Below are 57,671 nucleotides of genomic sequence, written 5' to 3'. Positions count from 1 at the left end.
GTGTAACCGCAACTGTATGTTCAAAATGGGCACACAGTGAGCCATCAACCGTAACTACTGTCCATTTGTCTTCCAACGTTTTCACTTGCTGTCCACCAACATTCACCATCGGTTCAATTGCGAGAACCATTCCTGGTTTTAGCCGTGGACCCCGATCTGCGATCCCATAATTCGGGATTTTCGGATCTTCGTGCAATTTGGTTCCAATCCCGTGACCGACATACTCTCGTACGACCGACATCCCGGCATCTTCAATAAAACGCTGTATCGCATGTGATATTGTAAACAGACGCACCTCCGGTTTTACCAGGTCTAGTCCTGCAAATAAAGCCCCTTCTGTGACTTCCAAAAGACGCTTCGCTTCGTCAGAAATTTGTCCTACCGGATAGGTCCACGCCGAATCACCGTGATACCCCTGATACTGAGCTCCAATATCAAAAGTAACGATGTCGCCTTCTTGCAGTTTGCGTTTGCTTGGGAATCCATGAACAAGCTGCTCATTCACCGAAGCACAAATACTGGCAGGAAAACCATTGTATCCTTTGAACGATGGCAAGGCATTCTGGCTGCGAATATAACGGTCCGCAAGTTGATCGAGCTCTTCCGTTGTAATCCCTGGCTCGATAGACTGTTTGATCAAAGCGTGTGTTTCCGCTACGATTCGCCCTGCTTCTCGCATAAAGCCAAGTTCTGTTTCGGATTTGCAAATGATCATTCCGCTTAACCTCTCAGCAATGACACAATATCCTGTGATACTACGTCAATGCCTTGTTCGCCATCAATATCTCTCAGAAGATTGCGATCTCCGTAGTAAGAGAGCAAAGGTGCCGTCTTGTTACCGTACTCGTCAAGGCGGGTTGCTACACTTTCTTCGTTATCATCAGGTCTCTGATAGAGTTCCCCACCATCGATATCACATACGCCTTCTTGCTTCGGCGGATTGAATACGATGTGGTAAGTAGCACCGCAGGTTCTGCAAATGCGTCGTCCAGTAATACGAACGAGCAACTTATCCCGGTCTACTTTTAGATTGATTACGTGGTCCAGCTTACGGTCCATTGCCGCCAGCATTTTATCCAGCGCCTCAGCTTGAGCCAAAGTTCTAGGATAACCGTCAAGCAAAAAACCTTTTTCACAGTCAGGTTGAGCGAGCCGCTCTTCCACGATTCCATTGGTTACATCATCCGGTACCAGCAAACCCTGGTCAATGAATTCTTTGGCTTTTACTCCGATTGGAGTTTCCTGTTTGATCGCCAGACGAAATGCATCGCCTGTAGAAATATGAGGAATGCCCAGCTCTTTCACAATCACAGCAGCTTGTGTTCCTTTACCTGCTCCCGGAGGTCCCATGAATATAATGTTCACGCTTCGTCACTCCCCCTAAAACTACTCTTGCAAGAACAGCACGAAAGGTGCCGGATATGAATGGGACACCCCATTCAGCCGGAACCTGCCGTCTATTTATTGATAAAACCCTTATAATGGCGTTTGATAAGCTGGCTTTCGATCGTTTTCATGGTATCCAGTGCAACACCGATAACGATGAGAAGGGAAGTACCACCGATCTGAACGGATTTAGGCAGACCCGAGATTGCTCCCAGGAATACTGGTAATACCGAGATGAGCGCCAGGAACAGTGAACCGGTCATGGTCAAACGAGTCATAACACGAGTCAAGTAGGTAGCCGTAGGCTTGCCTGGACGAACGCCTGGAATATAACCACCGTTCTTCTTCATATTATCTGCCATTTGTGTAGGATTCATTTGCACAAATGTATAGAAGAAAGTAAAGCCTATAATCATTATAACATACAGCACCATACCGAGCGGCTGATCATACCAAAGATTCTTGGTAATCCATTGTGCCCAGAGATGTGTAGACCAAAAGCTTGCTATAATGATCGGGAATTGAAGCAGGGATACAGCGAAGATTACAGGGATAACACCAGCTGAATTGATCTTCAGTGGAATATGTGTATTCTGACCGCCATACATTTTGTTACCTACAACGCGTTTTGCATATTGCACCGGAATTTTCCGAATCCCTTGTTGGATAAAGATAACACCGACAACAATCAAAACTACGACAATAACAACGACAACCAGTTTCACAACGTTCATGAACGTTTGACCTGGCGCCAAGAAATCCGATTGAACCATATCACGAATATGCTGTGGAATTGCTGCCACGATCCCCGCGAAGATGATAATCGAGATCCCGTTACCAATTCCTTTTTCAGTGATCTGCTCGCCAAGCCACATCAGGAAAGATGTACCGGCCGTCAATACAAGTGCAATCAGAACATAACTCCAGATAGTAGCACCTGGAATCATTTCTGTGTTGTATAGACGGTTAAAGCCGATCGATGTACCAAAGGCCTGAATCAGACCCAGAATAACTGTACCGTAGCGAGTAATCTGTGCTAGCTTCTTTTTACCGTGTTCCCCTTGTTTTGCCCATTCCGCAAATTTCGGAATGACATCCATCGACAGTAACTGTACGATGATGGACGCTGTGATATACGGCATAATCCCGAGGGCAAAGATCGAGAATCGAGACAATGCTCCTCCGGAGAAGGTATTTAAAAGACCGAATAATTCTTGCCCCTGGTTATTTGTGGCAGTGAAAACTTCCGTGTTTACTCCAGGTACTGGTACAAACGAACCGATACGGTAGACAATCAGTACCAGCAGGGTAAATAGTATCCGATTTCTAAGATCCTCCACCCGCCATATATTCGTCAGGGTCTTGAACATTAGATCACCTCGGTTTTACCGCCGGCAGCCTCGATCTTCTCTACCGCAGATTGAGAGAACTTATTCGCTTTTACAGTCAGTTTTACAGACAGTTCGCCATTGCCCAGGATCTTGATTCCGCTTTTCGCACTTTTTACAATGCCTTGCTCCATCAAGAATTCCGGAGTAACTTCAGTATCAGCAGCCAGACTGTTCAGTTCAGCTACATTAACCAGTGCGTACTCTTTACGGGTTGGGTTAACAAATCCACGTTTCGGTAAACGACGATACAATGGGTTTTGACCGCCTTCAAATCCTGGACGAACACCACCGCCAGAGCGTGAATTTTGTCCTTTGTGACCACGACCCGATGTTTTACCAGTACCACTACTAGTTCCGCGACCGACACGTTTACGTTCTTTACGGGAACCAGGTGCTGGAGAAAGTTCATGCAATTTCATCGTTCGTTGCACCTCCTTATTGATAATAGGCTAATCTTTCGATCAATTAGCCTTGAATTTCTTTTACAGATACCAAGTGTTGTACTTGGTTAACCATGCCGCGAATAGCAGCATTGTCTTCTTGAATGACCGAATGGTTCAGTTTACGCAGTCCCAAAGTTTTTACAGTGACGCGTTGGTTTTCTGGACGACCGATCACGCTACGGACGAGGGTAATTTCCAATTTAGCCATGTGATTCCCTCCTTAACCGAGCAGCTCTTCGATTGTTTTTCCACGCAGTTTAGCTACATCTTCAGCACGTTTCAGGCGAGACAAGCCTTCCAGCGTAGCATTAACCATATTCATGGAGTTCGAAGAACCCAGGGATTTTGTCAAGATGTCACCTACACCAGCGAGTTCCAGAACGGCACGAACTGGACCACCAGCGATTACTCCAGTACCTTCAGATGCTGGCTTCAGCATTACGCGGCCTGCTCCGAATTTACCGTTTACGAGGTGAGGAATTGTAGTTCCTACGAGTGGAACGTGTACCAGGTTTTTCTTAGCATCTTCGATACCTTTACGAATCGCATCAGGTACTTCACCGGCTTTACCGAGACCAGCACCAACCCAGCCTTTACCGTCGCCTACTACTACTAGCGCGCTAAAGCTAAAACGACGTCCGCCCTTAACTACTTTAGCTACACGATTAATATGAACTACTCTTTCAGTAAGTTCTAAAGTATTTGGATCAATACGCAAGTCGTTTACCTCCTTTTTTACAATGTTTTAGAATTTAAGACCCGCTTCACGAGCTGCATCTGCCAGGGCTTGAATCCGTCCGTGATACAAATAGCCTCCGCGGTCAAATACAACAGACTCGTGTCCTTGTTCAACTGCACGTTTTGCGATCAGCTGTCCTACTTGAGTAGCAGCTTCAACACTACCGCCGTTTTTGATGTCTTTCAGATCTTTATCCTTAGTGGATGCAGATACCAAAGTTACACCAGCCACGTCGTCGATTAGTTGAGCATAGATGTGTTTTGCAGAACGGAAAATGTTCAGACGAGGACGCTGAGCAGTACCAGTGATGTTCTTACGAACACGCAGATGTCTTTTCAGACGAGCTTTATTTTTATCAGCTTTAGTAATCATGACTGTATATTTCACTCCCTTCATTTTACCTGAGCCAGCTTCAAGCTAGCTTGCTTGGGGTAATGAGCCATTATCCCCTAGCTTATTTTTTCTTACCAGCTTTACCTTCTTTACGAAGAATACGTTCGCCTTCATACTTGATACCTTTACCTTTATAAGGTTCTGGTTCGCGTACGGAGCGGATTTTAGCTGCGTAAGCACCTACGCGCTCTTTATCGATACCGTTAACTACGATACGAGTGTTAGTAGGTACATCGAACTCGATGCCTGCTTCCGGAGTAATTTCTACCGGGTGAGAGTAACCTACGTTCAGAACGATTTTATCGCCAGATTTGCTTGCGCGGTATCCGACACCAACCAGTTCCAGAGCTTTGGAGAAACCAGTAGTTACTCCGCTCACCATGTTACTCACAACACTGCGAGTTGTTCCGTGCAGGGAACGGTGAAGTTTATTGTCAGAAGGACGCTCAATCGTGATCACGTTACCTTCAACGTTTACTTTCATGTCTTTGTGAAGCTCACGGGACAGGGTTCCTTTCGGACCTTTTACCGTAAGAGTAGTGTTATCCATAGTGATTTCTACACCACTAGGTACTTCAATTGGTTTACGACCAATACGGGACATTGCGTTGCACCTCCTTATTTTATGACGTTAATTACCAAACGTAGCAAATAACTTCGCCGCCGCTTTTGGATTGACGAGCCTCTTTATCGGTTACCACTCCGTTAGAAGTAGAGATAATCGCGATTCCGAGTCCACCCAATACGCGAGGGATTTCATTGCTCTTCGTGTAAACGCGAAGTCCTGGTTTACTGATACGTTTCAGGCCAGTAATTACACGCTCGTTATTTTGACCGTATTTCAGGAAAATACGGATAATTCCTTGTTTGTTATCCTCAACCATTTCAGCATCACGAATGAAACCTTCACGTTTCAGGATATCAGCAATTTGCTTCTTCATTTTAGAAGCTGGAACTTCTACTGTTTCGTGACGCACAGTGTTGGCGTTACGAATACGAGTAAGCATATCAGCAATTGGATCTGACATAGACATGTGTGTGAACCTCCTTCCTGTTAATCAATGGTTTACCAGCTTGCTTTTTTCACGCCAGGAATCTGGCCTTTGTATGCCAATTCACGGAAGCAAATACGGCAAATTTTAAACTTTTGCAAAACGGAATGTGGACGACCACAACGTTCGCAACGAGTGTAAGCACGCACTTTGAACTTCGGTGTACGTTGTTGTTTAACTTTCATTGAAGTTTTAGCCACTTCGCCTGACACCTCCTAAAGATTTTCGGAGAAAAAGGGGCTTATATTCGAACCCCGTACATTTCACATTATTTTACGAAAGGCATACCCAGTTGGGTCAGCAGTTCACGGGACTCTTCGTCCGTTTTAGCTGTAGTTACGATAACGATATCCATACCACGTACTTTATCAACTTTATCGTACTCGATCTCTGGGAAGATCAGTTGCTCTTTCAGACCCAGTGTGTAGTTACCACGACCGTCGAACGCTTTGGAAGATACACCGCGGAAGTCACGTACGCGAGGCAGTGTAATGTTCACCAGTTTGTCCAGGAAGTAGTACATACGATCGCCGCGCAGTGTTACTTTAACACCGATTGGCATGTTTTCACGCAATTTAAATCCAGCGATGGATTTTTTAGCACGAGTGATAACTGGTTTTTGACCAGAGATCAGTTGCAGATCGCTTACAGCAGAATCCAATACTTTGGAGTTCGATACCGCTTCGCCCACACCCATGTTGATAACGATTTTTTCAACTTTAGGGACTTGCATAACAGTCGTGTAGTTGAATTTCGTAGTCAGGGAAGGTACGATTTCGTTCAGGTACATCTCTTTCATTCTTGAAGCCATTGTGGAAGGTCCTCCTTTCCTTAACAATTAGTATTAATCGATTGTATCTCCGGAGCGCTTAGCCACACGAACTTTTTTGCCGTTATCCAGTGTTTTGTAACCAATACGGGTTACTTTTTTTCCGTCCTTAGGATCAACGTGCATTACGTTCGAAACGTGGATAGGTGCTTCTTGCTCGATGCGTCCACCTTGCGGGTTCAGCTGAGTCGGTTTTTGATGCTTGGTGATCATATTCACGCCTTCAACCAGTACGCGATTTTCACGAGGATACGCAGCGATTACGCGACCTTTTTTACCTTTGTCTTTACCGCTGATTACGATAACCGTATCATCTTTTTTCACGTGCAGTTTGTTGTTGTGAGACTCCAACACTTTTTTCACTTTCGCCATTTCTGTACACCTCCTATAACTCACTCAGGCACAGGGCCTTATATCGGTATCGTTTAGATGACTTCCGGAGCCAGGGAAACGATTTTCATGTAATCGCGATCACGCAGTTCACGAGCAACTGGTCCAAAGATACGAGTACCACGAGGGCCTTTATCGTCTTTGATTACCACTGCTGCATTTTCATCAAATGCGATGTAAGAACCGTCTTTACGACGTACAGAGCTCTTCGTACGAACAACTACTGCTTTAACTACATCACCTTTTTTGACAACGCCGCCTGGTGTTGCTTGTTTTACAGAACACACAATAGTATCGCCAATAGCAGCTGTACGACGTCCAGTACCACCCAATACGCGAATACACATCAGTTCTTTTGCGCCGGAGTTATCGGCTACAGCCAAACGTGTAAATGGTTGAATCATTTCTAGTTCCTCCTTCCAGGCAACTTATATCAAATCATCAAATGATGATTGCTTCTTCTACAACTTCCACCAGTCTCCAGTTTTTATCCTTGGACAGTGGACGAGTTTCCATGATTTTAACAACGTCACCGATTTTCGCAGTGTTGTTTTCATCATGAGCTTTGAATTTCTTAGTGTACTTAATGCGTTTGTGATACAGATCATGCTTTTTGTAAGTTTCTACAGCTACAACAATAGTTTTATCCATTTTGTCGCTGACAACTTTGCCTACCTGTACTTTACGGGCATTACGTTCGCTCATAGTGGGCCTCCTCCCTCAGCTGACGGCAATCACAAGCTCGTCAAATATTGGATTATGAAGTAATTCCGAGTTCTCTTTCACGAACTACTGTTTTAGCACGTGCAATTTGCTTACGGACTGCGCTAATACGAGTAGGGTTATCCAATTGACCGGTAGCAAGTTGAAAGCGCAGGTTAAAGAGTTCCTCTTTAAAACCAGCAATCTTTTGCTCGATTTCAGCAGTGGTAAGGTTGCGCAATTCATTAGCCTTCATTTGCTTCACCACCCAATTCTTCACGTTTCACAAACTTAGTTTTTACCGGCAATTTATGAGAAGCCAGACGCATTGCTTCACGTGCAATCTCTTCAGATACGCCAGCAAGTTCAAACATAATTTTTCCTGGTTTAACGATGGCAACCCATTTTTCTACGTTACCTTTACCGCTACCCATACGAACCTCGAGAGGCTTTTGAGTAATAGGTTTATCCGGGAAAATTTTGATCCATACTTTACCACCACGTTTGATATAACGAGTCATAGCAATACGGGCAGCTTCGATTTGACGGTTCGTGATCCATGCAGGCTCAGTAGCTTGCAGGCCGAATTCGCCGAAGTTCAGTTCAGTACCGCCTTTAGCGCGACCAGCCATTCCTGGACGGTGCTGTTTACGGTGTTTTACACGTTTAGGTACCAACATGATTAGTTGCCTCCTTCCTGAGCAGCTTGTTTCTTAGCCGTAGGAAGAACCTCGCCACGATAGATCCATACTTTTACGCCGATACGGCCGTAAGTTGTATGAGCTTCAGCTGTACCATAATCGATATCAGCACGAAGTGTATGCAGTGGAACAGTTCCTTCGCTGTAACCTTCGGAACGGGCGATTTCAGCACCGCCAAGACGTCCGCTAACGGCTGTTTTGATTCCTTTAGCGCCAGAGCGCATAGTTCTTTGGATCGATTGTTTCAGAGCACGACGGAAAGAAACGCGACGTTCCAGTTGTTGTGCAATGCTTTCAGCAACGAGGATAGCATCCAGTTCCTGATTTTTGATTTCGGAAATGTTGATGTGAACTTTTTTACCGCCTGCGATTTTAGTCACTTCATTACGAAGTACTTCAACCTCAGAACCACCGCGTCCGATAACCATACCAGGTTTCGCAGTGTTGATTGTAACGTTCACGCGATTAGCCGCTCTCTCGATTTCGATTCGGGAGACAGCGGACTCCTTCAGTTTCGTCTTCAGGTATTCACGGATACGAACGTCTTCCAGAAGAAGATCGCCGAAGTCTTTACCAGCATACCATTTAGATTCCCAGTCACGGATAATACCTACACGCAATCCGATGGGATTTACCTTTTGGCCCACACGTTTTCCCTCCTTTTATTTTTCAGTTACCACCAAAGAAATGTGGCTGGTGCGTTTGTTGATCTTACTTGCGCGTCCCATTGCACGAGGGCGGAACCGCTTCAAAGTAGGACCTTGGTTTACGAAAGCTTCAGAAATGAACAGGTTGTTCACGTCCAGAGATTCGTTTTTCTCAGTGCTGATGAACTCAGCATTGGCGATTGCGGAGTTAAGAAGTTTCTCAACTACCGGAGATGCAGATTTTGGTGTATGACGCAGAATTGCGATCGCTTCACCAACCTGCTTTCCGCGGATCAGGTCAACAACCAGTTGAACTTTGCGCGGAGCGATGCGTACAAACTTTGCATGTGCTTTCGCTTGCATTGCGTGACCTCCTCTCTTACTTTTACAACACTATATTAACGTCTTGTTTTTCTGTCATCGTCAGTGTGACCTTTGTACGTACGAGTTGGTGCGAACTCACCAAGCTTGTGTCCGACCATATCTTCCGTTACGTATACAGGCACATGTTTGCGTCCATCATAGACAGCGAAAGTGTGTCCGATGAATTGTGGGAAAATTGTGGAGCGACGGGACCAAGTTTTGATCACTGTTTTTTTGTTGTCAGCATCCAGAACTTCCACTTTTTTCAGCAAGTATCCATCCACGAAAGGACCTTTTTTAAGACTACGGCTCATAGGTTGAATCCTCCCTTCATCTTTTCGTCACTTCATACTTTACAAGCATTCACGCACAAATCTTACTTCGTGCGGCGGCGAATGATGTATTGATCGGAAGCTTTACCTTTTTTACGAGTTTTGTAACCCAGAGTTGGTTTACCCCAAGGTGACATTGGAGATTTACGACCGATAGGAGCTTTACCTTCACCACCACCGTGTGGGTGATCGTTAGGGTTCATAACTACGCCTCGAACTTGTGGACGTTTGCCCAACCAGCGGTTACGACCAGCTTTACCGATTTTGATCAATTCGTGATCTTCGTTACCTACAGAACCGATTGTAGCGCGGCATACTTTGAGTACGCGACGTACTTCACCGGAAGACAGGCGGATAGATACGTATTTTTCTTCTTTACCAAGCAATTGGGCTTCCGTACCAGCTGCGCGAACGAGCTGACCACCTTTACCTGGTTTCAATTCGATATTGTGGATAACTGTACCTACAGGAATGTTTTCCAGTGGAAGGGAGTTACCAATTTTGATATCGGATTCTGGACCGGAGAATACTTGATCTCCAACTTTCAGTCCTTTTGGAGCGATGATGTAGCGTTTTTCGCCATCAGCGTAATGCAGCAGCGCGATGTTGGAAGTACGGTTTGGATCGTACTCGATTGTAGCAACGCGACCTGGTATTCCATCTTTGTTACGCTTGAAGTCGATGATACGGTATTTACGCTTGTGTCCGCCGCCGTGGTGACGAACAGTAATTTTACCTTGGTTGTTACGGCCTGCTTTTTTGAAAAGCGGAGCCAGCAACGTTTTCTCCGGTTGATTCGTTGTAATCTCTTCGAATGTCGAAACACTCATATTACGACGAGCCGGGGATGTCGGTTTGTACTTTTTAATAGGCACGGGTTGTCCTCCTTACTCTACAGATTCAAAAAACTCAAGCGGTTTGCTTTCTGGAGCCAATGTTACGATTGCTTTCTTCCATTCGGAAGTATAACCACTGTAACGGCCATAACGTTTTGGTTTAGCTGGCATGCGAAGAGTGTTAACTTTAGACACTTTCACTTTGAAGATTTCTTCAATTGCCTTTTTGATTTCCGTTTTATTCGAACGAATGTCAACTTCGAAAGCATATTTCAGTTCGCTCATGTAGTCAGCAGTACGCTCAGTAATTACCGGACGCTTGATTATATCGCGTGGATCCTTCATTACGCGAACACCTCCTCTACCTTCTGAACTGCTTCCTTCGTCAGAATCAGTTTATCGTGCACAAGCACGTCTAGAACATTTACACCGTCAGCTGCAACAAATTTAACACCTGGGATGTTACGAGCAGAAAGAGCTACGTTATTGTCGTACTCGGAAGCTACGATCAATGCTTTACGGTCTACTTTCAGGTTGTTCAGGATTGCTGCAAACTCTTTAGTTTTTGGACTATTCAGAGTCAGTGCATCCAGAACGATGATTTCATTAGCTACTACTTTGGAAGACAAAGCAGATTTGATCGCCAAACGACGAACTTTTTTAGGAAGTTTGAAAGCATAGCTACGTGGAGTTGGTCCAAATACTACGCCGCCGCCTTTCCATTGTGGAGAACGGATAGAACCTTGACGAGCACGTCCAGTTCCTTTCTGTTTCCATGGTTTGCGTCCACCACCGCGAACTTCAGAGCGTCCTTTTACTTTGTGAGTACCTTGACGAAGAGAAGCGCGTTGCATAACAACTGCATCGTGGAGCACGCTAGTATTAGGTTCGATACCGAATACGGAATCGCTCAATTCGATTTCACCAACCTGGCTGCCATCGATACTATAAAGTGCTACTTTGGGCATTTCATGTTCCTCCTTTCTTTTTTAATTATTTTTTCACCGTTTCTTTAACTTTAACGAAGCTATTTTTAGGGCCTGGAATAGAGCCTTTAACGAGAATTACGTTACGCTCTGCATCCACGCGGATAACTTCGAGGCGTTGGATCGTTACTGTATCATGACCCATGTGACCTGGCAGACGTTTACCTTTCGGTACACGGTTCGCTTGGATAGAACCCATGGAACCTGGTCTGCGATGATAACGGGAACCGTGAGACATTGGTCCGCGGCTTTGTCCCCAACGTTTGATAACGCCGGCAAAACCTTTACCTTTGGAAATACCCGTTACGTCAACGAACTCACCTTCAGCAAACAAGTCTGCTTTGAGTTCCTGGCCAACCTCGACATTTGCGAGGTCAACACCGCGAATTTCGCGAACGTAGCGCTTAGGCACAGTGTTTGCTTTAGTAGCATGTCCTGCTTCCGGTTTGTTAGATCTGCTTGCTTTTTTATCAGCAAAACCGATTTGTACCGCTTCGTATCCGTCATTTTCCAGGTCTTTCTTCTGCAGAACCACACATGGTCCAGCTTCGATTACCGTTACAGGAATAACGTTACCTTCCGCGGTAAAGACTTGAGTCATACCAAGTTTTCTTCCTAAGATACCTTTCATGTTGACACCTCTTTTCGCTTTTGCGTATTACCACATCTATGTGGATTAAAGTTTGATTTCGATATCTACGCCAGACGGTAAGTCCAGACGCATCAGAGCATCCACAGTTTGTGGAGTTGGGTTAACAATGTCGATCAAACGCTTATGTGTGCGTTGTTCGAATTGTTCACGAGAATCTTTGTATTTATGCACCGCACGGAGAATAGTGATGATTTGTTTCTCAGTCGGAAGCGGGATCGGTCCGGATACTCCTGCGCCGGAACGTTTAGCCGTTTCAACGATTTTCTCTGCGGATTGATCAAGAATTCTGTGATCGTAAGCTTTCAAGCGAATACGAATCTTTTGCTTTGCCATTTTAGTCCCTCCTTTTATCGCCCAATTTATTATCGGACATACTCCGTGAAAATTTTCCAACTCACCGCTCATGGCAAAGGAGCCGGGTGTGTCAGTAACCTCTCACATCATCGCAACGTCTCAGCACAACATTAGTTATTATATATGATAAGCTGGTTGATGCGCAAGTCTTTTTTGAAACTTTCCATAAAAAAATAAGACCTGCACCTTTTTGCAAAGGAAGCAGGCCTCATCTTAACTTTCGATTAGGATACAATGTTGCTTCGTTACAATACATTGTTGCTTATTTAAATCTTCCGGATCCCGAAGATCACGCGGAAAGATTAATTATTTGGAGATGGTAGCTACCGCACCAGCGCCAACTGTACGTCCACCTTCGCGAATCGCGAAGCGTGTACCTTCTTCAATCGCAATTGGATTGATCAGGGATACAGTAACAGTGATGTTGTCGCCAGGCATAACCATTTCAGTACCTTCTGGCAGGGAGATAACGCCAGTTACGTCAGTTGTACGGAAGTAGAACTGTGGACGGTAACCAGTGAAGAAAGGCTTGTGACGGCCACCTTCTTCTTTTGTCAGAACGTATACTTGAGCAGAAAACTCAGTATGCGGGTTAACAGAACCTGGTTTGGACAGTACTTGTCCACGCTCGATTTGTGCACGGTCTACACCACGCAGCAGGGCGCCGATGTTGTCACCAGCTTGAGCGGAATCCATCAGTTTACGGAACATTTCTACGCCCGTAACAACAGATTTCTTAGTTTCTTCTTGGATACCAACGATTTCGATCTCGTCGCCGACTTTAACAGTACCACGCTCGATACGGCCAGTTGCAACTGTACCACGACCAGTGATAGAGAATACGTCCTCGACAGGCATCAGGAACGGACGGTCAGTGTCGCGTTCTGGAGTTGGAATGTAAGTATCGATTGTTTCGAACATTTCAACGATTTTCTTAGCCCAGTCGCCATCAGGGTTAGCCAGTGCTTCACGAGCAGAACCACGAGTGATTGGAGTATCGTCGCCTGGGAAATCGTATTCGCTCAGCAGATCGCGAACTTCCATTTCAACCAGTTCCAGAAGCTCTTCGTCTTCTACCATGTCGCATTTGTTCAGGAATACTACGATGTAAGGTACGCCTACTTGGCGGGACAGCAGGATGTGCTCACGAGTCTGTGGCATAGGGCCGTCAGCTGCGGATACAACCAGGATCGCTCCGTCCATTTGTGCAGCACCAGTGATCATGTTTTTAACATAGTCAGCGTGACCAGGGCAGTCAACGTGTGCATAGTGACGGTTAGGAGTTTCGTATTCTACGTGTGCAGTAGAGATAGTGATACCGCGCTCGCGCTCTTCAGGAGCTTTATCGATTTGATCGAATGCTACAGCAGCACCACCGTAAGTTTTGGACAGTACAGTTGTGATTGCAGCAGTCAGAGTTGTTTTACCATGATCGACGTGACCGATAGTACCGATGTTAACGTGCGGTTTATTACGTTCAAATTTAGCCTTTGCCATTTTAAACAGTTCCTCCTTGAAGGTAGTGTTGTTTATTTTTGTTATGGAATATGGATCAGAAAGCGGTCAAACCGCCTCCTGCCTACTCCATAAGTGAAAACATAATTCGGACTTAGCCGTTAGCTTTTGCACTAACTGCTTCAGCAATGCTCTTAGGTACTTCTTCATAATGAGAAAGTTCCATGGAGAACACGCCTCGTCCTTGTGTACCGGAACGAAGTGTTGTGGAATATCCAAACATTTCGGACAGAGGTACTTTTGCACGGATAATTTGAGTACCGCTGCGGGAATCCATACCTTCGATACGGCCGCGACGGGAGTTCAGCATACCCATTACGTCACCCATGTACTCTTCTGGTACTGTAACTTCAACTTTCATGATTGGCTCCAGCAGGACAGGTTTACACTTGTCTTTTGCGGATTTCAATGCCATCGAACCGGCAATTTTAAATGCCATCTCGTTGGAATCGACATCATGATAAGATCCGTCTACAACTGTAGCTTTTACGTCTACAACCGGGAAGCCTGCAAGAACACCGTTCTTCATTTGCTCCTCGATACCTTGAAGTGCAGGACCAACGTATTCTCTTGGTACGGAACCACCGACGATTTTGCTTTCGAATTGGTTACCAGTACCTGCTTCGAGAGGTTCGAATTCAACCCATACGTGACCGTATTGACCACGACCACCGGATTGACGTACGAATTTACCTTCGACGCGAGCTGGCTGACGGAATGTTTCACGATAAGCAACCTGTGGTTGACCTACGTTAGTTTCAACCTTAAATTCACGACGCATACGGTCGATAATGATATCAAGGTGAAGCTCACCCATACCTGCCAGGATAGTTTGTCCTGTTTCTTCATTAGTAGAAGCGCGCAGAGTTGGATCTTCTTCCGTCAATTTACCCAGAGCAGTTGCCATTTTATCTTGGTCTGCTTTGGTTTTTGGCTCAACTGCGATCTCGATAACCGGATCAGGGAAGTTCATGGACTCCAAGATAACCGGATTCTTCTCATCACACAGTGTATCACCAGTTCCTGTATCTTTCAAACCAACAGCTGCAGCGATATCACCAGCGTAAACTACGCTGATTTCTTCACGGCTGTTAGCGTGCATCTGCAGGATACGACCGATACGTTCGCGTTTGCCTTTAGTGGCATTCAGAACGTAAGAACCGGATTGCAGTACACCAGAGTATACACGGAAGAATGTCAGTTTACCCACATAAGGGTCAGTCATGATTTTGAATGCCAGTGCAGAGAATGGTTCTTCATCCGAAGAATGACGAATTTCTTCTGTACCGTCTTCGAGTTGACCGTTGATCGCCGGTACATCCAGTGGCGATGGCAGGTAATCGATAACTGCATCCAACATCGGCTGAACACCTTTGTTGCGGTAAGAGGAACCACAGATTACAGGGAAGATCTTAACATCACAAACACCTTTACGGAGAGCAGATTTGATTTCGTCAACCGTCAGCTCTTCTCCTTCAAGGTATTTCATCATCAGATCTTCGTCCAGTTCTGATACTTTCTCTACCAGTTCCATACGAAGCTCATCAACAGTATCTTTCAAATCGGCTGGGATCTCGATATCTACCGGATCTTTACCCAGATCATCTTTGTACTGGATGGCTTTCATTTCAATAATATCGATAATACCTACGAAGTCATTTTCTGCACCGATCGGCAATTGAATCGCTACTGCGTTCGCTTGCAGACGATCGCGCATGTCTTTAACTACGTTCAGGTAATCAGCACCGATAATATCCATTTTATTGACATAAGCGATACGAGGTACACCATAACGGTCTGCTTGTCTCCAAACAGTCTCGGATTGTGGCTCAACGCCCTCTTTCGCACTAAATACGCCTACGGCCCCGTCCAATACACGCAGGGAACGTTCAACTTCAACAGTGAAGTCAACGTGACCTGGAGTATCAATGATATTAACGCGGTGGCCCTTCCACTGAGCAGTCGTAGCCGCGGATGTAATCGTAATACCGCGCTCTTGTTCTTGCTCCATCCAGTCCATTGTCGCAGCGCCTTCGTGAACTTCACCGATTTTGTGCGTACGGCCTGTATAGAACAAGATACGTTCTGTAGTGGTTGTTTTACCGGCATCAATGTGTGCCATGATACCAATATTACGTGTATTTTTCAAGGAGAACTCTCTTGCCATGAATAGGTGCTCCCTTCAAAAATAGGAATTTTTGAAAATTGGCTTGAATCCTACCAGCGGTAGTGAGCAAACGCTTTGTTCGCTTCAGCCATTTTGTGTGTATCTTCACGTTTTTTCACGGATGCGCCAGTGTTATTGGATGCATCGATGATTTCTGCTGCTAAACGCTCTTCCATAGTCTTCTCGCCGCGGTTGCGGGAGTAGTTTACGAGCCAACGCAGACCAAGGGAAGTACGTCTCTCCGGCTTAACTTCGATAGGTACTTGATAGTTAGCGCCACCGACACGGCGAGCTTTAACTTCGAGAACCGGCATGATGTTTTTGATTGCCGCCTCGAATACTTCCATAGGATCATTTCCTGTACGTTCTTGGATCAGGTTGAACGCGTTATAAAGAATGCTTTGAGCAACTCCACGTTTTCCGTCGATCATGATGCGGTTGATCAGGCGAGTAACAAGCTTGCTGTTATAAACCGGATCAGGCAACACGTCTCTTTTGGTAACTGGACCTTTTCTTGGCATGTTTATCCCCCTTTCTTAAATGTGCAGTGCAGATTTCTGCACTATCGAATTACTTTTTCTCTTTAGGACGTTTTGTACCATATTTGGAACGACCTTGCATACGGTTGTTAACGCCTGCTGTATCCAGCGCGCCACGAACGATATGATAACGAACCCCTGGTAAGTCTTTAACCCGGCCACCGCGTACGAGTACTACGCTGTGCTCTTGAAGGTTATGACCGATACCCGGAATGTAAGCAGTAACCTCGATACGGTTAGTTAAACGTACACGAGCATACTTACGAAGCGCGGAGTTAGGTTTTTTCGGAGTCATCGTACCTACACGAGTACATACACCACGTTTTTGTGGAGCACTCAGGTTTGTCTCTTGACGCTTCAGAGCATTAAACCCTTTTTGCAGTGCAGGAGATTTCGATTTCTCGATTTTCGCTTGACGTCCTTTACGGACCAATTGATTGATAGTTGGCATTGTATTGCCACCCCCTTCCCATATTTTCAGTTCTTTTGTAAACCGATTGTTAAGCCCACAGACCCAGGCGGTTCATAAAAGAACAAATGAAAAGTTTTTGCCTGCCGTTCTGACTAGCAAAAACGTTCCTTATTGCATTATTTAAGGACAACAGCCATTGCACTTCCCACTTCGATTCCACATGCTTTGCCCAGTTCCTTCATCGTATCTACATAAGTGATTCTGACAGAGTGCTTGGAACACAATTGCACGATCTTTGAAATGAGATGCTGCTCTGCATCCTGCGCAACATAGACTTCATCAGCTTGCCCCGTTTCGACCATTCGCATTGTCTGCTTGGTGCCGATCTTGATACGGGCATCCTGTAATCCTTTATCATTAGTCATCTTAACGATTCCCTCCAAAAGATCAGGGATCAGCGCTCTATTCACGCACCTTTGCTATATTAGCATTACCATACGGTTAGTGTCAATAGATAAGTTGAATGTTCTATAAAGAATTGTGGGGATAATTATATGGATAAAGCAGTAGTTTCACCGGGAAAGATAGCTTCCCGGCGTAAACCCTACTGTATATCATATCAATTCACTGCTCTCACAGTCAATCGTTTACTGATATTTGCAACTATTCTACGGTTACAGTTTCCAGATTCTCTTCGTTTCCTTCTACTGTTTCCGGTTCTTCGAACTGAACACTGCGGTAACGGTTCATACCCGTACCTGCAGGGATCAGCTTACCGATAATAACGTTCTCTTTCAGACCCAGCAATTTGTCGACTTTACCTTTGATTGCAGCATCGGTCAGGACACGAGTAGTCTCCTGGAAGGATGCAGCAGACAGGAAGGAATCTGTCTCCAGGGATGCTTTGGTAATACCGAGCAATACCGGTTTGGCAACAGCTGGCTCGCGATCTCCCATAATGGCCACTTTGTTGGCATCTTCATATTCGTAGATATCCACAAATGAGCCTGGCAGCAGCGTAGTTTCGCCGTTATCCACAATACGGATTTTGCGCAGCATCTGTCTGATCATAACTTCAACGTGCTTATCGTTGATTTCCACACCCTGGTTACGGTATACGCGCTGTACTTCCTGCAGGATGTAGTTCTGAACGCCGCGGATACCTTTGATACGCAGCATTTCTTTTGGATCGATGGAACCGTCTGTCAGCTCGTCCCCTGCTTCGATTTCCATGCCTTCTCTTACACGCAGGCGGGAACCGTAGGTAACGGAGTAGACTTTGGTTTCTGCTTCACCTTCGACTTCGATTTCACGACGGTCTTTGGCTTCGCGGATCTCTTTAACCACGCCATCGATTTCACTGATTGTCGCCTGACCTTTAGGGTTACGGGCTTCAAACAGCTCCTGGATACGCGGCAAACCTTGAGTGATATCATCTCCGGCTACACCACCGGTATGGAACGTACGCATTGTCAACTGAGTTCCTGGTTCACCGATGGACTGTGCTGCGATAATACCAACCGCTTCACCGATCTCAACGTGTTTACCAGTTGCCAGGTTACGACCGTAACATTTCTTACATACCCCGTGTCTTGTACGACAGCTCAGTACAGAACGGATCTGTACTTTGTTGACGCCAGCAGCCACGATAGCTTCAGCCTTGTCAGAATCAATCAGTTCATTGCGGCTAGCAAGAATCTCGCCTGTCTCCGGATGACGAACAGTCTCGAAGCAATAGCGTCCTTCCAGACGGTCATACAGATCTTCGATAACTTCTTTACCATCCTGGATACGACTAACGATAAATCCTTTGTCTGTTCCGCAATCATCTTCACGTACGATTACGTCCTGGGCTACGTCAACGAGACGACGAGTCAGATAACCGGAGTCAGCAGTACGAAGTGCTGTATCCGCCAGACCTTTACGCGCTCCGTGAGTAGACAGGAAGTACTCGAGGACTGTCAGACCTTCACGGAAGTTCGATTTGATTGGGAGCTCGATAATACGACCGGATGGGTTGGCCATCAGACCACGCATACCACCCAGCTGAGTAATCTGGGATTTGTTACCCCGCGCCTTGGAATCAACCATCAGCATGATGGAGTTATAACGATCCATCGATTTCATCAGGATGTCTGTCAGCTCGTCCTTCGTACGGGACCAGATTTCGATAACACGATCATAACGCTCTTCGTTCGTGATCAGACCACGACGATACTGGTTCGTGATAACTGCAACTTTTTTATCGGATTCAGCTAGCAATGCTGTTTTCTCCGGTGGAACAACAACGTCTGCCACACCAACGGTAATACCCGCACGAGTGGAATACGTGAAGCCCAGCTGCTTGATTTTATCCAGAATCACGGAAGTCAGTGTTGTATGGTAGACTTCGAAACAGCGTGCAATGATTGTACCGAGATATTCTTTGCCGATCGCGCCAGTTTGCGGAACTGCCTTCATGAATTCCAGTACGTTTGTACCTTTTTCATAGATGAAGTAGTGATCCGGGATACCCTGATACAGGTTGGCACGAGTCGGTTCATTGATATAAGGGAAAGACTCAGGGAAGATCTCGTTAAAGATAATCCGTCCGACAGTTGTGATCAACATACCGGATTGTTGTTTTTCCGTAAAGCTGGTTTTACCCAATGCTTTGGCAGGGATCGCTACACGTGCATGCAGGGACGCTGTTCCACGTTGATAAGCGGATACGGCTTCATTGACTGTACGCAGGATCATGCCGGCACCTTTGGCTTCCATATTATCCATAGTCAGATAATAAGAGCCAAGGACCATATCCTGGGAAGGTGTAACAACCGGCTTGCCGTCTTTAGGGTTCAAGATGTTACCGGATGCCAGCATCAGCAGGCGGGCTTCCGCTTGTGCTTCAGCAGACAATGGTACGTGAACCGCCATTTGGTCACCGTCAAAGTCAGCGTTATACGCTGTACATACGAGCGGGTGAAGACGGATTGCACGGCCTTCAACCAGAATAGGTTCGAATGCCTGGATACCGAGTCTATGCAGCGTCGGTGCGCGGTTCAGAAGAACTGGGTGTTCTTTGATTACTTCTTCCAGTACATCCCATACTTCTGGACTTACGCGTTCAACTTTGCGTTTTGCACTCTTAATGTTATGAGCCAGGCCTTTATTAACCAGCTCTTTCATTACGAATGGTTTGAACAGTTCCAGTGCCATTTCTTTTGGAAGACCACACTGGTACATTTTCAGGTAAGGACCTACGACGATAACGGAACGACCAGAATAATCGACACGTTTACCGAGCAAGTTCTGACGGAAACGACCCTGTTTACCTTTCAGCATATGGCTGAGGGATTTCAGAGGACGGTTACCTGGACCTGTTACCGGACGTCCGCGACGGCCGTTATCGATCAAGGCATCTACTGCTTCTTGCAGCATACGTTTCTCGTTCTGTACGATAATGTCAGGAGCACCCAGATCCAGCAGGCGCTTCAGACGGTTGTTCCGGTTAATTACACGACGATACAGGTCATTCAGGTCAGATGTCGCAAAACGTCCACCATCCAGCTGAACCATCGGGCGAATTTCCGGCGGGATTACCGGCAGAACATCCATGATCATCCAATCCGGAGAGTTGCCGGAATTACGGAAAGCTTCGATAACTTCAAGACGTTTGATCGCACGGTTACGACGTTGGCCTTGAGCGGTACGCAGCTCTTCACGCAGGAATTCCAGTTCTTTGTCCAGATCAAGGTCTTGAAGCAGTCGCTTGATCGCTTCTGCACCCATACCTGCATGGAATCCGTAGCCATACTTTTCACGGTAGCTGCGGTATTCTTTTTCAGAGAGAAGCTGTTTCTTTTCCAGTGGTGTCTCGCCTGGATCAGTAACAACATAAGATGCGAAGTAAATAACTTCTTCCAGGGATCTTGGAGACATATCGAGTGCAAGACCCATACGGCTCGGAATACCTTTGAAATACCAAATGTGGGATACAGGAGCTGCCAGCTCAATATGTCCCATACGTTCACGACGTACTTTGGCACGTGTTACTTCAACGCCACAACGGTCACAGACTACACCTTTGTAACGTACGCGCTTATATTTACCGCAATGACATTCCCAGTCTTTGGTTGGTCCGAAAATACGTTCACAGAACAGACCGTCTTTCTCTGGTTTAAGCGTACGGTAGTTGATTGTCTCCGGTTTTTTAACTTCTCCGCGGGACCAAGAACGAATTTTGTCTGGGGAAGCAAGCCCAATTTTCATAAATTCGAAATTGTTAACGTCTATCAAGAGACACCCCTCCTAAGGCCAAATCCTATTTATTGTAAAGCTCTGTATTCCGCACAAATCCCAACGCACCGTCTGATGAATGAGGATAGACCGGAAATGCTCCGGTCTACCTTCATCAGACAATGTTGGGAATCATGAATAAGTGATATTAATCTACGCCGACTTCTGAACCTTCAAGGTTGAGGCTCAGTTTATCATTGGTGTTCTCTTCCTCGTCATCCAGCTCTCTCATCTCAATTTCATTTTCATCTTCATTGAGAATCTTAACGTCCATACCCAAGCTTTGCAGCTCCTTGATCAATACTTTGAAAGATTCAGGAACGCCCGGTTCAGGAACGTTTTCGCCTTTCACGATGGATTCGTACGTTTTCACACGACCAACGACATCATCGGATTTGACAGTAAGGATCTCTTGCAGAGTATAAGCAGCGCCATAAGCTTCCAGCGCCCATACTTCCATCTCCCCGAAACGCTGACCACCGAACTGAGCTTTACCACCCAGCGGCTGTTGTGTAACGAGAGAGTAAGGACCTGTGGAACGAGCATGGATTTTATCATCAACCATGTGCGCCAGTTTGATCATGTGCATAACGCCGACTGTAACTTCACGCTCGAACTCGTCACCGGTTCTTCCATCGTAAAGGATAGTCTTACCGTTACGCTGCATACCAGCTTCTTCCATCGTATCGAATACATCATACTCATTCGCTCCGTCAAAGACCGGTGTAGCGACGTGAATACCAAGCTTCATCGCTGCCATACCGATATGGACTTCGAGAATCTGACCGATGTTCATACGGGAAGGTACGCCCAGTGGATTCAGTACTACCTGTACCGGTGTACCATCTGGCATAAACGGCATATCTTCTTCCGGCAGAATACGTGCAACGACACCTTTGTTACCGTGACGTCCCGCCATTTTATCGCCTTCGGAGATTTTACGTTTTTGCGCGATGTATACACGTACCAGATGATTTACACCTGGTGGCAACTCGTCGCCGTTTTCTCTGGTGAACACTTTAACGTCTACGACAATACCATCTGTACCGTGTGGTACGCGAAGGCTGGTGTCGCGAACTTCTCGTGCTTTTTCACCAAAGATCGCATGCAGTAGGCGTTCTTCTGCTGTCAGTTCGGTTACACCCTTAGGTGTTACTTTACCAACGAGAATATCGCCGGCAGCAATCTCGGCACCGATGCGGATGATACCGCGCTCGTCGAGATTTTTCAGTGCATCTTCACCCACGTTAGGAATATCGCGTGTGATTTCTTCCGGACCGAGCTTCGTATCACGAGCTTCGGATTCATATTCTTCAATATGGATGGAAGTGTACACATCTTCTTTTACGAGTTTCTCGCTCAGCAGGATCGCATCCTCGTAGTTATAACCTTCCCAGGTCATAAATGCTACGACTACGTTACGTCCCAGAGCGATCTCGCCCATCTCTGTGGATGGACCATCTGCCAGGATATCGCCTTTCTTCACAACGTCGCCCGTTTTAACGATTGGACGCTGATTGATGGCAGTACCTTGGTTAGATCTCATGAATTTGTGTAATTTATACTTAATGAGATCACCTTTAACTTCTTTGCCGTCTACAATCTCAATACGGCGCAGTGTAATCTCGCTAGCAGTAGAACGTTCGATGATACCGTCGTGTTTGGTTACGATACATACGCCGGAATCCTTGGCTGCTTTGTGTTCCATACCTGTACCGACAAGTGGTGCCTTAGGAATAAGCAAAGGTACCGCCTGACGCTGCATGTTGGAACCCATCAGAGCACGGTTGGAGTCATCGTTTTCCAGGAACGGAATCAATGCTGTCGCAACAGATACAACCTGTTTTGGAGATACGTCCATATAGTCAACACGTTCTCTTGGCATAGGAAGAATGTTATCGGCCTGTTTGTTGTAACGGCTGATTACCATTTCTTCTGCAAAAGTACCGTCTTCGTTCAGGACCGCATTCGCCTGAGCTACTACATAGTTGTCTTCCTCATCCGCAGTCAGGTAATCAATCTGATCAGTTACCCGATTGGTGTTCGGATCTACACGACGGTATGGTGCTTCGATGAAGCCATACTCATTGATACGTGCGAACGTGGACAGGGAGTTGATCAGACCGATGTTCGGTCCCTCTGGAGTCTCGATAGGACACATACGACCGTAGTGACTCGGATGTACGTCACGGACTTCAAAGCCTGCGCGCTCACGTGTCAGACCACCGGGTCCGAGGGCAGACAGACGACGTTTGTGCGTCAGTTCACCGAGCGGGTTGGTCTGATCCATAAACTGGGACAGCTGGGAGCTACCAAAGAACTCCTTGATGGATGCAATCACAGGACGTATGTTGATCAGTGCCTGTGGTGTAATCACGTTAGCGTCCTGAATGGACATTCTCTCGCGTACTACACGCTCCATACGGGACAGACCAATACGGAATTGGTTCTGCAGCAGTTCGCCTACAGAACGCAGACGACGGTTACCCAGATGGTCAATATCATCGGTATCGCCAATACCCTGAAGCAGGTTCAAGAAGTAACTGATCGATGCGATAATATCAGCCGGTGTAATATTCTTCACAGATTTATCAATGGTGCCGTTGGCAATCACCGATACGACTTTGCCATCTTCCAGCGGAGAGAAGACATTAATCGTCTGCATTGGAATATCATTGGCATCCAGTACGCCACCAGCTACATGATAAGTTTTGAAGTTCAGATCTCCTTCAAGGTAAGGCATGATCTCGTCAAGGAGACGACGATCTACTACCTGTCCGGCTTCTGCTACAATCTCACCTGTATTGGTATCAATCAGCGTCTCAGCCAGACGTTGGTTGAAGAGACGGTTTTTGATATGAAGCTTTTTGTTGATTTTGTAACGACCTACATTTGCAAGATCGTAGCGTTTTGGATCGAAGAAACGCGCTACAAGCAAGCTTTTGGCGTTATCAAGTGTTGGTGGCTCGCCCGGACGAAGACGCTCGTAAATCTCGATCAGCGCTTTCTCGGTAGAGTCGGTGTTATCTTTATCTAATGTATTACGGATATATTCGTCGTTGCCAAGCAGGTCCAGAATTTCAGCGTCGCTGCCGAATCCAAGTGCACGCAGCAGTACGGTTACCGGGATCTTACGAGTGCGGTCGATACGTACATAGACGATATCTTTTGCATCCATCTCCAGTTCCAACCATGCGCCACGGTTAGGAATAACGGTAGCAGTATATGATGTTTTACCATTTTTATCGACTTTAGTGCTGAAATAGACGCTGGGAGAGCGAACCAACTGGCTGACAATAACCCGTTCTGCACCGTTAATGATAAAGGTGCCGGTTTCCGTCATCAGCGGGAAATCACCCATGAATACTTCCTGCTCTTTGACTTCACCCGTTTCCTTGTTGATGAGACGGACTTTTACCCGCAGCGGAGCTGAATACGTAACGTCACGCTCTTTTGCATCGTCTACTGTGTATTTCGGCTCACCAAGGCTGTAGTCGATGAACTCGAGCACCAGATTGCCTGTAAAATCTTGAATTGGCGAGATATCCTGGAACATTTCACGCAATCCTTCATCCAAAAACCACTGATAAGATTTCTGTTGGATTTCGATCAGGTTAGGTACTTCAAGAACTTCGTTAATTCGTGCATAACTTCGCCGAGTGCGTCGACCATATTGAACAAGATGTCCTGCCAACTTATACTCACCCCTTAATGTCTACTCACTTAAAAATTTCATTGCGAACTGCTGTTTGGATCACGTATAATAGGTCCATACATAGAAGCGCACACCCACAAATAGAGAAAAGCTCTTATCGAATCTTCTCGAAAAAAGAGCACCATCAGCTATCAACGGATGTGACCCAGCAGCTCAGACGTATATTTCAGTTGAAATTAACTGAAATACCGATTATTATACGTTTAAGGACAAGATTAAACACCCTTATGGTACATAATTTTCGTAATTCTACAGAAAACTAAAGCCAAAAAGGGCATCTTAATACTGACATTTTGTAATGATAACACGTTAGCCTATTTAAGTCAACAGGCGTATTCACTGATTTTGCGTTTCCTAGTTTGTGTCAAGGTCTGTTCATCCTAGCCGATGAATAGGCCTTTTTTATTTGATCGCCTGGAAAATGCGATATCCTTTATCTTTGGTAACTTCCTCTACACTGGTGAACAACTCTTCCATTTTGGCTTTGGCCGAAGGAGCCCCCTGCTTTTTCTGGATAACGACCCATAGAGAGCCTCCATCCTTCAAATGAGTTGCTGCTTCTTCAAAGATCGCATGTACGGTTGATTTCCCTGCACGAATCGGCGGGTTGGTCAGCACTACATCAAACTTCTGTCCTTGAACAGCTGCAAACAAATCACTTTCCAGAATAGTTACATTCTCAATATGATTGAGCGTAGCATTCTCTTTGGCCAGCTGAACAGCACGTGCATTTACATCCAGCATGGTTACATGACCTTTTGTAGCCAGACATGCAGCAGACAGACCAATAGGCCCATAACCGCAACCTACATCCAGCACGTTGGAATCTTCACTTAGTGTAAGGGCATCAATGAGCACTCTGCTGCCATAATCTACTCCAGTTTTGGAAAAGACTCCGGCATCACTTATAAATTTGAAAGCCTTGCCCCGCAATTCCGCTTCAATAATACGGCGTTCATGCGCTGCGCCAGGCTGGCTGGAATAATAATGATCTCCCATATCATTCCTTCACCCTTTCTTGATAGTACCTGTTATACTGCTTTTGTTATAAAACAAACCCCTTGAACGGATTCAAGGGGTTTGTAAGAAAGAAGAGAAAATCTCTTATTTCAATTCTACAGATGCGCCTGCTTCTTCCAGCTTAGCTTTGATGGATTCAGCTTCTTCTTTAGCAATACCTTCTTTGATTGCTTTAGGAGCGTTATCTACTACTTCTTTAGCTTCTTTCAGACCCAGACCAGTTACTTCACGAACTGCTTTGATTACGTTGATTTTGGAAGCACCAGCGGAAGTCAGTACTACGTCAAATTCAGTTTGCTCAGCTTCTGCAGCTGCGCCGCCTGCTGCTGCTGCTGCTACTGGAGCTGCTGCAGTTACACCGAATTCTTCTTCGATTGCTTTTACCAGATCATTCAGTTCCAGTACAGTCATGCCTTTGATGGCTTCAAGGATTTGCTCGTGACTCATTTATAAACCCTCCATAATTGGTTGTATTTTGGTTTGGCTGATTACAGCCATTTTTTACGCCACTAGGGCGTGTGAGGAACAGTGTGCAAATTGCTTACGCGCTTTGCTCTTCTTTCTCGGATACTGCTTTAACTGCCAGTGCAAAGTTGCGAACTGGAGCTTGAAGTACGCTAAGCAGCATGGACAAGAGACCTTCGCGGGATGGCAGAGCTGCCAGTGCTTTGATTTCTTCTGCGCTTACTACGCGTCCTTCAACAACGCCGCCTTTCAATTCCAGAGCGTCATTCGTTTTAGCGAAATCGTTCAGAATTTTAGCCGGTGCTACTGCATCGTCTTTACTGAAAGCAATAGCGGTAGGACCGCTAAGTACTTCGTTCAGTTCAGTCAGGTCAGCAGATTCAGTGGCACGACGAACCAGTGTATTTTTCAATACTTGGAACTCGATACCAGCTTCACGCAGTTGCTTGCGCAGTTCTGTAACTTGAGCTACGTTCAGACCACGATAGTCAGCAACAACTGTAGTTACGCTCTCGCGCAATTTCGCTGCAACCACTTCTACCGCTTCCTGTTTTGCCTGGATTACTTTTGCGTTTGCCAAATTGGACACCTCCTGATCGTATTCTTGCTTTTCTCCATCCTCTTGCGATTCGGAAGAAAAGTTCCTACGGGCATTAAAAAAGCCCCCGCAGAATGACGAAGGCTTGACGGAGCGGATTCACCAGGCGCAGCAAGCTACGCGCTGAGTATCCGATATTCTATCATAACACCTCGGTAGGAAATTAAGCCTTTACGGGCACCTACTGTCTACGGTTAAACATATTCAAGTGTAATTGCAAGTACAACGTTCAAGCATAATTACAACTTTCACAGATTATCAAATATAAAGGTTGTTGTCAACCATTAATTATCTGTAAGTTGTTGCATTTACGCGTGCGCTTGGTCCCATTGTGGAAGATACCGCAATGTTCTTCAGGTAGATACCTTTTGCTGCAGCTGGTTTAGCACGGTTAAGAGCTTCAACCAGAGCTTGCAGGTTCTCATTCAATTGCTCTTCAGAGAACGATACTTTACCGATAGGCGCGTGAATTTGTCCTGCTTTGTCCAGACGGTATTCGATTTTACCAGCTTTGATTTCTTGAACAGCTTTGGTAACGTCGAAAGTAACTGTACCTGCTTTAGGGTTAGGCATCAGACCTTTACCACCGAGCAGACGTCCCAGTTTACCAACTTCACTCATCATATCCGGCGTAGCTACGCAGACATCAAAGTCGAACCATCCTTGTTGGATTTTGTTGATCATGTCCTGATCGCCAACGAAGTCAGCACCAGCAGCTTCCGCTTCTTTTGCTTTTTCGCCTTTTGCGAATACGAGAACACGTTGAGTTTTACCAGTACCGTGCGGCAGTACTACGACGCCACGAACAGCCTGATCTTGTTTACGAGGGTCTACACCCAGACGTACTGCTGCTTCAACAGTTTCGTCGAATTTTGCAGTAGCTGCTTTTTTAACCAAAGCAACTGCTTCAGCCGGCTCGTAAGTTGCTTCGCTGTCAATCAGCTTAACAGCTTCCAAATATTTTTTACCATGTTTAGCCATTTGTTATTCCTCCTTTGTGGTATTAACGGATATTCCTCCCACATATGCGGAAAGCAATGTTTCCGCATAGACTGGATCCTGGCGGACACCAGTAAAAACTAATACAAATTAGTCTTCGATTGTGATACCCATGCTACGTGCTGTACCTTCAACCATCAGCATTGCTGCTTCGATAGAAGCTGCGTTCAGGTCAGGCATTTTTTGTTCTGCAATTTCACGAACTGCGGAACGTTTAACAACTGCGACTTTCTTCTTGTTCGGTTCGCCAGATCCTTTTTCGATCTTAGCAGCAACTTTCAGAAGAACTGCAGCCGGTGGAGTTTTTGTGATGAAAGTGAAAGAACGATCTTCAAACACTGTGATCTCAACCGGAATGATCAAACCTGCTTGATCTGCTGTGCGAGCGTTGAACTCTTTACAGAATGCCATGATGTTGACACCTGCTTGACCCAATGCCGGACCTACTGGAGGAGCCGGATTCGCTTTACCAGCTGGGATTTGCAGTTTTACCATTTTGATTACCTTTTTAGCCATGTAAAACACCTCCTTGCGAATAGTGGTAGACGGACATCGCTGCCCTCCCACGTAAAACGACGCATTCGACTTAAAACATCTGTCTCAAGCCTATGCGGTAAAACCGGAAACACCGGTTAGAATCTGAAATGATGACTCACTTCAAATCCCCGTGTCATCCTAGAAACCTGCTATATCTTTTCCACTTGAGTATAATCCAGCTCAAGCGGGGTTTCCCGTCCGAACATGTTAACATGTACTCTGAGCTTGCTCTTGTCTACCAAGATTTCTTCCACGGAGCCCACAAAATTCGCAAACGGTCCAACTTTGATGCGTACGGATTCTTTAACCTCGAAGTCAATATGCTCCTTCGGTTCTTCCATACCCATGTGTTTGAGAATCTGTTCCACTTCTTCCGGCAGCAACGCAGTCGGCTTGGAGCCTGAACCTGTCGAACCGACAAAGCCGGTTACACCAGGTGTATTGCGTACTACATACCAGGAATCATCAGTCTGGATCATTTCAACAAGAACATAACCCGGGTAAACTTTACGCATGACGGTTTTTTTCTTGCCGTCTTTGTTTACCAGTTCTTCTTCCATAGGAACAAGAACGCGGAAAATCTTGTCTTCCATGCCCATGGACTCAACGCGTTTTTCCAAATTGGCCTTGACCTTGTTTTCATACCCTGAATAAGTATGAACTACGTACCATCTTTTTTCCATATCAAGCCACCTGGAACCCTTCTTAAATTATCGCTTCGATCACAGCGGAAATGCCGATGTCTAGAACCCAAAAATAAACGGCGACAAACAATATCGTACCGATAACGATAAGAGTATAGTTGGTCAGCTCTTTACGATTAGGCCAGCGAACCTTTTTAAGTTCAGCCCAGCTTTCGGAGAAAAAGGAAAACACAGACTTAAAGCTTCGTGCCACGACTACACCTCCAAAAGACGATCTGGTTAAACGAAGAAAAGGGTCAGACCAAGAGCCTGTACCATTCTTCATCCCCATGCGGTCAGGGTGGTTACACTTGCTCATATAGCTGCCTTCGTCGCCATAAAGATTGACACACCTAAGAACAGGCGATTTCAGGCCTACCTGAAACACTTTATCACAGGGCTCTGTACGTGTCAACGAATATTCGTGTTTGTTTTTCAAAAAAATAACAATTCTTCTCGGCTTCTTTTCCAGACAGGATCGAATGATTTTGTTGTTATTACTTACTGCCATATTACAGGGTGAACGACAGCGCTGTGCAAAATAAAAAAGACTCTATATGCAGAGTCTTCACTTGGTTGCCAGGAGTCTAGTTATCACGTACTTCGAGGTAACGCTCAAGCTTGCGTTTGACACGCTGAAGCGCATTATCGATAGATTTGACATGTCTGCAGAGATCGACAGCGATCTCCTGATAAGAGCGTCCATCGAGATACAGCATCAGTACTTTGCGTTCCAGATCACTCAGAATTTCGGACATTTTGTCTTCCAGACCGGTGAACTCCTCTTTGTTAATAACCAATTCTTCCGGATCGGATACCTGTGAGCCACAAATGACATCAAGCAGTGTACGGTCGGAATCTTCGTCATAGATCGGTTTGTCCAGAGATACATACGAGTTCAGTGGAATATGCTTTTGCCGTGTAGCCGTCTTGATCGCAGTAATGATCTGACGGGTAATACACAATTCAGCAAATACCTTGAACGAAGACATCTTATCGTTTTTGAAATCACGAATGGATTTGTACAGGCCGATCATGCCTTCCTGTACGATATCTTCACGATCTGCACCAATAAGAAAATAAGACCGGGCTTTTGCACGTACAAAATTTTTGTACTTGGTAATCAAGTACTCCAAGGCTTCGGAATCGCCTTGCCGGACGGCTTCTACAAGATCTTCATCGCTCTGGTAATCGTATGGTGACACCATGATATCTTTGAGGTCGACACTCACAAACAATCCCTCCGGTTGCAACGCAAGGTCTCCGTTACCCTATAAAATATAGCCCAAGTATATATTATGTAACCTCACATCGTCAACCGTATTTGTCGCCTCTAACGCCGTTGTTACAGCATTTTCAGCCTTTTTTTTATAAAAGAGAACGCAGGTTCGCAAGTAAGCTGTCATTATAGTGACAACTCACTCTCCCCTGCGCCATTTTTCAAACAGATGCCGCTGCTGCGGATTCAGTTTGCCATCCAGTGTATTGCGTGAAGCATAATCCCTTTGTTCGCGTATGCGCTGCGCAATCTCCCTTTCGCTGATCTGCACTTCGATCAGCAGCTCACGGGCTGATACCCGTAGCGCTCCCTGACCAAAAACAACATGCTGCTCAGCCAGATCACTGGTGGCGACATAGATTTGGCGGCGGCGGTGGGACAACTCACCGACAAAGCGTTCGATCGCTTCATCGGCAGTTTCCTTTTCCTTGGTAAAGTACATCTCGACCTTGCCCTGTTCATAGGATTTGCCCAATCCCGGAACCCGGTAAGCATCAAAAACGGCAATGACCCTTCGCCCCGAATAAGCCTGATAATTAGCCAGACGTTCCAGTAGACGGTTGCGCGCCTCATTGAGGCCGATCTCCGACAATTCCACAAGCTCGGGCCAGGAACCGATCATATTGTAACCATCCACCAGAAGAACATCCCGCAGATCCGTCATACCTCTAACCGAGTGACTGCCGGCGGCGCAGTACTTCGTACATGACCACTCCTGCAGCTACTGAAGCATTGAGCGAGTTAATCTGTCCTTTCATCGGAAGCTGAACCAGTACATCGCACTTCTCCCGGATCAATCGGCCCATGCCTTTGCCTTCATTACCGATAACGATAGCTACCGGACCATTGAAAATATCCGTTTGATACAGATTGCTGTCTGTATCCACATCGGTTCCAACTACCCATACACCCTGTTCTTTGAGACGGTCAATCGTCTGTCCCAGATTGCTGACCCGGGCTACCGGTACATATTCCACGGCACCTGCTGATGTCTTGGATACAGTCGCTGTGATTCCTGCCGAGCGACGTTTTGGAATTACAACGCCATGTACACCGGTGCAATCGGCTGTACGCAGGATCGAGCCGAGGTTATGCGGATCTTCGATCTCGTCCAGCAGCAGAATAAAGGGAGCTTCTCCCTTAGACTGCGCAGCGGCAAGAATATCTTCAACTTCTGCATATTCGTATGGAGCAGCCTGGGCAATTACTCCCTGATGCTGTACACCCGGTACAAAGCTGTCCAGCTTGCGCTTATCCACATACTGGACAATGACTCCGCGCTGTTTGGCTTCGTCCATGATCGACTGTACCAGATTTTTTTGGGAACCTTCAGCGATCCATATTTTATTGATGCTTCTACCGGCACGAAGCGCTTCGGTAACCGAATGCTTGCCAGCAATATATTCTTCTTCCATGGTGTTTCCTCCTGTGGACTACATTATGCCTACTCATCCATTACCCTTTTTGAAGAGGAATGCTTCTGTGGCATACCGTGCCTATCTAAATAATGGATAAAGTCGTCTACGACTTTTGCTCCAAATGCTGAATCCCCTGGGTAATCAGCTCTTCAATACGTGCCTGCTCACCTTTGTAATACAGATATCCGAGCAGACATTCCCACGCCGTTGCATACCGATAATCGATAACACTGGCATTTTTCGGTACCGTACCGGATTTGGCATTGCGTCCCTGACGTACGACACTTGCTTCAGTCTCTGTCAGTAACGGCTCCAGATGCTGAAGCATCCGTGCCTGCGCGCCTGCCGAGACGAAACCGGTCGACAGACGGTGCAGATGATTGGGACGCAAGTTTTTGCCGGAAATCAGATATTGTCTTACTGCCACTTCATGAATGGCATCCCCCATATAGGCAAGAGCCAGCGGCGGCAGCTGCTCTGCCGGCTTGGATGGGGCAAATGGAAACCAGCCGTGCATATCATTATTTTCTGGAGGGTTCATCAATATCTCCTCCTGTTCATTTACGACGCCATCTCATGCCCTGAGGCGTGTCTTCCAGCATAATGCCCTGTGCAGACAGCAGATCACGGATTTCATCGGCTCTTGCCCAGTTTTTACTGCTGCGCGCTTCGATACGTTCAGCGATCAGCTGCTCGACTTCTTCATCCAGAAGCTGCTCTTCTTCCCAGTACAGACGCAGTACTTCGTTCATTTCGTCAAATACCTGCAGCAAAGCTTCCAGGGAAGCTTGTTGTACTACTTCACGCTGCAGCAGCAGATTGGCTTCATTCACCCATTCAAAAATCGCAGTGATTGCATCCGGTGTATTAAAATCATCCTGCATCTTCTCATGGAACAGACTGCGGATCGCCTCTACGCGGCTCACCAGTTCTGTATCCGCCGGAGAAGAAGTATCGGATGCGGACAGACGGTGCTTCACATTACTGACAGCATTGGCAATACGTTCAATACTGTTCTCAGCCTGTGTCATCGTATCATCTGTATAGTTAAGCGGATTGCGGTAGTGTGTCGACAGCATCAGATAACGAATAGCTGCAGGCTTGTGGTTCTTGCGCAGATCCTTGACCAGAATACCGTTCCCCAGAGACTTGGACATTTTCTCATCATCAATACGGATAAATCCGTTATGCATCCAGTAGTTGGATAATGGCTTGCCGGTTACCGATTCCGATTGTGCGCATTCGCACTCATGGTGCGGAAACTGCAGATCCTGTCCACCGCCATGAATATCGAGTGTATCTCCCAGATAGTGACGTGCCATAGCAGAGCATTCAATATGCCAGCCCGGACGTCCCTGTCCCCATGGACTCTCCCAGAAGATCTCGCCCGGCTTGGCTGCTTTCCAGAGTACAAAGTCTTCCGGATTTTCTTTGCGTTTGTCGACTTCGATCCGGATACCAAACTGCAGTTCATCCAGCTTCTGGTGGGACAGCTTGCCATAGGAAGCGAATTTGCGTGTACGGAAGTATACGTCGCCTTCTTTGGGATAGGCATAGCCCAGTTCAACCAGCTTATCGATAAATTGGACGATGATATCCATATTTTCCGTTACCCGTGGGTGAATCGTAGCACGGCGGATACCGAGACCTTCCAGATCTTCGAAATAGGCGGCAATAAAACGCTCTGCTACTTCGATAACCGTTGTATCCAGTTCTTCTGCCTTGCGGATCAGTTTGTCATCCACATCGGTGAAGTTAACTACATAGTCCACTTTGTACTGCTGATTCTCAAGATAGCTGCGTACTACATCAAAGAAAATCATGGGACGGGCATTACCGATATGAATATAGTCGTATACGGTAGGTCCGCATACGTACATTTTCACTTCACCTGGTGTCAGGCTGACAAATTGTTCTTTCATGCGAGTCATTGTGTTATAGATTTGCAATGGCATATTCTCATCCCTTCTCTGTGTCCATGTATATTGTGATGATTACGAAGAATGTCTGCTGCTATTCGGCTTGATTCCCTGTTCCATTTCCAGCTGCTTTTTGAGCTGTTCGATCTCCAGCTGCAGTTCAGCGAGTCTGGCGGCTACCGGATCGGGCATCTGATGGCTAAGTCGATCGGCTTTCTTGCCATCCTGAATTACAATTTTGCCGGGAATACCGACTACTGTACTGTTAGGAGGAACTTCCCGCAGCACAACGGAATTGGAACCAATATTGGAATTGGAGCCTACGGTAAAGGAACCCAGCACTTTGGCACCCGAACCGATCACGACATTATTGCCTATTGTCGGATGTCGTTTGCCTTTTTCCTTACCTGTACCACCGAGTGTTACGCCCTGATAGATGACTACATCGTCTCCAATCTCGCAGGTCTCGCCAATCACGACCCCCATGCCATGATCGATGAACATACGGTTACCGATTGTTGCACCAGGATGAATCTCGATCCCTGTCATAAAGCGGCTTCCTTGAGAAATAATACGAGCGATCGTAAACCAGCGTTTACAGTAAAACCAGTGAGCCAGACGATGCGCCCAGATTGCATGCAATCCCGAATAGGTGAATATGACTTCAAACCAGCTGCGCGCTGCCGGATCATTATCGAACACAGCGCGAATATCGGACCTCATATTTTTCAGCATGACTTCTTCCCCTCTTTGGCTTGCGCCTCATTAAAAAACGCCCCCACAGCCGGTTAGGGCTGCAGAGGCGTCTTCTTACGCGGTTCCACTCTGCTTGGGCAGCCTCCTTGCTCCTGATCCCTTAAAAGGTCAGGTGGGGCTGTCCAACTTGTGCAGTCTGTAACGTGAGACCATACGGCAAAATCTACTGCTCTTCACATGCTTTCGTTCAAAATGAAGGAAAGAGCACGGAAAAGGTTCGACTTTGCAGCTCACAGGTGCATGTTCAGCCTGTCTGAAGTGGATGATTTCCAGCTACCTGTCATTACGCACAGGGTCATCCTCTCTGGGACTTCATATTCAGGCTTACTTTTCCTGATCAATGCCATTATATCGATATATTATACATTTAAGTTTTAAATTATCTGTCAGGTGATCATTATAACGGACTCTACCCGATTAAACAATATGAATTATGCAGCTGCGGCAAATTCCGACAACTCCTGGATAGCTTTGAACAGCTGCTTTGTACCAAATGGAAATCAGGATCCTTTGATCTGGGAAGCCAGACGTTCGATAACACGATCACGGCCAAGCAGATATACTGTATGGTTGAGATCGCGTCCATGCATTTCGCCTGTCAGTGCTACGCGGATTGGCATGAACAGCTGCTTGCCTTTATATCCAGTTTCTTTTTGTACTTCCTTGATCATTGCAGCTGCATGAGCAGGACTGAATTCCTCGGAAGAACGGATTTTGTTCAGCAATGCTTCCAGTACGGTTTTGACATGCTCTTCTCCCAGGATTTGCTGCTCTTCCTGACCAAGCTCTACATGGGTACGGAAGAACATTTCGGATAGTTCCACGATATCGGAAGCCGATACCATTTGCTCCTGATACAGAGCAACCAGATCATGTGCCCACTGCTGCTGCTCTTCGCTCAGTTCTGCCGGCAGACGTCCTGCTTTTTGCAGATGAGGAATCGCCATCGCTGCGATACGATCGGTATCGGCTTTTTTGATATACATATTGTTCAGATGCGCCAGCTTGTGGGTATCAAATACCGCCGGGCTCTTGGACAGACGCTTGGCATCAAAAATTTTGATCAGTTCTTCACGGGAGAAAATTTCTTCCTCGCCTTCCGGTGACCAACCCAGCAGCACGATAAAGTTAAACAGTGCTTCCGGCAAATACCCAAGCTGATCGTATTGCTCGATAAACTGGATAATAGACTCATCACGTTTGCTGAGCTTTTTGTGGTTTTCATTGACGATCAGTGTCATATGACCAAACTGTGGTGGTTCCCAGCCCAGTGCTTCGTAGATCATCAGTTGACGCGGTGTATTGGAGACATGGTCTTCCCCGCGCAGAACATGGGAGATCTTCATCAGGTAGTCGTCCAGTACAACCGCAAAGTTGTAGGTTGGAATACCGTCTTTTTTGACAATAACAAAGTCCCCGGTATCTTCCGTAGTAAACGAAATTTCGCCTTTGACAATATCATTGAATGTATAGGTCTTGTTCTCCGGTACACGGAAACGGATGCTAGGTACGCGTCCTTCCGCTTCAAATGCAGCACACTGCTCAGGTGTCAGATCGCGATGCTTGCCGGAGTAACGCGGAGTTTCTCCTTTGGCCATCTGCTCTTCACGTTCCTGCTCCAGCTCTTCCTCGGTGCAGTAACATTTGTAAGCCAGACCGCGGTCCAGCAGATTCTGCCAGTGTTCACGATAGATATCCAGACGCTCGGTCTGACGATACGGTCCGTATTCACCGCCAACATCAATACTCTCATCCCAATCGATACCCAGCCATTTCAGGTAAGAGAGTTGATTTTCTTCACCACCGGCTACGTTACGTTTTACATCCGTATCCTCGATGCGGATAATAAATTTGCCACCCTGACTGCGGGCGAACAGATAATTGAACAGTGCGGTACGGGCATTACCGATATGCAGATGTCCTGTAGGACTTGGTGCATAGCGTACGCGAACTTCATTAGACATAATAAATTTCCTCCTTAAACTTGATTACTCTTTGATCAGACATACAACAGCCTGTGCAGCGATACCCTCACCACGACCGGTGAATCCCAGCTGCTCGGTTGTTGTAGCCTTGACGTTAACCTGGTCAATCTCCGCATCCAGTGCTTTGGCAATAATTTCTACCATTTGCGGAATATAAGGCGCCATCTTTGGCTTCTGGGCAATGATGGTAGCATCTACATTACCCAGACGATAACCGCGTTCGCGGATCATTTTCCAGATATGCAGCAGCAGCTTGAGGCTATCGGCATCTTTGAATTCCGGATCGGTATCGGGAAAATGCTTGCCGATATCCCCCATGGCGAGTGCGCCCAGAATAGCATCGGTAATCGTATGCAGCAGTACATCCGCATCCGAATGCCCGAGCAACCCTTTATCATAAGGAATAGTCACGCCGCCGATAATACATGGCCGTCCCTCTACCAGTTGGTGTACATCAAATCCCTGACCTATGCGAATCATATGTGTCTCTCTCCTTTGCGTTCCAATAAATAAGCAGCATAATCCAGATCATCCGGGGTAGTGATCTTTACATTCGTGTAACTGCCTTCCACGACAGCTACCGTCATTCCCAGACGCTCTACCAGCATGGCATCATCGGTCCCGCGGAAACCCTGCTGCTCAGCCTGCCGATGAGCGTCCAACAAATCGCTGCGCCGGAAGGTCTGTGGTGTCTGGATCGCCCACAGACTGCTGCGATCCGGCGTCCCGATAATTTGCTTGTCCGAATTGACCTGCTTGATCGTGTCCTTAACCGGAACAGCCAGCACAGAGGCGCCTACTTCAACTGCTACTTCATAACATTGCCGAATATGATCTTCGGTAACAAAAGGACGGACTCCATCATGTACCATAACCCACTCTGTGGTCAGATGCTGCAGGCCGTTCAAAACAGACTCCTGACGATCATGACCGCCGGCTGCCACATGAATAACCTTGGCCAAACCATATTGTCTGACCCAGTCCCTGCAGCGTTCCACATCCTCTGCTCCTGTAACCATAACGATCTCATTCACCATAGATGAACGTTCAAAAACCTCCAGCGTATGTATGATGATCGGCTTATCCTGAAGTTTCAGATACTGCTTGCTCTCTGTCGTGCCCATGCGTGAACCTTTGCCCGCTGCCACGACGATTACACCCGCCTTATTCGTCATAATCCCCATCCTCATCTTTCCAGTCCGCCATCCTGAATGCTTCCAGGACGTCTCAAATCCCATTCCTTAATAATATACCCGCTGCATCTACAGCACAACCTATTAGATGATCGCTATTGTCTCTACCCGATTCTGGGCAAAAACAGAAAGATATCGGCATCCTTTCATTTTCAATCTTCAATCGGAGATATGAGGTTTGGCAAATACCATTTTGCCATTGGCTGTCTGCAGTGCACTGGTGACCATGACTTCTATAGCCCGTCCCATATATTCACGCCCTTGCTCCACTACAATCATGGTACCATCATCCAGATAAGCAATTCCCTGGCCCTGCTCTTTACCAGCCTTGGTAACCGAGACAACAAGCAGCTGTCCGGCGATAAGCTGCTGCTTCAACATCGAAGCCAGGTGATTGACATTCAAAACCCGAATCTGATGCAGCTCACTGATTTTCTGCAAATTGGTATCATTGGTCAGCAGTACCGCTTGGTGGCTTCGTGCCAATTGAACCAGTTTATCATCGGTACTCATGGCTTCCGGAAGTTCAGTATATAAAATATCCAACTGTTCCTGATCCAGCTGACGGAGCCTGTTTAACAGATCCAGTCCACGTTTTCCCCGCTGACGACGCAGCAGATCGGCAGAATCGGCAAGCATCTGCAGCTCATGCAGCACAAAATCCGGTATTAGCAATTTCCCTTCCAAAAAGCCTGCCTGAATAATATACTCAATTCTCCCATCGATAATAATATTGGTGTCCATTATTTTGGAAGAGACTACTTTGAGGGATCGTGGTTCTTCATGCCGTTCTTCGGATGCAGGAAGCGGAGAATCGGAATTCATTTTCTGACCTGGCCAGCCTGCGATTTCGGTAGCGTATATATAGCTCATACGCAGTCCAGCGTAACCAAATGCCAGCATAAGCAGCGATCTTATCATCTCGTATCCCTGCCCCCACCATGAGAAGATGAGAGCTCCTACTGCTCCTGTTACCCATCCGGCCAATATTCCCGCTGTTATAATCATTATTTGCTGGATAGATAGCGGCTCTCTTCTGTTCTTGCAGCTCTGCTGCCAACGTATCAGCAGACTACGGCAGATCCATACGAGCAAAAAAGCGATAACCAGTATTACAATTCCATCCAACACCATTTTTGCCGGTTGTCCTTCGCCTTGCAGCCAGCCGTTATTCCATTCTCTCCATTGCTCCAGCATATACCTGTCTCCTTTGCATTCATTCCAACTATTTGGACATAAAAAAAAGCATTTATTCTCTGTTACGCTAGAGAAATAAATGCTTCTTTATTCATCATATCATGCCAGCATCTTAACGAAGAGATTCTTTGGAAGAGTTGTCTTCGTCCTGATGCTTACGACGTCGGGTCAGCTGGCGTATATTTTGTTGGAAACCATACAATGCATACAGTGCCAGCGGCACAAAAATCAGTTTGGATACTTGATCCGGGAACATGATGGCGATAACAACCGCCACGATAACAACGAATGGAGCCAGCCATAATGCTTTGCGCGGGATACCCACTTTTTTGAAGTTGGGGTATTTCACACGGCTTACCATCAGGTAAGACAATATTAATGTGCTGATCACCATATAAGGCGTAGAGACTTCGTTATGGAATAAGGATAAAGTTGCCAGTACGCCGCCTGCTGCCGGAATTGGCAGACCGGTGAAGTATCCGGGCACTCCTGCTTTTACATTGAATCGTGCCAGACGCACTGCGCCGCACATTGGGAAAATCAACGAAGCTACGACAGCGAGCACCGGATTAATATCATAAAAGGAAATACTGTACATGATAATAATAGGCGCCACACCGAACGATACCAGATCAGACAGCGAATCGAGTTCTTTTCCCAGTTCACTCTGGGCATTAAGCGCTCTGGCCATACGACCATCCAGACCGTCCATTAACATTGCTACAATTACCATGATCGCTGCCAGACTATAGTTATCATTCAACGACAGTAAAATAGCCACCATTCCAAGTCCCAGGTTAAACAGCGTACACAGGTTTGGAATTGATTTTGTTATCATTTTGTCACCTCAAAGATGGATATATTAACCAATTAACTTTACGATTCTAACGCTTTTAGATTTGTCTGTCAATAAATACTTGTTCCTGAATGCGTTCCAGACCTGCACGAATCGTTCTTGCCCGTACTTCACCAATGCCATCCACTTCATCCAGCTCTTCAATACTTGCCCCTATTACCTGATGCAGGGCTTCAAAACGCTCGACCAAATTGTGGATAATCACATTAGGCAATCTCGGAATCTTGTTCAATACACGATATCCGCGGGCATGCACCACTTCTTCCGACTGGGCAATCGCCACAGGATAACCCAGCATTTTGACAATCTGCGTGACATCCATGAGTTCATTATCGGTAATCCGCTTAAGGTTGTTTACAATTTCATTCAACTTGTCTTCACTGCAATCGCGTCCGTAGTCTTTGAGCAGCAATCGGAATTCTTCCTCCGTATTACCGACCATTTCTTCCATCTGCATGGAAATAAGGCGGCCTTCCGCACCAAGTTCCGTAATATAGCGGCTGATCTCGGTCTGAATGCGCAGTACCATCTCTACTCGCTGAATCACACCTGCTACCTCGGAGATCGTAACCATTTGTTCGAATTCGGAAGCCGTCAGGTTGGTCAGTGCCTGGCTCAATACGGCCTGATAACGTTCCAGCGTCTGGATCGCCTGATTGGCTTTGGTCAGGATAACACCGATCTCTTTGAGCGCATAACGCAAATTCCCTTTGTACAGCGTAATAATATTACGACGCTGCGAGATCGAAATAACGAGTTCTCCGGTCTGCTTGGCTACCCGTTCTGCCGTACGGTGGCGAATCCCCGTCTCAATCGAGGAGATGGAAGAATCCGGGATCAGTTGCGTATTCGCATAGAGAATCCGCTTCAGATCACCACTTAGAATAATGGCGCCATCCATTTTGGCCAACTCATACAAATAGTTGGGAGAAAATTCGCAATCGATGGAAAAGCCGCCATCTACTACTTCCATTAGCTGGGGAGTTGAGCCAACCACAATAAGTCCGCCCGTTTTGGCCCGCAATACGTTTTCGAGTCCATCCCGGAATGCTGTGCCTGGCGCTACCATTTTCAGCAGGCGATTGATTTTCTCTGCTTGACTGATTTCCTTCATCTACTGTTCCCCCTAATCCAACGCAGCCTTTAATGCTTCCGCTACCGTATTTACACCGATTAATTGAATATCCTTGGGATGCTTCCATCCCTTGAGACTTTTCTCTGGCAAAATCACCCGTTTAAATCCCAGCTTGGCCGCTTCCTTGACCCGCTGTTCTGCTCTGGACACGGCACGTACCTCACCGGTAAGACCGATTTCTCCAAAAATTACATCATCCGGCTTGGTAGGTGCATCCCGGAAACTGGAAGCCAGACTGACCGCGATTGCCAGATCGACAGCTGGCTCATCCAGTTTGACGCCACCTGCGACATTCAGATAAGCATCCTGATTTTGCAGGAACATGCCCATACGTTTTTCCAGTACGGCAATAATCAAAGACAGACGGTTATTATCTACACCGGTACCCATTCGCCGTGGCGAAGGGAAATGCGTCGCTGCTACCAGCGCCTGCAGTTCAACCAGCATCGGACGCGTACCCTCCATACTGGCTACAACAGTCGAACCGGCTGCTCCCATGGCACGCTCGGACAGGAACAATTCCGAAGGATTGGACACTTCCGTCAATCCTTCTTCATGCATTTCAAAAATCCCCATCTCGTTCGTTGAGCCAAAGCGGTTCTTCACTGCCCGCAGAATCCGGTACGTATGATGACGCTCCCCTTCAAAGTACAATACGCAGTCCACCATATGTTCTAGCATCCGCGGACCGGCAATAGCGCCTTCCTTGGTCACATGACCAACCAGCACGGTAGCTATGCCCCGAATTTTCGCTACACGCATAAACCGTGATGTACATTCGCGTACCTGGGATACGCTGCCGGGTGCACTTGTGACTTCCGGCTGATATACCGTCTGTATAGAATCAATAACCAAAAAATTGGGATTCAAATTGTCAATTGCTTCCTCGATCAGATCCATATTGCTTTCACACAGTACAAAAAGCTCATCAGACAGCGCATCCAGCCGCTCTGCACGCAGTTTGGTCTGTCGAACAGATTCCTCTCCAGAAATATACAGTACACGCAGTCCAGCCTTTGTAAGTGCATGCGACGTCTGCAGCAGCAGCGTCGATTTACCGATACCCGGATCACCACCGACAAGTACCAGCGAGCCAGGCACTACCCCTCCACCCAGAACGCGGTTCAGCTCCTGAATCCCGGTTTGGATACGCGGCTCCTTGCCTGCTTCAATCTCTGTAATTGCCTGTGGCTTTTGCTTGGTCTGGAACAGGGAGGAATTCATGCCCTGCGTTTTGACCGCTGTGCTTTCCTTCTCCTCGATCATGGTATTCCAGGCTTGGCATCCTGGACACTTGCCATACCATTTGGGAGATTCATATCCACAATCCGTACAGAAAAACTTTGTTTTCACTTTTGCCATGGACGTCCCTTTCTATATATACGTTAACCGAACAGTTAACATCTCATATCTTTTTATCGTAATACAATGTTTTGAATTTTACATTCTATTCTATTATAACATTAAAAAGGTTGATTCCGCGGGCGATTTTGCCTTTGGAATCAACCTTTATTTATACACGATATCTATAGGTATTCCTCTATCCTTTGCAGAAATAGAGGAGACCTTGATTACAGATTTGCTTCGTTGGCAGAGACGCTGTCTGCCTGGGTAGCAGGATCAACCTTATCTACTGTCAGCGCACCGTCTTTCTCGTCGATCAGCAGGGTATCCCCTTTGGTCACGCTGCCTGTCAGCAGTTCTTCGGACAGACGATCCTCGATATGCTTCTGGATCGCACGACGAAGTGGACGTGCACCATACGCAGGATCGAATCCTTCTTTGGCAAGGAACGCTTTGGCGCTGGCAGTAAGGGTAAAGTCTACCGCATACTCACGCAGACGCTTGCGCAGTTCCTCGGACATCAGGGTTACGATCTCGGCGATGTGTTTTTCTTCCAGAGAGTGGAATACGATCACATCATCAATACGGTTCAGGAACTCTGGGCGGAAGTGACGTTTCAGTTCGTCTGTCACTTTACCTTTCATGTTCGTATACTCTGCACCCGAATCTACAGTTGCTGTAAAACCAAGCGTACTGTTCCGGCGGATTGCATCTGCGCCGACGTTAGAAGTCAGGATAATCAGTGTATTCCGGAAATCGACTACACGGCCTTTGGAATCGGTCAGACGACCATCTTCCAGTACCTGCAGTAGGATGTTGAATACTTCTGGGTGAGCTTTCTCAATCTCATCCAGCAAGACCACAGAGTATGGTTTGCGGCGGACTTTCTCGGTCAGCTGACCGCCTTCCTCATAACCCACATATCCTGGAGGCGCTCCGACCAGACGGGAAGTCGAATGTTTCTCCATGTATTCGGACATATCAATCCGGATAATGGCATTTTCATCACCGAACATGGACTCGGCCAATGCACGGGCGAGCTCGGTTTTACCAACCCCTGTAGGACCGAGGAAGATAAAGGAACCCATTGGACGTTTTGGATCTTTCAGACCCGCACGGGCACGACGGATTGCACGGCTGACAGCAACGACAGCTTCATCCTGACCGATTACGCGCTGGTGCAGCAAGCTTTCCATATTGAGCAGACGATCGGTTTCCTCTTCTTTGAGCTTGGTTACCGGAATGCCTGTCCAGTTGGCAACGATATCTGCGATATCTTCAGGAGTAACCTCGGAATCCGTACGACCTTGCTTTTCTTTCCATTGGTTCTTGGTTGTATCGAGTTCTTCACGGATTTTCTGCTCGGTATCACGCAGAGCAGCCGCTTTCTCGAATTCCTGACTTTGTACAGCGGCGTCTTTTTCCTTGCGGATATCTTCCAGACGGCTTTCCAGCTGCTTCAGATTAGGCGGGATTGTGTAAGAGTTCAATCTTACTTTGGAACCTGCTTCATCAATCAGGTCAATCGCTTTATCCGGCAGGAAACGATCCGTAATATAACGGTCAGACAATTTAACAGCCTGTTCAATCGCTTCATCCGTAATTTTCACACGGTGATGGGCTTCATAACGATCACGCAGACCCATCAGGATCTGTACAGCTTCATCCGGAGATGGCTGATCAACGGTGATTGGTTGGAAACGACGTTCCAGAGCCGCATCTTTCTCGATATATTTACGATACTCATCCAGTGTAGTCGCACCGATACATTGCAGTTCACCACGTGCCAGAGAAGGCTTCAGGATATTCGATGCATCAATTGCACCTTCCGCTCCACCTGCACCGATCAATGTGTGCAACTCATCAATGAACAGTACGATATTACCCGCTTGACGAATTTCGTCCATGATTTTTTTGAGACGATCCTCAAACTCACCACGATATTTGGTTCCGGCTACGACAGAACCCATATCCAGCGTCATAACACGCTTGTCACGGAGAGTCTCCGGAATCTCGTTGTTGATAATTTTCTGAGCGAGACCTTCGGCAATGGCTGTTTTACCAACGCCCGGTTCACCGATCAAGACCGGGTTATTTTTGGTACGACGGCTCAATACCTGAATCACGCGTTCGATCTCCTTGCTGCGGCCAATAACCGGATCCAGGTTGCTATCTTTAGCAATAGCCGTCAGATCGCGTGCCAGACTATCCAGTGTAGGCGTACTTACATTAGCAGGAGTACCGTGATGGCTGGATACCGCTTCATTACTGCCCAGCAGCTGCAATACCTGTTGACGTGCCTTGTTCAGGCTAATACCCAGATTGTTCAGCACTCTTGCTGCTACACCTTCACCTTCACGGATCAGACCGAGCAGAATGTGCTCTGTACCCACATAAGTATGACCAAGCTTGCGTGCTTCATCCATGGATAGCTCAATCACTTTTTTGGCACGCGGAGTATATGCAATATTTGTAGGCTGTTCCTGTCCTCTACCAATCAGAGATTCGACTTCATCCTGAATTTTCTCAAGTCCAAGACCCAGACCGATCAGCGCTTTGGCTGCGATGCCTTCACCTTCACGAATCAATCCAAGCAAAATATGCTCTGTACCGATGTTGTTGTGACCGAGACGAACTGCTTCTTCCTGAGCCAAAGCCAGAACTTTTTGAGCTCGCTCCGTAAATCTACCAAACATCATATTCAAGCACCTCCACGGTTTAGTCTTCTACGTGTACATTACCCAATTTATCGCGGATCAGCTGCGCCCGGTACATATCGCGTTCTCCTGATCCCATTTTAACACCGAAGGTTTTCTGAAGGAAACCCGATTGTGTCATAATCATTAACTCGTTCATCTGCGTAACCGTCGTCTTGTCGATCAATCCAAGATCCACGCCCAGTCGCACATCGGAGATACGCTGAAATGCTTCCTTAGAATCCATCATAGTGGCATAACACAGAATTCCATAAGAACGCATAATCCGGTCTGTTATGCGCAGACGGGATTCGGTCAGCAGACGATTGCGGGCATGCTGCTCATACTCAATGATTTGCAGCACTACGCTGCGCAGATTATCGATAATTTCCTCTTCCGATAATCCCAGAGTAATCTGGTTGGAAATCTGAAAAATATTACCGATCGCTTCACTGCCTTCACCATACAAACCTCGTACTGCAAGTCCAACCTGCGAGACCGCCGACAAAATGCGTCCCACCTGGTTCATGATCGCCAGCGCCGGCAGATGAAGCATTACCGAAGCCCGCAGTCCGGTACCCATATTGGTAGGACAACTGGTCATATAGCCTCGATGATCATCGAATGCATAATTAACGGCCTTTTCAAAAGCATCGTCAATACCGGATGCGCGCTCCCATGCCTCCTGAAGCTGAAACCCCGGATACAGACACTGAATCCGCAGATGATCCTCTTCATTAAGCATGATGCTTACCGACTCATCCTCGGCCAGCAGCACTGCTCCTGCTCTGGATTCATTAATAAGGCTCGGACTGATCAGGTGTTTCTCCATCAGCACTTCCTTATCCACATCATCCAGTTCACTCAATATGATAGGTTCAAAAGTACCTATGCTCTGTATCGATTCACTTCCCAGCGCTTCGATCAGCTGTCCCTGCACGGCCTCTGCCTGCTCGGCAGAAGCAACAATAGGAAAAGGGTGATGAACCAGATTACGCGCAATACGTACTCTGCTGCTGATTACAACATCCGAATGCTCTCCGCCTTCTTTCATCCACTCACTCAAAGGCTTCTCGGTAAAACGGAGATTGGGCATACGGCATTCCTCCTTACGACTCCTGTGAAATCTGCTTCTCCAGTCCACGGATCTGATCTCTCAGCTCTGCAGCCTGTTCAAATTCCTCATCAGCGATGCTCTGCTGAAGCTGCTGCTTGAGCTCGTGCATCTGCTGTCTGATTTTGATCTGAACACCGGCGCGACCAGGCAGTTTACCGGTATGAGCGGTACTGCCATGCACCCTTTTAAGCAGTGGGTCCAGTTTGGCATCAAATGTCTTGTAACAGGAACTACAGCCAAACCGTCCCAGTTTGCGAAATTGGGTATAAGTCATGCCGCATTCCGGACATTGTAATTCCTGCACAGGAGGTCCGGCAACCTGACCTTTGTTGCTGGAATCAAAGTCCATCAATCCCGACAGCAGATTATGAATCGAAAAGCCTCCGGATGTACCCGGAATCAGTTCGCCTTTTTCACGGGCACAATGTTCGCAAATATGAAATTCCGTTTTTTCCCCATTTACGATTTTGGTAAAATGAAGAGTAGCCGGTCTCTTTTGACATTCCTGACAGACCATCACAATTACCCCCTTTGCCAGATATCAGGAGCCAAGCAATGAAATCAACATGGCCTTCATCATCCTGGCACGGACTTCATCCCGGTAGGGAAGATTCAATGAAATAACGTCCCGGCATACGACAGAACGCATCAGCTCGGCTTCACGCTTGGAAATAAGCCTTGCTTCCAGCAACTGATAAATAAGTCCTTCTGCTGCCACCTGACTCATATTCTGACCGATACTTTCGTGAATATGAGTATGGATCGTCGAATGAGCAGGCAGTTCGATACGCCGTATGCGGATATAGCCCCCGCCTCCCCGCTTACTTTCAACGAGGTATCCTTTTTCAAGAGTAAAGCGGGTGCTGATAACATAATTGATCTGTGAAGGCACACACGAGAACTGATCAGCCAGATCGTTGCGCTGAATCTCTATCGCTCCTTCACCTTCCTGAAGTATCCGTTTTAAATATTGTTCGATAATGTCGGAGATATTACGCATTGTATCCTCCTCCATGTATAGTTAAACCTGCAAACATGAATTCGCCAATGATAATATCAAAGTCTACATAAATATCACTTAACCATAAATTTCATGGTCAGAAACGAACGTTCGTAACAATCTGTTATACAGATCGAAACAGATCGTCACTTTGCAGGATCACATCCATTCTACAGGCAAATATATTACTGCATTTGCTCGCTGACTTTGACTTTCTTTGACTTTATAATATTATACCATAAAATCCCGTTTTGCCAATAGCAGACAGGAGAAGTTTGTTTTGTTTTTGAGTGTTTAAGCTCATACGGAACGGTTACAGAAATCGTTATTTGGGGGTGGAAGTATAAACAAATACTTTGCCATCGGTATTCAGTATCTGGGTTCCATTGGGTAGGGTGGCATAATGCTCCTGATGATCATGAGTCTGCCATCCCACGTGTCCACAGCAGAGTAATACGGGATTATGCTGTTCCAATTCCAATCGTACGGCTGGCGCTCCAGGGCGGTTATAAACAGGATCATCCGGCCCCTGATGCATCAGCATAATATCCGGTGTTTTCTTTAGCAAATGAGCCATATGCTTCAGGAATTCCGGTGCTGCCATTCGATTGGGCTTGTCCGTTCTACCGATTATACCGCCCAATCCGGCAATATGAATATTGGCAATATCCAGCAGTTGCGGCTTCAGCATCCAGACTGCTTCAGGGCGAGTATTCAAGCATTGCATATCCTCATCCGTAAAAATATCGTGGTTGCCTGAAACTGCCGTCATATACCGGAATTTTTGCCGAAAAGCTTCCCAGACGGATAATGGGCTTCCACTGGCACCTCGTTGCAGTGGATCGGCGTACAGATCTCCACATAACAACGTCAATACTTTTTCCTGCTGGATATCAGGCCATTCAATCTGCAGCAGCAACTCCAGGCTTTCGGCCAAATCTTCGCCAAGTAGACGATAGGATTGCATATAATGCTGCGTATCCTCTGTTTTTGAATGCAGCTTGGCTATAAGATTTTCATCTTCTGGACTATCTGCTTCGCCTTTGAGAAGGGATCGATTATGTAGGGTCACTCCCTGCAAATCAGATGCAATAATAATGGCATCGATCGTCTCGGGAAGACCTTTTATGGTACCGCTGTATACAGGCAGTTGCTTGTACTCTATCCCCTGACTGCCTTGAGCTGCTGTAATATACGTAAATACTTCTACAGGTTCATTATGGATATGTACTATTTCCAGCATATGAGTACCTCCTTCCAGGATGTTGTACTTGCTTCATCGTTTCTGTATTTGCTGCTTGACTTGCTTCTTTATAACGTACCCTCTACAACAATCTCATCCGCATGCTGAAGCTGAGTCCGTATCCAATCGGTGAACAAATCAATAAAAGCACGATGATCTTCATTTGCTGCCGAGAATTGATCCATTTCCTGCAAAATACGCTGCCAGACCGGCGCAGCAATGGCATTATCCCAACAATGATCAAAGCTGTCGTAGACTTCCCCGGTTTTCGGATCGGTTAATGGATACTGCTTTTCAATAATTGGAACCAATTCGGCAAAATCCGTAAAGTAAACAAATAGCAACTCTTCATTGCTGTAGTCATCATCCCCCGGCCGTGCCGTGCCAAAAAAGTAGCCAGGATCATTACGCGGTCTATCATGATGATACAGCAGATAAGTAATGTTCGAATCTGTGATACTCACAAAAGAAACCTCCTATCATCTAGAGTTATTCCGTATAACTTGATCATACCGCAACAGAAGACGGCATGGAATCCAAGGATAAACCGGCAAGCGACTGGCAGCTTGACGTATTGTATCCGATCAAGTACACTAGCACAAATACATATCACGAAACGGCCACTGAAAGGAATCCAACCTGGAGGCGTTCTCGTCAAGGAACAGCACAAGCTATACGTAAAATAGCAGCTGTTACCCTAAGTTAAACGGTATCCGCCCGTTATCATGGAACCTGAGTGGATCGGAGTCATAGTACTTCGATCAAATTGGGTGGCACCGCGAGCAGAACGCTCCTCGTCCCAAGTTGATGAGGAGCGTTCTTTGTGTTTTTTCAGAATAACTGGCAGTGACAACATTGCCTATTTGAAAAGGAGCGAACCACCCATGCTGGATATTCAGTACATTCGACAACACGCCGATACTCTTCAGGAAATTGCCAACAAAAAGCATATTACACTATCGATTGCAGAGCTGGTACAGCAGCATCAAGTACGCAGCCAGAATCTGCAGGAGATAGAGCAGCTAAGACAGCAGCGCAATGTATTAACACGTCAGATCAGTGAACAGATCCATACTTCTCCTGCTACAGCCGAAGAGACGAAGCAGCAGGTAAGGAATATTAACCTTCAGTTAAACACACTGGAACAGCAAGCCGAACAAATACTCGAGAAATATAACGCACTTATGGCGATTGTACCCAATATCGTATCGCCGGATACACCAGAAGGGCAATCGGACGCAGATAATGTGCTGCTGCGGCAGATCGGTACGCCCCCGGCATTTGACTTTGCTGCCAGAGATCATATCGAGCTTGGAGAACTGCATGGGATGATCGATACAGCACGCGGCGTCAAGGTCAGCGGCAGTCGCCATTATTATTTAAAAGGGAACGGTGTACTGCTGCATCGCGCTGTTCAGCAGCTGGCATTTGATCTGCTGCTGGGCAAGGGATACACTCCGCTCGAAGTACCCATGATGGTTCGCGGTGCAGCAATGTACCATACTGCCTTTTTCCCGCTTGGAATCGATCAGACTTTCCGGATCGACCAGGAAGATCGCTGGCTCACCGGTACTTCCGAGGTAGCACTGGTATCGTATTATCAAAATGAGGTTATTGATCTAACAGAAGGTCCTATTCGGCTGGCGGCGGCTTCGCAAAGCTTCCGTAGTGAAGTCGGCTCGGCTGGCAGGGATGTACGTGGACTGTATCGGGTACATCAATTTGCCAAAGTCGAGCAGGTTGTCCTCTGTGAAGCCGATCCCGAGGTATCGGAACATATTTTGCAGGAGATCACGGGCAATGCAGAAGAACTGCTGCAGCTGCTTGAGCTTCCTTACCAGGTTGTCGCTGTCTGTATTGGCGATATGTCGCAGAAAACCTATAAGCAGTACGATATTGAGACCTGGATGCCAGGACGCGAGGCTTATGGTGAGACTCATTCTTCGTCGAATCTGCATGATTTTCAGGCACGACGTGCCAATATACGCTATCGCACAGAAAATGGAGAGCTGCGTTTCTGCCATACGCTGAATAATACAGCTGTAGCATCGCCGCGCATCCTGATTCCACTGCTGGAGAATCATCAGCAAGAAGACGGCAGTATTTACATTCCTGCTGCTTTGCGTCCTTATATGAATGGGATGGAGCTGTTGGCTGCCCCATCTGTAACGGTTAATTGAACATAACCTGAATAGTTTGCTTTGTACCGGTATACAGTGAGTCCTGGCGCACGTTTAAAAGGAGCTTCCTCCATTAGGAAAGCTCCTTTTAAATATGTCTATCTGCAATAGTCTACAAACTAAAATATCACCCTTTGACCGAACCGGCAGCCAGTCCTTCGACAATCCGGTTGCTTAGCAGCAGGAATGCGATCAGAATAGGAAGAATGCTGATCATCAGTGTAGCGCCGATCGCTCCCCAGTCTGTCAGATATTGCCCAACAAAATTATTAACGCCTACAGTCAGTGTTTTCCAGCGATCGGAGCTGATAAAAGTATTTACAAATACAAACTCATTCCAATTGTAAATCATATTGATAATAGCAGTCGTCGCCAGAACGGGTGTAGTCAGCGGTAATACGATGCGTAAAAAAATCCGGTGTACCGAACAGCCATCCATAACACCTGCTTCTTCAATTTCACGCGGAATCGCCTGATAGAATCCCAGTAAAATCATAATCGTAACCGGTAAGTTAAAAGCCGTATACGATAAAATAACCGAAAGCGGATTATTGATCAGATGCATATGCTTAAAAAAATTAAATAGAGGAATCAATGTAGAATGCAGCGGGATCATCAATCCTACAATAAAAAGCCCCAGTACAAATCGGCTCAGCTTCCAGTTCATTCTGGTAATCGCAAACGTCACAAAACTGGCAAGTATAATCGTCAGCAAAACAGCTACCACTGTGTACCAGACACTGTTGAAGAAGTACAGATTAATATGTCCCTGACTCCATACCTTTGGATAATTGGCCCACTGTGGGTGTTGAGGAAGTGCGAATGGTGACATACCGAAAACTTCCTGATTCGTTTTCAGCGAAAATAAAAACAGCCAGAATAGCGGATAAATCTGGATTACAGCCAATATCCCGAGAATCAGATAAAGTACACCAAAGCCGAGGCGACTTCCAAATGATGCTTTTACTCTGGTATCGGAGATAGTGCCAGATCGTTTATGTGCAGCAAATTCATTCATTATGTTCATCCACTCCCTCAGTATTGGACATCTTCGCCTGATGTGGTCAGCTTGCGGATCAGCCAGGTCATAAGCAGACAGATCAGTAAGAGGGCAAAGCCCACAGCACTGCCATAGCCAAAATTGTACTTGCTGAAAGCTTCACCATACATATAAGAAGCCATCACTTCGCTTGCGTGATTCGGCCCTCCACCAGTCATCACAAAGATCAGGTCAAAATACTTGAGTGAGCCAACAAGCGCCAGTATAATGGTCACCTTGAATACCGGGGAAATCAGCGGCAATTTGATACGACTCGCTACCTGCCATGGGGTAGCTCCATCAATCGTTGCTGCTTCTATCACTTCTTCCGATACATTTTTGAGAGCAGCATAATAGATAATGATATAAAAGCCGGCATACTGCCATACAATTGGAACAAAGATCGCAAACAGTACAATATTCGGGTCGGATAACCAGAGCGGCGGATTTTGTATCCCGATACTGGTCAGTAGATGATTGAGCATACCATTGGACGGATCATAGATCTTGGACCATAGCTGGGCAATGGCTACAGAGGACAGTAACATCGGAATCAGATAAATTTTGCGAAACAGATTGGCACCCTTGATCCGGCTGGCCAGTACCATGGATACCGCCAGATAGATCAGCAGACTGAAAGTAGAGCAGATGCCCAGTAACACAGAATGATATGTGCTTTTCCAGAACATCGAATCATGGATTAGCTTGTTATAATTATCCAGACCGATAAACTTCATCGGGGCAAAGCCTTTCCAGTCCATCATGCCATAGTAGCCCGTAAGCACCAGCGGAATATAGATGATAATCAGAATCAGCAGCAGCGCCGGCAATACATACAGCGCAATCGCACTTTTATTGGACATGACTGCTTTCATAATCTTTCCTCCTTTTTGACAGAAGGAAGAGCATCGAGATACTCTTCCATTCACAAATCACAGACCACAAATGCCAGACAAGTGCAGCAGGGCTCAGCTTCTTGATCCCTTTCGACCAAAGCAATAATGTCGGACAAAGGCAACCTACTAATGATTGGCATGCCTTCCATTTCCAAACCGAATTAATTACTTTCTTCTGCCAGGGCAGCGGCTGTCTGCTGAACAAACTGCTGTGGTGTAATTTGCTTGCCAAACAGGGCAGCAATCAGATCATGATGCAGCTCAGCCACATTAGGACTGGCCTGGGTATCAAAGTACGTAGTCACATTGGAGGCACTGCTCAGATCTTTGAGAATCTCTACATACATAGGGTCCAGCTTTTTGCCGGCAGTGTCCACTTTGGTTGCAGGAATAACACCTGCATCGGTCACTGATTTGTCTCCCCACTCCTTTACCAGGAATGCAGCAAAGTCTTTGGCCTGCTCTTTCACTTCGGAATTCTCTGCAACGAACAATCCTACACCGGGTCCACCAACATAGCTGTTGATATCTGTTCCTTTACCGCCTTCATACAGAGGGAATTTGAAATAACCGATCTTGTCCTTGAAGGCCTGCGGAACATCCGGGCTGGTAGTATAATTCGGCAGCTCCCAGGTAGCCGTTAAAAACATAGCTGCCTGTTCGTTCATAAAATATCCTTTGGCTTCATCGTTGGACAGACCGCTATTTCCTTTCTCAAATGTATTCATATCGACCAGACTTTGCACTTCTTCGGCAGCTTTTACAATAGCCGGATCATCAAAGCTCCGTTTGCCATGAATCACATCGGTTAGCAAAGTAGGACCGCCGATACGATCAGCCAGATACATAAACCAGAAAGAACCCGGCCACCCTTCTTTATTGCCTACTGCTGCAGGAATTACACCATTATCGTTCAGCGTTTTGACGATATTTTTGAATTCGCTGTAGGTTTTGGGTACCTGCAGATTATACTTTTTGAATAACTCTTTATTGTAGAAAATATAGGAGATATTCAGTTCCAGCGGCATACCATAGGTTTTGCCATCAATCGCATAGGATTCTTTGACACCCGGAATGAAATTATCTTTCAGATTGGCATCAATAACATCGTCCAGCGGTGTGAATAACTGACCTTCGACATAAGGCTTGAGAAACCCATCCGACCAGGTCATGCCTACATCCGGCAGTTCATTGGAAGAAGCCAATACTTTCAACTTTTCGCGATACTGGTCATTGCCGAGAATTTCAGTCTGTATTTTGATATCGGGATGCTGTTTTTCATAATCCTGTATGATCTTATTAACAATAGTGTATTGGGCATTGGAACTGCCTTCCGGCCACAAATGCATAAATTTAATTACCGTTTGTCCATTGCTGGCACCCTGACTCCCACTTGCACTATTATCCGGCGACGTGCAGCCCGAGAGAGCCAAAGACAGCATAACTACCAAAACCACTATAATGGGAAGCGCTTTCTTTTTGTTCAATGAAACTACCTCCTCCATATGTTTATAGCCGTGTGACTATAGCTCAAGTCTAACAGCTGACTCTGGCAGGTATAAGGCAACAGTGATTGGTAAAAATTCTCTTTTTATTGGAGGTTTGGTATAGATAAAGATTATGATTGTATTTAGTGGATCGATTTGCGATAGCTGCTTGGAGTAATGCCTTCGATTTCCTTGAAGATTTTTATGAAATATTTGGCGGTACGATATCCTGATTGCTCGGCGATATCTCCAACTGGCAGACTGGTTGAAATGAGTAATTCTTTGGCACGCTGAATACGTTGACGGGTCACATACTCGCTAAAAGTCAGATGAACCTGTTCCTTGAACAGTACACTTAAATAGCTGGGATTAAGATGGATATGCTCAGCCAGTTCTTTTAGTGTAAGTTCCTCTTCCAGATGAGTATCAATATAGTGCAGGGCAGATCGTATTCGTTCTGTAGCTGTCTGACTCTGCTCATTCACCTGAACCAATCGATTATCCACTACTTTCTCGACGATAAATGCCCGTGTCTGTTTCTCTTCCACCTGTAGTGCAACCTCTACAGCAGCAGTCAGATCGGTTTTGCTGATAGGTTTGAGCAGGTAATTCACCACGCCAAGCCGGATCGCCTCCTGCGCATAACCGAACTCCGAGTAGGCCGAGATCAAAATAACAACAGGTGACAATCCATGATCCCGGATGCTACGCAGCATGGTTAATCCATTCATCTCCGGCATTCGAATATCAGTCAGCAGCACATGAACATGCTGTTTCTTCATTACGTCAATGGCTTCTTCGCCATCCGCTGCTATCATAATCCGGCAGCTTCCATCGCACCATTGATCCAGAATCTTTTTCATTCCCTGCCGTGTACGCGGTTCATCATCGACAATCAGAATTGTTTTGGCATACATACGCTTTGCCTCCTGTTCATACTTTCTAGCCGATTATTCTTTTGTGGTCTCTGGTATACATCTACTAGCCAGTACTCTTCATCTACGCATTCCGATCCGTATTTATCTGGTTTCTATTTATTGTTATAGTATGCATCTCTTTCTCTGATATGCATCTATCAACTTGTGGTTTATATCTCTTTCTCCGATATGCCTTTATTAACTTGTGGTTTATATCTCTTTCTCCGATATGCCTTTATTAACTTGTGATCTATATCTATTTCTCTAGTCTATATTTATTTCTCTAGTCTATATCTATTAACTTGCGCGCTACATGTATTCCCCTGGTTTGCATCTATTGGCCTCTAATATATCTATTAATCTCCATTCTCTATCGGGATTGCAAAAGAAATACATGTTCCCTCATACAGTCTGCTTTCGATCCGCAATGGGTCGGTTTGATCAGGAAAGTACAGTCTCAACCGCTGATATACATTGGACAAGGCTATTCCACTACCTTCTCCCTCATCTGCATCTGCTGAATGAACAATTCCTCCTGAGCGCATAGCCTGTTGAATATGCTCCAGCGTCTTGGTATCCATCCCAGGGCCATCATCCTGCACAACTATATACAGCAGGGTATTATAACTATCCGGATAAACCCGTATACTTACAGTACAGTCTCCTTTTTTATTGCCGGCTCCATGCAATATCGCGTTTTCTACCAACGGCTGAATCAGCAGACGCGGGATTCGTACCCAGGATACTTCATCAGGCATATCGATCCGATAATGCAGTCGTTCCCCAAAGCGCATTTGCATAATTTCCATATAGTTATGAATATGGCGAATCTCCTGTTGCAGTATGACCCATTCGTCCTTATCCTGTCGACTGATCGTATAACGAAATAGATTGGACATGGCTATTACATGTTCAGCCAGCTCCTCCTGATTACGATCTTCCAGTGACCAGCGGAGCGCATCCAGTGCGTTGAACAGGAAATGGGGATTGATTTGTGCCTGTAGCGCTTTGAGTTCACTGCGGCTACGAGTAATCTCCTTTTCGTAGACCATTTGGATCAAATGATTGGTCTCTTTTACCAGCTGATTATAAGTGCTATTCAGCTCATTAATTTCATTAACAGCATGAATTTCCGGATTAACAGTCAAAGGACCTTCAATCGCCTGCTGCATAGTACGTGTAAGTCGCAGAATCGGTTTGGTAATGATAGTCGATAGTAAATAAGAACAAATGAAGAAAATAATAATTCCTATTATTCCTGCATACAAAATCCCTGTACGCAGCACATCAATACTTTTATAGAGAGCGCTTACAGGAGTGAGAATCAAAACTGTCCAGTTTGTAACAGACGAATGCTGTCTTGCCATAATATACTGTTGATCTCCCAGATTTACGATAGGCATTTGCTGGGGATGATGAATAATATTCGCTAGCGGCCCATTATAGTTGGAACTGATCATCTCCATCTTCTGCCCCAGAAGAATAGAATATTGATCGGTCTCCTGAGCAGGCTGTGGATTGGCAAACTGAAAATAATAACGATACATGCTTACAAGTACGTATCCGCCCGTACTGTAATGATGATCCATCAAGTTAACACGCCGAATAGCCAAAAAATAGTTCCGGTCTGTCGGATCATTGCCAATCCATACAAGACGCCCACGTGCTTCATCTGCCTTGGCAATCCATTCCTTGTTCAATCTTCCCGATAGACTCGCATCATCCAGAGGCAGTACCCGCTCAAGCTCAGTCGTATATAATTCAAAGGAAGAAATACCATCCGAATTAGCTTGAATTGTGTTTACAATTCCTTTTAATTCCTGACGTTCGTTAAAAGACACCGGCTTGTTGTAATAATTGCGCAGCAGTACATTTTGTACATTCTGATTGGTAGTTACCAGCTTCGATACCATATTAATTTGCTCGTATAAAGACTCAAAGCGTCCATTAGCTTCTACCGCCACCTGCTGTATCTGATGCTCGGTATGATCCTGCAGCATGGAAGAGATCGGACGAAATGTCATCACACTCACAATACAGAGTACAATCACCATAACAAACAGAAAAACAAACAATACCTGATTACGTAGCGTATTCCATCTTCTTAATAAAGACAGCATCCCACTCCCTCTTTCTTTTTATCTATAATTTATAGATACTTTCTCATCTGTTTTGCTAGTAAAACAGAAAGAAAAATATAAAGTGACATAACAAGCACATAAAAGTCCATACTATGATTGAGACACTATACATAGAAACAAGCAAAAGACGCGAGACGTACCAAAACCTTTCAACTACAAAAAGCCTTTCAGATCTAAAAAAAACAGATATAAAAGAATCAGATACAAAAAATAAAAACTATGTAGGCAGACATATACAATTAAAGGTAAGAATAACAGAAAGACGGATATTATAAAATAACTCCTATAAGAAAATAAGCATATTAAGTAAGGATACTCATTTTTATAGATGAACAAATTTAGAAATAGTCTGTTCTAAAACAAAAAAATCATAATGACACTTTAAAGGTCTGAATTCCGCTAAATAAGTGTCTAATCATGAAAAAAGATCTATTGATCAAGTACTAAATATAGAAATACACAAAAAAGACGCTATCCAGTGGATAACGTCTTTCTTTTTGCGTCGCTTGGCAACGTCCTACTCTCCCAGGACCCTGCGGTCCAAGTACCATCGGCGCTGGTGGGCTTAACGGTCGTGTTCGGGATGGGTACGTGTGGAACCCCTCCGCCATCATCACCAAACGTCTTGCTTACCAGGTTGATCACCTGAAAACTGAATCCGAAACGAAACCTCGCTGTTTTAGAAGCTTATTGGATAAGCCCTCGACCGATTAGTATTGGTCAGCTCCATGCATTGCTGCACTTCCACC

The 57,671-nt window shown here is 46.1% G+C and carries 63 protein-coding genes, 1 rRNA gene and 2 other annotated features (1 of these 66 running past the window's edge); of the genes, 1 reads left to right on the top strand and 63 read right to left on the bottom strand.

Features of this window, described 5'->3' with window-relative positions; all coding sequences use genetic code 11:
* The 57 genes from map to WH46_RS06790 all read right to left on the bottom strand — a co-directional run.
* A protein-coding gene (gene map, locus WH46_RS07065; protein WP_017815383.1) for a type I methionyl aminopeptidase crosses the window boundary here: on the bottom strand, positions 1-715 show its 5' portion. 38 nt of this gene lie to the left of the window's left edge; 715 of the gene's 753 nt are visible here — the first part of the coding sequence; the start codon lies at positions 713-715; the stop codon falls past the left edge of the window.
* Positions 716-720: 5 nt separating this feature from the next.
* Positions 721-1,365 carry an adenylate kinase gene (locus tag WH46_RS07060; RefSeq protein ID WP_026136398.1) on the bottom strand — a complete coding sequence of 215 codons (645 nt, stop codon included), beginning with the start codon at positions 1,363-1,365 and terminating at the stop codon, positions 721-723.
* Positions 1,366-1,457: 92 nt separating this feature from the next.
* Complete coding sequence (gene secY, locus WH46_RS07055; RefSeq protein ID WP_017815381.1) at positions 1,458-2,756, bottom strand: preprotein translocase subunit SecY; 1,299 nt, start codon at positions 2,754-2,756, stop codon at positions 1,458-1,460.
* On the bottom strand, positions 2,756-3,196 hold the full coding sequence (gene rplO, locus WH46_RS07050; protein ID WP_017815380.1) for a 50S ribosomal protein L15: 441 nt from the start codon (positions 3,194-3,196) through the stop codon (positions 2,756-2,758). The genes secY and rplO overlap by 1 nt, the downstream gene beginning before the upstream one ends.
* Before the next feature lie 46 nt (positions 3,197-3,242).
* Complete coding sequence (gene rpmD / locus WH46_RS07045; RefSeq protein WP_017815379.1) at positions 3,243-3,428, bottom strand: 50S ribosomal protein L30; 186 nt, start codon at positions 3,426-3,428, stop codon at positions 3,243-3,245.
* A 12-nt stretch (positions 3,429-3,440) separates the two neighbouring features.
* Positions 3,441-3,938 carry a 30S ribosomal protein S5 gene (gene rpsE, locus WH46_RS07040; RefSeq protein ID WP_017815378.1) on the bottom strand — a complete coding sequence of 166 codons (498 nt, stop codon included), beginning with the start codon at positions 3,936-3,938 and terminating at the stop codon, positions 3,441-3,443.
* 27 nt (positions 3,939-3,965) lie between these two features.
* Complete coding sequence (gene rplR, locus WH46_RS07035; RefSeq protein ID WP_017815377.1) at positions 3,966-4,331, bottom strand: 50S ribosomal protein L18; 366 nt, start codon at positions 4,329-4,331, stop codon at positions 3,966-3,968.
* A gap of 82 nt (positions 4,332-4,413) precedes the next feature.
* Positions 4,414-4,956, bottom strand: coding sequence for a 50S ribosomal protein L6 (gene rplF, locus WH46_RS07030; protein WP_017815376.1), 543 nt, complete (start codon positions 4,954-4,956; stop codon positions 4,414-4,416).
* Between the two features lie 31 nt (positions 4,957-4,987).
* Positions 4,988-5,386 (bottom strand): 30S ribosomal protein S8, encoded by a 399-nt coding sequence (gene rpsH / locus WH46_RS07025; RefSeq protein ID WP_017815375.1) that lies wholly within the window; start codon positions 5,384-5,386, stop codon positions 4,988-4,990.
* Between the two features lie 32 nt (positions 5,387-5,418).
* On the bottom strand, positions 5,419-5,604 hold the full coding sequence (locus WH46_RS23800; protein WP_013312154.1) for a type Z 30S ribosomal protein S14: 186 nt from the start codon (positions 5,602-5,604) through the stop codon (positions 5,419-5,421).
* A gap of 68 nt (positions 5,605-5,672) precedes the next feature.
* Complete coding sequence (gene rplE / locus WH46_RS07020; protein WP_017815374.1) at positions 5,673-6,215, bottom strand: 50S ribosomal protein L5; 543 nt, start codon at positions 6,213-6,215, stop codon at positions 5,673-5,675.
* A 33-nt stretch (positions 6,216-6,248) separates the two neighbouring features.
* Positions 6,249-6,605, bottom strand: coding sequence for a 50S ribosomal protein L24 (gene rplX / locus WH46_RS07015; RefSeq protein ID WP_017815373.1), 357 nt, complete (start codon positions 6,603-6,605; stop codon positions 6,249-6,251).
* A gap of 53 nt (positions 6,606-6,658) precedes the next feature.
* A complete protein-coding gene (gene rplN / locus WH46_RS07010) occupies positions 6,659-7,027 on the bottom strand; it encodes a 50S ribosomal protein L14 (protein ID WP_017815372.1) in 369 nt (122 codons plus the stop codon).
* Between the two features lie 37 nt (positions 7,028-7,064).
* Complete coding sequence (gene rpsQ, locus WH46_RS07005) at positions 7,065-7,328, bottom strand: 30S ribosomal protein S17 (RefSeq protein ID WP_017815371.1); 264 nt, start codon at positions 7,326-7,328, stop codon at positions 7,065-7,067.
* Between the two features lie 52 nt (positions 7,329-7,380).
* Complete coding sequence (rpmC, locus tag WH46_RS07000) at positions 7,381-7,581, bottom strand: 50S ribosomal protein L29 (RefSeq protein WP_017815370.1); 201 nt, start codon at positions 7,579-7,581, stop codon at positions 7,381-7,383.
* A complete protein-coding gene (gene rplP, locus WH46_RS06995; RefSeq protein WP_017815369.1) occupies positions 7,571-8,005 on the bottom strand; it encodes a 50S ribosomal protein L16 in 435 nt (144 codons plus the stop codon). The genes rpmC and rplP overlap by 11 nt, the downstream gene beginning before the upstream one ends.
* 2 nt (positions 8,006-8,007) lie before the next feature.
* Positions 8,008-8,673 carry a 30S ribosomal protein S3 gene (gene rpsC / locus WH46_RS06990; protein ID WP_017815368.1) on the bottom strand — a complete coding sequence of 222 codons (666 nt, stop codon included), beginning with the start codon at positions 8,671-8,673 and terminating at the stop codon, positions 8,008-8,010.
* A 15-nt stretch (positions 8,674-8,688) separates the two neighbouring features.
* Positions 8,689-9,036, bottom strand: a complete 348-nt coding sequence (gene rplV, locus WH46_RS06985; RefSeq protein WP_017815367.1) for a 50S ribosomal protein L22 — start codon at positions 9,034-9,036, stop codon at positions 8,689-8,691.
* Positions 9,037-9,071: 35 nt separating this feature from the next.
* On the bottom strand, positions 9,072-9,350 hold the full coding sequence (rpsS, locus tag WH46_RS06980; RefSeq protein WP_017815366.1) for a 30S ribosomal protein S19: 279 nt from the start codon (positions 9,348-9,350) through the stop codon (positions 9,072-9,074).
* Between the two features lie 62 nt (positions 9,351-9,412).
* Positions 9,413-10,243: a 50S ribosomal protein L2 gene (gene rplB / locus WH46_RS06975; RefSeq protein WP_017815365.1), complete on the bottom strand. Its 831-nt coding sequence runs from the start codon at positions 10,241-10,243 to the stop codon at positions 9,413-9,415.
* Positions 10,244-10,255: 12 nt separating this feature from the next.
* Complete coding sequence (gene rplW, locus WH46_RS06970) at positions 10,256-10,549, bottom strand: 50S ribosomal protein L23 (RefSeq protein ID WP_017815364.1); 294 nt, start codon at positions 10,547-10,549, stop codon at positions 10,256-10,258.
* Positions 10,549-11,172, bottom strand: coding sequence for a 50S ribosomal protein L4 (gene rplD, locus WH46_RS06965; RefSeq protein ID WP_017815363.1), 624 nt, complete (start codon positions 11,170-11,172; stop codon positions 10,549-10,551). The genes rplW and rplD overlap by 1 nt, the downstream gene beginning before the upstream one ends.
* Positions 11,173-11,197: 25 nt before the next feature.
* The gene (gene rplC, locus WH46_RS06960; protein WP_017815362.1) at positions 11,198-11,821 is read right to left on the bottom strand and encodes a 50S ribosomal protein L3; all 624 of its coding nucleotides are present in this window, start codon (positions 11,819-11,821) and stop codon (positions 11,198-11,200) included.
* Between the two features lie 45 nt (positions 11,822-11,866).
* On the bottom strand, positions 11,867-12,175 hold the full coding sequence (rpsJ, locus tag WH46_RS06955) for a 30S ribosomal protein S10 (RefSeq protein WP_017692074.1): 309 nt from the start codon (positions 12,173-12,175) through the stop codon (positions 11,867-11,869).
* 327 nt (positions 12,176-12,502) lie between these two features.
* On the bottom strand, positions 12,503-13,693 hold the full coding sequence (tuf, locus tag WH46_RS06950; RefSeq protein WP_017815361.1) for an elongation factor Tu: 1,191 nt from the start codon (positions 13,691-13,693) through the stop codon (positions 12,503-12,505).
* A gap of 112 nt (positions 13,694-13,805) precedes the next feature.
* On the bottom strand, positions 13,806-15,878 hold the full coding sequence (fusA, locus tag WH46_RS06945) for an elongation factor G (protein WP_017815360.1): 2,073 nt from the start codon (positions 15,876-15,878) through the stop codon (positions 13,806-13,808).
* A 50-nt stretch (positions 15,879-15,928) separates the two neighbouring features.
* Positions 15,929-16,399 carry a 30S ribosomal protein S7 gene (rpsG, locus tag WH46_RS06940; RefSeq protein WP_017815359.1) on the bottom strand — a complete coding sequence of 157 codons (471 nt, stop codon included), beginning with the start codon at positions 16,397-16,399 and terminating at the stop codon, positions 15,929-15,931.
* Between the two features lie 49 nt (positions 16,400-16,448).
* Entirely contained in the window at positions 16,449-16,868 is a 420-nt protein-coding gene (gene rpsL, locus WH46_RS06935) for a 30S ribosomal protein S12 (protein WP_017815358.1), read from the bottom strand.
* Between the two features lie 137 nt (positions 16,869-17,005).
* Positions 17,006-17,254: a ribosomal L7Ae/L30e/S12e/Gadd45 family protein gene (locus WH46_RS06930; RefSeq protein WP_017815357.1), complete on the bottom strand. Its 249-nt coding sequence runs from the start codon at positions 17,252-17,254 to the stop codon at positions 17,006-17,008.
* A 238-nt stretch (positions 17,255-17,492) separates the two neighbouring features.
* The gene (gene rpoC, locus WH46_RS06925; RefSeq protein WP_017815356.1) at positions 17,493-21,107 is read right to left on the bottom strand and encodes a DNA-directed RNA polymerase subunit beta'; all 3,615 of its coding nucleotides are present in this window, start codon (positions 21,105-21,107) and stop codon (positions 17,493-17,495) included.
* 148 nt (positions 21,108-21,255) lie between these two features.
* Positions 21,256-24,801, bottom strand: coding sequence for a DNA-directed RNA polymerase subunit beta (rpoB, locus tag WH46_RS06920; RefSeq protein ID WP_046226228.1), 3,546 nt, complete (start codon positions 24,799-24,801; stop codon positions 21,256-21,258).
* A gap of 423 nt (positions 24,802-25,224) precedes the next feature.
* On the bottom strand, positions 25,225-25,821 hold the full coding sequence (locus tag WH46_RS06915; protein ID WP_046226227.1) for a class I SAM-dependent methyltransferase: 597 nt from the start codon (positions 25,819-25,821) through the stop codon (positions 25,225-25,227).
* A gap of 105 nt (positions 25,822-25,926) precedes the next feature.
* The gene (rplL, locus tag WH46_RS06910) at positions 25,927-26,289 is read right to left on the bottom strand and encodes a 50S ribosomal protein L7/L12 (protein WP_017815353.1); all 363 of its coding nucleotides are present in this window, start codon (positions 26,287-26,289) and stop codon (positions 25,927-25,929) included.
* Positions 26,290-26,383: 94 nt separating this feature from the next.
* Positions 26,384-26,887 (bottom strand): 50S ribosomal protein L10, encoded by a 504-nt coding sequence (rplJ, locus tag WH46_RS06905; RefSeq protein WP_017815352.1) that lies wholly within the window; start codon positions 26,885-26,887, stop codon positions 26,384-26,386.
* Between the two features lie 66 nt (positions 26,888-26,953).
* Positions 26,954-27,117, bottom strand: a sequence feature (ribosomal protein L10 leader region).
* Between the two features lie 76 nt (positions 27,118-27,193).
* Positions 27,194-27,886, bottom strand: coding sequence for a 50S ribosomal protein L1 (rplA, locus tag WH46_RS06900; protein WP_017815351.1), 693 nt, complete (start codon positions 27,884-27,886; stop codon positions 27,194-27,196).
* A 108-nt stretch (positions 27,887-27,994) separates the two neighbouring features.
* Positions 27,995-28,420, bottom strand: a complete 426-nt coding sequence (gene rplK, locus WH46_RS06895) for a 50S ribosomal protein L11 (protein WP_026136396.1) — start codon at positions 28,418-28,420, stop codon at positions 27,995-27,997.
* A 170-nt stretch (positions 28,421-28,590) separates the two neighbouring features.
* The gene (gene nusG / locus WH46_RS06890) at positions 28,591-29,124 is read right to left on the bottom strand and encodes a transcription termination/antitermination protein NusG (protein WP_017815349.1); all 534 of its coding nucleotides are present in this window, start codon (positions 29,122-29,124) and stop codon (positions 28,591-28,593) included.
* A gap of 22 nt (positions 29,125-29,146) precedes the next feature.
* On the bottom strand, positions 29,147-29,338 hold the full coding sequence (gene secE, locus WH46_RS06885; RefSeq protein ID WP_017815348.1) for a preprotein translocase subunit SecE: 192 nt from the start codon (positions 29,336-29,338) through the stop codon (positions 29,147-29,149).
* A 373-nt stretch (positions 29,339-29,711) separates the two neighbouring features.
* Positions 29,712-30,356 carry an RNA polymerase sporulation sigma factor SigH gene (gene sigH / locus WH46_RS06880; RefSeq protein ID WP_017815347.1) on the bottom strand — a complete coding sequence of 215 codons (645 nt, stop codon included), beginning with the start codon at positions 30,354-30,356 and terminating at the stop codon, positions 29,712-29,714.
* Positions 30,357-30,542: 186 nt separating this feature from the next.
* Complete coding sequence (locus WH46_RS06875) at positions 30,543-31,067, bottom strand: NYN domain-containing protein (RefSeq protein WP_046226226.1); 525 nt, start codon at positions 31,065-31,067, stop codon at positions 30,543-30,545.
* Positions 31,068-31,071: 4 nt separating this feature from the next.
* Complete coding sequence (gene rlmB, locus WH46_RS06870; protein WP_017815345.1) at positions 31,072-31,818, bottom strand: 23S rRNA (guanosine(2251)-2'-O)-methyltransferase RlmB; 747 nt, start codon at positions 31,816-31,818, stop codon at positions 31,072-31,074.
* A 106-nt stretch (positions 31,819-31,924) separates the two neighbouring features.
* A complete protein-coding gene (locus WH46_RS06865; RefSeq protein ID WP_046226225.1) occupies positions 31,925-32,362 on the bottom strand; it encodes a Mini-ribonuclease 3 in 438 nt (145 codons plus the stop codon).
* 16 nt (positions 32,363-32,378) lie between these two features.
* Entirely contained in the window at positions 32,379-33,776 is a 1,398-nt protein-coding gene (gene cysS / locus WH46_RS06860; RefSeq protein WP_046226224.1) for a cysteine--tRNA ligase, read from the bottom strand.
* A 39-nt stretch (positions 33,777-33,815) separates the two neighbouring features.
* Positions 33,816-34,475 (bottom strand): serine O-acetyltransferase, encoded by a 660-nt coding sequence (gene cysE, locus WH46_RS06855; protein WP_046226223.1) that lies wholly within the window; start codon positions 34,473-34,475, stop codon positions 33,816-33,818.
* Between the two features lie 60 nt (positions 34,476-34,535).
* Positions 34,536-34,846 (bottom strand) — a binding site (T-box leader).
* A gap of 150 nt (positions 34,847-34,996) precedes the next feature.
* Entirely contained in the window at positions 34,997-36,460 is a 1,464-nt protein-coding gene (gene gltX, locus WH46_RS06850) for a glutamate--tRNA ligase (RefSeq protein ID WP_046226222.1), read from the bottom strand.
* Between the two features lie 24 nt (positions 36,461-36,484).
* Positions 36,485-36,961 (bottom strand): 2-C-methyl-D-erythritol 2,4-cyclodiphosphate synthase, encoded by a 477-nt coding sequence (ispF, locus tag WH46_RS06845; RefSeq protein ID WP_046226221.1) that lies wholly within the window; start codon positions 36,959-36,961, stop codon positions 36,485-36,487.
* Positions 36,958-37,656: a 2-C-methyl-D-erythritol 4-phosphate cytidylyltransferase gene (ispD, locus tag WH46_RS06840; RefSeq protein WP_046226220.1), complete on the bottom strand. Its 699-nt coding sequence runs from the start codon at positions 37,654-37,656 to the stop codon at positions 36,958-36,960. Before ispD ends, ispF begins: the two co-directional genes overlap by 4 nt.
* A gap of 177 nt (positions 37,657-37,833) precedes the next feature.
* A complete protein-coding gene (locus tag WH46_RS06835) occupies positions 37,834-38,871 on the bottom strand; it encodes a PIN/TRAM domain-containing protein (RefSeq protein ID WP_052714148.1) in 1,038 nt (345 codons plus the stop codon).
* Positions 38,872-38,983: 112 nt separating this feature from the next.
* A complete protein-coding gene (pssA, locus tag WH46_RS06830; RefSeq protein WP_017815337.1) occupies positions 38,984-39,709 on the bottom strand; it encodes a CDP-diacylglycerol--serine O-phosphatidyltransferase in 726 nt (241 codons plus the stop codon).
* 55 nt (positions 39,710-39,764) lie between these two features.
* Positions 39,765-40,841, bottom strand: a complete 1,077-nt coding sequence (gene disA / locus WH46_RS06825; protein WP_046226219.1) for a DNA integrity scanning diadenylate cyclase DisA — start codon at positions 40,839-40,841, stop codon at positions 39,765-39,767.
* Between the two features lie 12 nt (positions 40,842-40,853).
* Complete coding sequence (gene radA, locus WH46_RS06820; protein ID WP_026136395.1) at positions 40,854-42,224, bottom strand: DNA repair protein RadA; 1,371 nt, start codon at positions 42,222-42,224, stop codon at positions 40,854-40,856.
* 209 nt (positions 42,225-42,433) lie between these two features.
* Positions 42,434-44,905: an ATP-dependent protease ATP-binding subunit ClpC gene (gene clpC, locus WH46_RS06815; protein WP_017815334.1), complete on the bottom strand. Its 2,472-nt coding sequence runs from the start codon at positions 44,903-44,905 to the stop codon at positions 42,434-42,436.
* A 19-nt stretch (positions 44,906-44,924) separates the two neighbouring features.
* Positions 44,925-45,998: a protein arginine kinase gene (locus WH46_RS06810; RefSeq protein WP_046226218.1), complete on the bottom strand. Its 1,074-nt coding sequence runs from the start codon at positions 45,996-45,998 to the stop codon at positions 44,925-44,927.
* A gap of 13 nt (positions 45,999-46,011) precedes the next feature.
* Positions 46,012-46,536 carry a protein-arginine kinase activator protein McsA gene (locus tag WH46_RS06805; RefSeq protein WP_017815332.1) on the bottom strand — a complete coding sequence of 175 codons (525 nt, stop codon included), beginning with the start codon at positions 46,534-46,536 and terminating at the stop codon, positions 46,012-46,014.
* Between the two features lie 24 nt (positions 46,537-46,560).
* Complete coding sequence (locus WH46_RS06800; protein ID WP_017815331.1) at positions 46,561-47,019, bottom strand: CtsR family transcriptional regulator; 459 nt, start codon at positions 47,017-47,019, stop codon at positions 46,561-46,563.
* A 325-nt stretch (positions 47,020-47,344) separates the two neighbouring features.
* Positions 47,345-48,262: a metallophosphoesterase family protein gene (locus WH46_RS06795; protein WP_046226217.1), complete on the bottom strand. Its 918-nt coding sequence runs from the start codon at positions 48,260-48,262 to the stop codon at positions 47,345-47,347.
* Between the two features lie 68 nt (positions 48,263-48,330).
* Positions 48,331-48,726 carry a hypothetical protein gene (locus tag WH46_RS06790; protein ID WP_046226216.1) on the bottom strand — a complete coding sequence of 132 codons (396 nt, stop codon included), beginning with the start codon at positions 48,724-48,726 and terminating at the stop codon, positions 48,331-48,333.
* 420 nt (positions 48,727-49,146) lie between these two features.
* Between WH46_RS06790 and serS the strand changes: the two genes are divergently transcribed.
* The gene (gene serS, locus WH46_RS06785; protein ID WP_046226215.1) at positions 49,147-50,442 is read left to right on the top strand and encodes a serine--tRNA ligase; all 1,296 of its coding nucleotides are present in this window, start codon (positions 49,147-49,149) and stop codon (positions 50,440-50,442) included.
* A 127-nt stretch (positions 50,443-50,569) separates the two neighbouring features.
* On the opposite strand, the gene WH46_RS06780 is transcribed toward serS, so the two are convergent.
* The 6 genes from WH46_RS06780 to rrf all read right to left on the bottom strand — a co-directional run bounded on the left by WH46_RS06780 (position 50,570) and on the right by rrf (position 57,543).
* On the bottom strand, positions 50,570-51,460 hold the full coding sequence (locus tag WH46_RS06780; RefSeq protein ID WP_197088256.1) for a carbohydrate ABC transporter permease: 891 nt from the start codon (positions 51,458-51,460) through the stop codon (positions 50,570-50,572).
* Between the two features lie 17 nt (positions 51,461-51,477).
* Complete coding sequence (locus WH46_RS06775) at positions 51,478-52,356, bottom strand: carbohydrate ABC transporter permease (RefSeq protein ID WP_046226214.1); 879 nt, start codon at positions 52,354-52,356, stop codon at positions 51,478-51,480.
* 182 nt (positions 52,357-52,538) lie between these two features.
* Positions 52,539-53,882 (bottom strand): extracellular solute-binding protein, encoded by a 1,344-nt coding sequence (locus tag WH46_RS06770; protein WP_046226213.1) that lies wholly within the window; start codon positions 53,880-53,882, stop codon positions 52,539-52,541.
* Positions 53,883-54,007: 125 nt separating this feature from the next.
* Entirely contained in the window at positions 54,008-54,781 is a 774-nt protein-coding gene (locus WH46_RS06765) for a response regulator transcription factor (protein ID WP_046226212.1), read from the bottom strand.
* A 356-nt stretch (positions 54,782-55,137) separates the two neighbouring features.
* Positions 55,138-56,901, bottom strand: a complete 1,764-nt coding sequence (locus WH46_RS06760; protein WP_046226211.1) for a sensor histidine kinase — start codon at positions 56,899-56,901, stop codon at positions 55,138-55,140.
* 525 nt (positions 56,902-57,426) lie between these two features.
* A 5S ribosomal RNA gene (gene rrf, locus WH46_RS06755) occupies positions 57,427-57,543 on the bottom strand.
* Positions 57,544-57,671: the final 128 nt, after the last annotated feature.

Source organism: Paenibacillus dauci, from assembly GCF_000971985.1.
In the GTDB taxonomy this organism is placed as follows: Bacteria; Bacillota; Bacilli; order Paenibacillales; family Paenibacillaceae; genus Saccharibacillus; species Saccharibacillus dauci.
The sequence above is the reverse complement of the archived record's forward strand: the minus strand, read 5'-3'. Positions and strand labels throughout refer to the sequence as shown.

Excerpts from the sequence above, each read along its gene's own strand:
- rplL (WP_017815353.1), bottom strand. The coding sequence starts at position 26,289 with ATGAGTCACGAGCAAATCCTTGAAGCCATCAAAGGCATGACTGTACTG.
- rplW (WP_017815364.1), bottom strand. The coding sequence starts at position 10,549 with ATGAAGGATCCACGCGATATAATCAAGCGTCCGGTAATTACTGAGCGT.
- WH46_RS06805 (WP_017815332.1), bottom strand. The coding sequence starts at position 46,536 with ATGGTCTGTCAGGAATGTCAAAAGAGACCGGCTACTCTTCATTTTACC.
- rpmD (WP_017815379.1), bottom strand. The coding sequence starts at position 3,428 with ATGGCTAAATTGGAAATTACCCTCGTCCGTAGCGTGATCGGTCGTCCA.
- serS (WP_046226215.1), top strand. The coding sequence starts at position 49,147 with ATGCTGGATATTCAGTACATTCGACAACACGCCGATACTCTTCAGGAA.
- pssA (WP_017815337.1), bottom strand. The coding sequence starts at position 39,709 with ATGATAACAAAATCAATTCCAAACCTGTGTACGCTGTTTAACCTGGGA.
- rplK (WP_026136396.1), bottom strand. The coding sequence starts at position 28,420 with ATGGCTAAAAAGGTAATCAAAATGGTAAAACTGCAAATCCCAGCTGGT.
- WH46_RS06765 (WP_046226212.1), bottom strand. The coding sequence starts at position 54,781 with ATGTATGCCAAAACAATTCTGATTGTCGATGATGAACCGCGTACACGG.
- WH46_RS06770 (WP_046226213.1), bottom strand. The coding sequence starts at position 53,882 with ATGGAGGAGGTAGTTTCATTGAACAAAAAGAAAGCGCTTCCCATTATA.
- nusG (WP_017815349.1), bottom strand. The coding sequence starts at position 29,124 with ATGGAAAAAAGATGGTACGTAGTTCATACTTATTCAGGGTATGAAAAC.
- WH46_RS06930 (WP_017815357.1), bottom strand. The coding sequence starts at position 17,254 with ATGACTAATGATAAAGGATTACAGGATGCCCGTATCAAGATCGGCACC.
- WH46_RS06810 (WP_046226218.1), bottom strand. The coding sequence starts at position 45,998 with ATGCCCAATCTCCGTTTTACCGAGAAGCCTTTGAGTGAGTGGATGAAA.
- WH46_RS06795 (WP_046226217.1), bottom strand. The coding sequence starts at position 48,262 with ATGCTGGAAATAGTACATATCCATAATGAACCTGTAGAAGTATTTACG.
- WH46_RS06875 (WP_046226226.1), bottom strand. The coding sequence starts at position 31,067 with ATGACGGATCTGCGGGATGTTCTTCTGGTGGATGGTTACAATATGATC.
- rplO (WP_017815380.1), bottom strand. The coding sequence starts at position 3,196 with ATGAAATTGCATGAACTTTCTCCAGCACCTGGTTCCCGTAAAGAACGT.
- WH46_RS06865 (WP_046226225.1), bottom strand. The coding sequence starts at position 32,362 with ATGAACCCTCCAGAAAATAATGATATGCACGGCTGGTTTCCATTTGCC.
- WH46_RS06835 (WP_052714148.1), bottom strand. The coding sequence starts at position 38,871 with ATGCTGGAGCAATGGAGAGAATGGAATAACGGCTGGCTGCAAGGCGAA.
- rplA (WP_017815351.1), bottom strand. The coding sequence starts at position 27,886 with ATGGCTAAACATGGTAAAAAATATTTGGAAGCTGTTAAGCTGATTGAC.
- WH46_RS06915 (WP_046226227.1), bottom strand. The coding sequence starts at position 25,821 with ATGGGAGATCATTATTATTCCAGCCAGCCTGGCGCAGCGCATGAACGC.
- ispF (WP_046226221.1), bottom strand. The coding sequence starts at position 36,961 with ATGATTCGCATAGGTCAGGGATTTGATGTACACCAACTGGTAGAGGGA.
- rplV (WP_017815367.1), bottom strand. The coding sequence starts at position 9,036 with ATGCAAGCGAAAGCACATGCAAAGTTTGTACGCATCGCTCCGCGCAAA.
- WH46_RS06760 (WP_046226211.1), bottom strand. The coding sequence starts at position 56,901 with ATGCTGTCTTTATTAAGAAGATGGAATACGCTACGTAATCAGGTATTG.
- rpsQ (WP_017815371.1), bottom strand. The coding sequence starts at position 7,328 with ATGAGCGAACGTAATGCCCGTAAAGTACAGGTAGGCAAAGTTGTCAGC.
- radA (WP_026136395.1), bottom strand. The coding sequence starts at position 42,224 with ATGGCAAAAGTGAAAACAAAGTTTTTCTGTACGGATTGTGGATATGAA.
- ispD (WP_046226220.1), bottom strand. The coding sequence starts at position 37,656 with ATGACGAATAAGGCGGGTGTAATCGTCGTGGCAGCGGGCAAAGGTTCA.
- fusA (WP_017815360.1), bottom strand. The coding sequence starts at position 15,878 with ATGGCAAGAGAGTTCTCCTTGAAAAATACACGTAATATTGGTATCATG.
- rpsL (WP_017815358.1), bottom strand. The coding sequence starts at position 16,868 with ATGCCAACTATCAATCAATTGGTCCGTAAAGGACGTCAAGCGAAAATC.
- WH46_RS06775 (WP_046226214.1), bottom strand. The coding sequence starts at position 52,356 with ATGAAAGCAGTCATGTCCAATAAAAGTGCGATTGCGCTGTATGTATTG.
- rplR (WP_017815377.1), bottom strand. The coding sequence starts at position 4,331 with ATGATTACTAAAGCTGATAAAAATAAAGCTCGTCTGAAAAGACATCTG.
- rplE (WP_017815374.1), bottom strand. The coding sequence starts at position 6,215 with ATGGCTTCAAGAATGAAAGAGATGTACCTGAACGAAATCGTACCTTCC.
- WH46_RS06800 (WP_017815331.1), bottom strand. The coding sequence starts at position 47,019 with ATGCGTAATATCTCCGACATTATCGAACAATATTTAAAACGGATACTT.
- rplC (WP_017815362.1), bottom strand. The coding sequence starts at position 11,821 with ATGAAAGGTATCTTAGGAAGAAAACTTGGTATGACTCAAGTCTTTACC.
- gltX (WP_046226222.1), bottom strand. The coding sequence starts at position 36,460 with ATGTCTAATGAAGTTCGCGTACGCTATGCACCAAGTCCTACAGGACAT.
- disA (WP_046226219.1), bottom strand. The coding sequence starts at position 40,841 with ATGAAGGAAATCAGTCAAGCAGAGAAAATCAATCGCCTGCTGAAAATG.
- rplF (WP_017815376.1), bottom strand. The coding sequence starts at position 4,956 with ATGTCCCGTATTGGTCGTAAACCAATTGAAGTACCTAGTGGTGTAGAA.
- rlmB (WP_017815345.1), bottom strand. The coding sequence starts at position 31,818 with ATGGAAGAAGAATATATTGCTGGCAAGCATTCGGTTACCGAAGCGCTT.
- rpmC (WP_017815370.1), bottom strand. The coding sequence starts at position 7,581 with ATGAAGGCTAATGAATTGCGCAACCTTACCACTGCTGAAATCGAGCAA.
- rplD (WP_017815363.1), bottom strand. The coding sequence starts at position 11,172 with ATGCCCAAAGTAGCACTTTATAGTATCGATGGCAGCCAGGTTGGTGAA.
- rplP (WP_017815369.1), bottom strand. The coding sequence starts at position 8,005 with ATGTTGGTACCTAAACGTGTAAAACACCGTAAACAGCACCGTCCAGGA.
- rplN (WP_017815372.1), bottom strand. The coding sequence starts at position 7,027 with ATGATTCAACCATTTACACGTTTGGCTGTAGCCGATAACTCCGGCGCA.
- cysE (WP_046226223.1), bottom strand. The coding sequence starts at position 34,475 with ATGCTGAAAAATATGAGGTCCGATATTCGCGCTGTGTTCGATAATGAT.
- rpsJ (WP_017692074.1), bottom strand. The coding sequence starts at position 12,175 with ATGGCAAAGCAAAAGATTCGTATTCGCTTGAAAGCTTACGATCACAGA.
- rpsS (WP_017815366.1), bottom strand. The coding sequence starts at position 9,350 with ATGAGCCGTAGTCTTAAAAAAGGTCCTTTCGTGGATGGATACTTGCTG.
- rpsH (WP_017815375.1), bottom strand. The coding sequence starts at position 5,386 with ATGTCTATGTCAGATCCAATTGCTGATATGCTTACTCGTATTCGTAAC.
- rplX (WP_017815373.1), bottom strand. The coding sequence starts at position 6,605 with ATGGCGAAAGTGAAAAAAGTGTTGGAGTCTCACAACAACAAACTGCAC.
- WH46_RS06780 (WP_197088256.1), bottom strand. The coding sequence starts at position 51,460 with ATGAATGAATTTGCTGCACATAAACGATCTGGCACTATCTCCGATACC.
- cysS (WP_046226224.1), bottom strand. The coding sequence starts at position 33,776 with ATGCCATTGCAAATCTATAACACAATGACTCGCATGAAAGAACAATTT.
- secY (WP_017815381.1), bottom strand. The coding sequence starts at position 2,756 with ATGTTCAAGACCCTGACGAATATATGGCGGGTGGAGGATCTTAGAAAT.
- rpsG (WP_017815359.1), bottom strand. The coding sequence starts at position 16,399 with ATGCCAAGAAAAGGTCCAGTTACCAAAAGAGACGTGTTGCCTGATCCG.
- clpC (WP_017815334.1), bottom strand. The coding sequence starts at position 44,905 with ATGATGTTTGGTAGATTTACGGAGCGAGCTCAAAAAGTTCTGGCTTTG.
- tuf (WP_017815361.1), bottom strand. The coding sequence starts at position 13,693 with ATGGCAAAGGCTAAATTTGAACGTAATAAACCGCACGTTAACATCGGT.